Origin of the sequence: Desulfobaculum xiamenense, from assembly GCF_011927665.1 — a bacterium.
Lineage (GTDB): Bacteria > Desulfobacterota > Desulfovibrionia > Desulfovibrionales > Desulfovibrionaceae > Desulfobaculum > Desulfobaculum xiamenense.
This window is the reverse complement of the sequence record NZ_JAATJA010000003.1, coordinates 227,691-274,283: the sequence shown is the minus strand read 5'-3', so window position 1 is coordinate 274,283 and position 46,593 is coordinate 227,691. Positions and strand designations below refer to the sequence as shown.

The 46,593-nt window shown below is 62.7% G+C and carries 38 protein-coding genes, 2 tRNA genes, 1 rRNA gene and 1 pseudogene; 24 read left to right on the top strand and 18 right to left on the bottom strand.

Going from position 1 to position 46,593, the window contains the following annotated elements:
* Positions 1–113: 113 nt before the first annotated feature.
* Positions 114–228: ribosomal RNA gene (gene rrf, locus GGQ74_RS14050) — 5S ribosomal RNA — on the top strand.
* A 505-nt stretch (positions 229–733) separates the two neighbouring features.
* Here rrf and GGQ74_RS14045 read toward each other — a convergent pair.
* Positions 734–907 (bottom strand): annotated as a pseudogene (locus GGQ74_RS14045) (transposase); the annotation flags it as partial.
* A gap of 389 nt (positions 908–1,296) precedes the next feature.
* On the opposite strand from GGQ74_RS14045, the gene GGQ74_RS14040 reads away from it, so the two are divergent.
* The 5 genes from GGQ74_RS14040 (at position 1,297) to GGQ74_RS14020 (ending at position 5,881) form a co-directional block, all read left to right on the top strand.
* Entirely contained in the window at positions 1,297–2,193 is an 897-nt protein-coding gene (locus GGQ74_RS14040) for a hypothetical protein (RefSeq protein WP_167942220.1), read from the top strand.
* A 58-nt stretch (positions 2,194–2,251) separates the two neighbouring features.
* Positions 2,252–3,013 carry a hypothetical protein gene (locus tag GGQ74_RS14035; RefSeq protein WP_167942219.1) on the top strand — a complete coding sequence of 254 codons (762 nt, stop codon included), beginning with the start codon at positions 2,252–2,254 and terminating at the stop codon, positions 3,011–3,013.
* A gap of 167 nt (positions 3,014–3,180) precedes the next feature.
* Complete coding sequence (locus GGQ74_RS14030) at positions 3,181–4,164, top strand: glycosyltransferase (protein WP_167942218.1); 984 nt, start codon at positions 3,181–3,183, stop codon at positions 4,162–4,164.
* 54 nt (positions 4,165–4,218) lie between these two features.
* Positions 4,219–5,244 (top strand): glycosyltransferase family A protein, encoded by a 1,026-nt coding sequence (locus GGQ74_RS14025; protein ID WP_167942217.1) that lies wholly within the window; start codon positions 4,219–4,221, stop codon positions 5,242–5,244.
* Between the two features lie 85 nt (positions 5,245–5,329).
* Positions 5,330–5,881 carry a hypothetical protein gene (locus tag GGQ74_RS14020; RefSeq protein ID WP_167942216.1) on the top strand — a complete coding sequence of 184 codons (552 nt, stop codon included), beginning with the start codon at positions 5,330–5,332 and terminating at the stop codon, positions 5,879–5,881.
* A gap of 204 nt (positions 5,882–6,085) precedes the next feature.
* On the opposite strand, the gene GGQ74_RS14015 is transcribed toward GGQ74_RS14020, so the two are convergent.
* Entirely contained in the window at positions 6,086–6,892 is an 807-nt protein-coding gene (locus tag GGQ74_RS14015) for a sulfotransferase (protein ID WP_167942215.1), read from the bottom strand.
* A gap of 366 nt (positions 6,893–7,258) precedes the next feature.
* Between GGQ74_RS14015 and pheT the strand changes: the two genes are divergently transcribed.
* The 7 genes from pheT (at position 7,259) to GGQ74_RS13980 (ending at position 14,676) form a co-directional block, all read left to right on the top strand.
* The gene (gene pheT, locus GGQ74_RS14010) at positions 7,259–9,658 is read left to right on the top strand and encodes a phenylalanine--tRNA ligase subunit beta (RefSeq protein WP_167942214.1); all 2,400 of its coding nucleotides are present in this window, start codon (positions 7,259–7,261) and stop codon (positions 9,656–9,658) included.
* An 82-nt stretch (positions 9,659–9,740) separates the two neighbouring features.
* Positions 9,741–10,097: a MerR family transcriptional regulator gene (locus GGQ74_RS14005; protein WP_167942213.1), complete on the top strand. Its 357-nt coding sequence runs from the start codon at positions 9,741–9,743 to the stop codon at positions 10,095–10,097.
* 91 nt (positions 10,098–10,188) lie between these two features.
* The gene (locus tag GGQ74_RS14000) at positions 10,189–10,824 is read left to right on the top strand and encodes a LysE family translocator (protein WP_167942212.1); all 636 of its coding nucleotides are present in this window, start codon (positions 10,189–10,191) and stop codon (positions 10,822–10,824) included.
* A gap of 239 nt (positions 10,825–11,063) precedes the next feature.
* The gene (locus GGQ74_RS13995; RefSeq protein ID WP_167942211.1) at positions 11,064–12,725 is read left to right on the top strand and encodes a SulP family inorganic anion transporter; all 1,662 of its coding nucleotides are present in this window, start codon (positions 11,064–11,066) and stop codon (positions 12,723–12,725) included.
* Positions 12,726–12,958: 233 nt separating this feature from the next.
* Positions 12,959–13,035 (top strand) — tRNA-Pro (locus tag GGQ74_RS13990).
* A gap of 108 nt (positions 13,036–13,143) precedes the next feature.
* Positions 13,144–13,219: transfer RNA gene (locus GGQ74_RS13985), tRNA-Thr, on the top strand.
* Positions 13,220–13,479: 260 nt separating this feature from the next.
* On the top strand, positions 13,480–14,676 hold the full coding sequence (locus GGQ74_RS13980) for a GGDEF domain-containing protein (protein ID WP_167942210.1): 1,197 nt from the start codon (positions 13,480–13,482) through the stop codon (positions 14,674–14,676).
* 125 nt (positions 14,677–14,801) lie between these two features.
* Here the strand turns inward: GGQ74_RS13980 and cobU are convergent, their stop codons facing one another.
* The 7 genes from cobU to GGQ74_RS13945 form a co-directional block, all read right to left on the bottom strand.
* Positions 14,802–15,335: a bifunctional adenosylcobinamide kinase/adenosylcobinamide-phosphate guanylyltransferase gene (cobU, locus tag GGQ74_RS13975; protein WP_167942209.1), complete on the bottom strand. Its 534-nt coding sequence runs from the start codon at positions 15,333–15,335 to the stop codon at positions 14,802–14,804.
* A 92-nt stretch (positions 15,336–15,427) separates the two neighbouring features.
* Complete coding sequence (locus GGQ74_RS13970; protein ID WP_167942208.1) at positions 15,428–15,583, bottom strand: hypothetical protein; 156 nt, start codon at positions 15,581–15,583, stop codon at positions 15,428–15,430.
* A complete protein-coding gene (locus tag GGQ74_RS13965; RefSeq protein WP_167942207.1) occupies positions 15,580–16,344 on the bottom strand; it encodes an HD-GYP domain-containing protein in 765 nt (254 codons plus the stop codon). The genes GGQ74_RS13970 and GGQ74_RS13965 overlap by 4 nt, the downstream gene beginning before the upstream one ends.
* Positions 16,341–16,643 (bottom strand): hypothetical protein, encoded by a 303-nt coding sequence (locus GGQ74_RS13960; RefSeq protein WP_167942206.1) that lies wholly within the window; start codon positions 16,641–16,643, stop codon positions 16,341–16,343. The genes GGQ74_RS13965 and GGQ74_RS13960 overlap by 4 nt, the downstream gene beginning before the upstream one ends.
* A gap of 27 nt (positions 16,644–16,670) precedes the next feature.
* A complete protein-coding gene (locus GGQ74_RS13955) occupies positions 16,671–16,946 on the bottom strand; it encodes a DUF2325 domain-containing protein (RefSeq protein WP_167942205.1) in 276 nt (91 codons plus the stop codon).
* A gap of 56 nt (positions 16,947–17,002) precedes the next feature.
* Entirely contained in the window at positions 17,003–19,189 is a 2,187-nt protein-coding gene (gene feoB / locus GGQ74_RS13950) for a ferrous iron transport protein B (protein ID WP_167942204.1), read from the bottom strand.
* Between the two features lies 1 nt (position 19,190).
* The gene (locus tag GGQ74_RS13945) at positions 19,191–19,433 is read right to left on the bottom strand and encodes a FeoA family protein (RefSeq protein ID WP_167942203.1); all 243 of its coding nucleotides are present in this window, start codon (positions 19,431–19,433) and stop codon (positions 19,191–19,193) included.
* 449 nt (positions 19,434–19,882) lie between these two features.
* Here GGQ74_RS13945 and GGQ74_RS16330 point away from each other — a divergent pair, with 449 nt between their 5' ends.
* The 3 genes from GGQ74_RS16330 to GGQ74_RS13930 all read left to right on the top strand — a co-directional run bounded on the left by GGQ74_RS16330 (position 19,883) and on the right by GGQ74_RS13930 (position 22,444).
* Positions 19,883–20,812: a diguanylate cyclase gene (locus tag GGQ74_RS16330; protein WP_167942202.1), complete on the top strand. Its 930-nt coding sequence runs from the start codon at positions 19,883–19,885 to the stop codon at positions 20,810–20,812.
* 94 nt (positions 20,813–20,906) lie between these two features.
* Positions 20,907–21,512, top strand: a complete 606-nt coding sequence (locus tag GGQ74_RS13935; protein ID WP_167942201.1) for a DUF1007 family protein — start codon at positions 20,907–20,909, stop codon at positions 21,510–21,512.
* The gene (locus GGQ74_RS13930; RefSeq protein ID WP_167942200.1) at positions 21,512–22,444 is read left to right on the top strand and encodes a nickel/cobalt transporter; all 933 of its coding nucleotides are present in this window, start codon (positions 21,512–21,514) and stop codon (positions 22,442–22,444) included. Before GGQ74_RS13935 ends, GGQ74_RS13930 begins: the two co-directional genes overlap by 1 nt.
* 3 nt (positions 22,445–22,447) lie before the next feature.
* Here the strand turns inward: GGQ74_RS13930 and GGQ74_RS13925 are convergent, their stop codons facing one another.
* A complete protein-coding gene (locus GGQ74_RS13925; protein ID WP_245168306.1) occupies positions 22,448–24,919 on the bottom strand; it encodes an ATP-binding protein in 2,472 nt (823 codons plus the stop codon).
* A gap of 170 nt (positions 24,920–25,089) precedes the next feature.
* Between GGQ74_RS13925 and GGQ74_RS13920 the strand changes: the two genes are divergently transcribed.
* The 6 genes from GGQ74_RS13920 to msrA all read left to right on the top strand — a co-directional run bounded on the left by GGQ74_RS13920 (position 25,090) and on the right by msrA (position 32,272).
* On the top strand, positions 25,090–26,529 hold the full coding sequence (locus GGQ74_RS13920) for a sigma-54-dependent transcriptional regulator (RefSeq protein WP_167942199.1): 1,440 nt from the start codon (positions 25,090–25,092) through the stop codon (positions 26,527–26,529).
* A 714-nt stretch (positions 26,530–27,243) separates the two neighbouring features.
* Positions 27,244–28,257, top strand: coding sequence for a TRAP transporter substrate-binding protein DctP (gene dctP / locus GGQ74_RS13915; RefSeq protein ID WP_167942198.1), 1,014 nt, complete (start codon positions 27,244–27,246; stop codon positions 28,255–28,257).
* Between the two features lie 114 nt (positions 28,258–28,371).
* Complete coding sequence (locus GGQ74_RS13910) at positions 28,372–28,893, top strand: TRAP transporter small permease (protein WP_342448627.1); 522 nt, start codon at positions 28,372–28,374, stop codon at positions 28,891–28,893.
* Between the two features lie 30 nt (positions 28,894–28,923).
* Positions 28,924–30,222 carry a TRAP transporter large permease gene (locus GGQ74_RS13905; RefSeq protein ID WP_167942197.1) on the top strand — a complete coding sequence of 433 codons (1,299 nt, stop codon included), beginning with the start codon at positions 28,924–28,926 and terminating at the stop codon, positions 30,220–30,222.
* Between the two features lie 21 nt (positions 30,223–30,243).
* The gene (locus tag GGQ74_RS13900; protein WP_167942196.1) at positions 30,244–31,461 is read left to right on the top strand and encodes an L-serine ammonia-lyase; all 1,218 of its coding nucleotides are present in this window, start codon (positions 30,244–30,246) and stop codon (positions 31,459–31,461) included.
* Positions 31,462–31,645: 184 nt separating this feature from the next.
* Positions 31,646–32,272, top strand: coding sequence for a peptide-methionine (S)-S-oxide reductase MsrA (msrA, locus tag GGQ74_RS13895; RefSeq protein WP_167942195.1), 627 nt, complete (start codon positions 31,646–31,648; stop codon positions 32,270–32,272).
* A gap of 18 nt (positions 32,273–32,290) precedes the next feature.
* On the opposite strand, the gene GGQ74_RS13890 is transcribed toward msrA, so the two are convergent.
* Complete coding sequence (locus GGQ74_RS13890; protein WP_167942194.1) at positions 32,291–33,946, bottom strand: PAS domain S-box protein; 1,656 nt, start codon at positions 33,944–33,946, stop codon at positions 32,291–32,293.
* Between the two features lie 257 nt (positions 33,947–34,203).
* Here GGQ74_RS13890 and GGQ74_RS13885 point away from each other — a divergent pair, with 257 nt between their 5' ends.
* On the top strand, positions 34,204–35,499 hold the full coding sequence (locus tag GGQ74_RS13885; protein WP_167942193.1) for an OmpP1/FadL family transporter: 1,296 nt from the start codon (positions 34,204–34,206) through the stop codon (positions 35,497–35,499).
* A gap of 346 nt (positions 35,500–35,845) precedes the next feature.
* Here GGQ74_RS13885 and GGQ74_RS13880 read toward each other — a convergent pair whose 3' ends face one another.
* Positions 35,846–36,742 (bottom strand): LysR family transcriptional regulator, encoded by an 897-nt coding sequence (locus tag GGQ74_RS13880; RefSeq protein ID WP_167942192.1) that lies wholly within the window; start codon positions 36,740–36,742, stop codon positions 35,846–35,848.
* Between the two features lie 185 nt (positions 36,743–36,927).
* Here GGQ74_RS13880 and GGQ74_RS13875 point away from each other — a divergent pair, with 185 nt between their 5' ends.
* Positions 36,928–37,356, top strand: coding sequence for a PACE efflux transporter (locus GGQ74_RS13875; RefSeq protein ID WP_167942191.1), 429 nt, complete (start codon positions 36,928–36,930; stop codon positions 37,354–37,356).
* Positions 37,357–37,435: 79 nt separating this feature from the next.
* On the opposite strand, the gene GGQ74_RS13870 is transcribed toward GGQ74_RS13875, so the two are convergent.
* The 6 genes from GGQ74_RS13870 to GGQ74_RS13850 form a co-directional block, all read right to left on the bottom strand.
* Positions 37,436–39,907 (bottom strand): cyclic nucleotide-binding domain-containing protein, encoded by a 2,472-nt coding sequence (locus tag GGQ74_RS13870; RefSeq protein WP_167942190.1) that lies wholly within the window; start codon positions 39,905–39,907, stop codon positions 37,436–37,438.
* Between the two features lie 506 nt (positions 39,908–40,413).
* Positions 40,414–40,539 carry a hypothetical protein gene (locus GGQ74_RS16435; RefSeq protein ID WP_280712769.1) on the bottom strand — a complete coding sequence of 42 codons (126 nt, stop codon included), beginning with the start codon at positions 40,537–40,539 and terminating at the stop codon, positions 40,414–40,416.
* Between the two features lie 808 nt (positions 40,540–41,347).
* A complete protein-coding gene (gene rnr / locus GGQ74_RS13865; RefSeq protein ID WP_167942189.1) occupies positions 41,348–43,519 on the bottom strand; it encodes a ribonuclease R in 2,172 nt (723 codons plus the stop codon).
* Between the two features lie 118 nt (positions 43,520–43,637).
* The gene (gene lpxK / locus GGQ74_RS13860; RefSeq protein ID WP_167942188.1) at positions 43,638–44,708 is read right to left on the bottom strand and encodes a tetraacyldisaccharide 4'-kinase; all 1,071 of its coding nucleotides are present in this window, start codon (positions 44,706–44,708) and stop codon (positions 43,638–43,640) included.
* A gap of 37 nt (positions 44,709–44,745) precedes the next feature.
* Positions 44,746–45,456 (bottom strand): Bax inhibitor-1/YccA family protein, encoded by a 711-nt coding sequence (locus tag GGQ74_RS13855; protein WP_167942187.1) that lies wholly within the window; start codon positions 45,454–45,456, stop codon positions 44,746–44,748.
* 142 nt (positions 45,457–45,598) lie between these two features.
* Positions 45,599–46,528, bottom strand: coding sequence for a calcium/sodium antiporter (locus GGQ74_RS13850; RefSeq protein ID WP_167942186.1), 930 nt, complete (start codon positions 46,526–46,528; stop codon positions 45,599–45,601).
* Positions 46,529–46,593: the final 65 nt, after the last annotated feature.

Here is a 46,593-nt window from a genome sequence, read left to right as displayed (position 1 = left end):
TAGGCCGGGTGTGTAAGTGCAGCAATGCATTCAGCTAACCGGTACTAATAGGTCGTGCGTCTTAACTGATCACAAATCTCTTCCCTGTTTCACTAAATATTACAGGAATTTGTCCTGGCGACCATGGAGAGGTGGTCACACCCGTTCCCATTCCGAACACGGAAGTTAAGCACCTCATCGGCGATGATACTGCAGAGTTGTCTGTGGGAAAGTAGCCCGTCGCCAGGACTTTTTTTTCGCCTTCTGAACCCCGCGCCATCCCGGATGGCAGAGCCTTCAGAAAGGAAGTCCCTCTGACGGAAGTGTCTTCGAACCGATGCGCCGTTCCAAACTGGGCGACTTCTGTGACATCCCCAAACGGCCACGCCTCCCATCAAAGACACGACGCACTCTCGAAAGAGAAAACGCCAAAACGCCCGCGCATCATACGATACGCGGGCGTTTTGGCGTTTGTGGGCTGGGGGAGAAGCGGGGTGTGGCGGAAGGGGGAGACGGTGAGTGGATCGGCATTCCCGACAGAACATTTCTGCCCTGAGGGGGACGCGTGGGCAGAGACTCTCCCGTGTCTCGGGCGCGACCACAATCTCGCAGTTAGGCATATGACTCCCGTGCTGCCAGCATTCATGGATTTTCAAACGAAAGAGGAGATTCGGCGTGGAAACACCCAGGCCTCGGTCACTCCCCGCCTCGTCATATCGCCTCATGGCTACCTTCCTGCCCGAGCTCCGTCTCAACGGAAGAGTGGATTCGGGGCAGTCCCATACTTGCGAGCCACATACGAAATGCTCATCCCGGGCTGAGACGCTTCCTCAACGATTCGCAGTTTCTCACCCAAGGTCCAACGCCGTCGTTGAATCGTCTGTACGATTTCGACCGTGGGATACTCGTTAGCACTATCTCTGGACATACCTCCAGCACTACCTCCTAGGTTGGCGGGGGTGTCCGGTAAAAATGGGGGTTACTTCATCCTGTTTGCTCGTCAGGATAGTGGCTTAACTCCGTGTCCACAACTCTGTAGCACGATCACTGAATTGGGGGGACGCCTCTTCATTGCTTCGTGCTTGACCAAGAATACATTCAATGCCTAATCTGCGCCGAAAGGATTTGTCTTTCTGTTGTTTCCATTTTTTTAGACATATTGAGTGATTTTTCTCGGCGAGCGAGGATGGTTCTTGGGGGCGACTCTTTATTGTTGTGATGGTATTGATGCGGCCGAGATGGTTCGTAAAACCGATGAGATAATAATCGTGAGCGTTAAGTATCAATTCAGTATAAATAAAATCGCAAGGATTTTGTATGAGCAGTGATTGCAAAATAGGACTTCATGTCTTGCTGTTTGATGTTGATGAGTTTTTTGATCGATATATGCAGAACTGTGCTCCTTTCTTCGATAAAATCTATGCTGCATATAGCGACACGCCGTGGTCATACAAAGAGACAGACATAAAAAACAGTACGTCAATTGAAGCTGTTCGTGAAAAATGGGGTGATAAGCTGACCATCATAGAAGGTCGCTGGGATACAGATGAGGGGCAGCGCAATTCATGCCTTGATCAAGCACTTAAGGATGGATGTACACACCTTGTCATTCAAGATGCTGATGAATTTTATGAAGAAAGTATTTATCCAAGCCTGCTTGCTTCAATAGCACAGAATCCTGATTATGACGCATACCGGACTCGATGGAATACATTCTGGAAGTCTACAGACTATATACTTGCGCATAAAGGTAGGCCTGCCAATGATTCCGTTGTGTTCGCGATCAATATCGCCAAGGGAAATCGGTTTGTCCACATGAGGGATTGTTCGCCAAGGACATCTCTTCAGCTCGACGGGATATGCTACCACCTTTCGTATGTTCGTTCCGATGAATATATTTATCGCAAGCTTAATACCTGGAGTCATGCAAGAGATTTTGACACCGAGCGATGGTATCAGGACAAATGGTTGCGGTGGTATCCCGGGAAAAGGAATCTGCATCCCGTTGAACCGGATAAATGGGCGGAAGCGATACCCTTTACGGGCAAACTTCCGGATGCGCTACGTGATTTTCCGGCACCTGACAATTCGATTTATAAACCAAGTCCATTCGAGCGTGTTCAGGATGCCTTTACTACTGCACGGGAGTACGCAGATAAGACCCTTGCTCGGATGATGCGTTCGTTTCGCAAACGAATTGGTACTTCGAGGTGATAGCGGAGATTTGTTCCAGAAGCGGTTTTCCGAGTCATGCATATCTAGGAAGTGCTAAATGAGTATCACCTTCGAAACCAAAACATGGGAAAACGATTGGGGCGTCATGCTCAAGACACCTCGAATTTCGGAGATGATTCGAAATTGCGGCTATGCCTTTGACGAACGCATCCTGTATATCAACAATGTCCGAAGCCGGTCTAAGGTCGAAAAGGCCGCTGATAGACTTGTTCAAAAAGGTGTTTTGACGGAATTTGTGTGTGTGGAAGATTACGCAAACGATGCGCTGGACTACTTTGGGTTGACTCGTGACGAACTTGGGAAAGGATATTACTATTCTATTGCAGAGCTTGTCTCGATATATCGAGCAAAAACGGATTTTATTTTGCATTTTTCCAGTGATAGTGAGCCACAATCGTCGCAAGATGACTGGCTTGATGTCGGAATGAGGACGCTTCGCGAGAAGAAGGACGTGGCGGTCTTCAATCTCTGCTGGAATGAGCGATATGACGCGGCGCGAAGCGAATCAGCCGAAGAGGATGAGCTTTGCTGCTATGGGTATGGCTTCTCCGACCAGATGTACTTGGTGAGAGCCAATGATTTTAAAAATCGAATCTATCATTACAGTCATCCTGCATCGGAACGATATCCTGACTACGGTGGTGAGCTTTTCGAAAAGCGCGTAGATTCGTGGATGCGCACCATGGGACAAAAACGTGCGACATTCATGCATTCGAGTTATGTGCACAAAAACTTCCCCAAAACCAGATACGGGAGATTTTGTATGCGGATCAAGAGCGCTTTGCGTCGCGGAGCTTGATTCGTTGGTGCAAGGCGTAAACGTTTCTGGTGAGTGGTGTTAGTCAGTTTGTTGTGATTTTCGCTCTTCAAACGAAAATTAGAGGGGGCGTTGCAGCTATTGTCTGAACGAAAGCACGTGGTGAGATTGGGATGGTGTCGGGTGTCGTTCGCGAAGGCGCGTGCTTCATGAGCGTGAATTTTGTCCTCCCTCGGAAATATCGCGAGCGGAACTGGCCAGAACTCATAGCTGACCAACCTCGCCCCGAAGTCGTTCTCGCAAGCCCTCATCGTGTCGTCACCGGGGTCGATGCTTGGATAGTTCAGACGTGGGCTTTGCTCGCGACAGTCGATGTCCCTTTCTCCGTTTCGCTCGTGGAACGCGGTATCCCCGGACAATGCTCTGTTTTTCATTATGACCATGCGCGTCCGGCCCACGGCGTTCATGAAACGCAGGCCGTTGTGGTCCGCGTCGATAGGCCTCCGGTTCCATTGGCTGATTTTGTTATTGAACAGAATCCGTGTGTGCCCCAGTCGGAGAAAACCCAGTTCCTGCCGTCATGGCCCCAGCCCGGGCTGATTCCTCGTGATGGCTCGCGTGGGTGCTCATGCGTACGCCTTGCGTATGTTGGCAGTGAGGAATACGTTCCCTCATACATGAAGACCTCGCGCTTTATTGATGAGTTGAGGAAGCTCGGCGTTGAATTTTGCTTCATGCACAAGGGGAATTGGGTTGACTACTCGCAGGTTGATGCGCTTGTCGCGGTGCGCGATGTGCCGCGAAGCGTCCTTGCGCGGAAGCCCTACGCAAAGCTCGTGAATGCGTGGCTGGCCGGAATTCCGATCATTCTTGGCGATGAGCCGGCATACAGGGCCCTGCGTCGTTCTGGCCTCGATTATCTTGAGGCTAGTAGTGAGGCGGAGGTGCTTGTTGCTGTCGCGCGGTTGGTGTCGGATAGTCGGTTCTATTCCGCCATGCAGGACAACGCGCTTACCCGTATCGCCGAGTTCTCCATTGGTCGCATAACCGACATGTGGTGCGATGTTCTTGAAGCTGCGACGTCTTCGGTTCGTTCCTTTCCAGTACTGGAGCGGGCGTCACGCAGGATTCGGTATCAGGCAGGATGTCTTTTTGCCCGTGGCTGGAAGATTGCCAATGGTTGGAATGAATGAGCACCGTATGCCATGCGGTTTAAGATAGACGTTCAAGGGTGAGATGTTTCGGTTATGAGATGGATATATTTGCGCGATCAGGTGTTTATTTCGTTGCCTGCGCTTGTTCGCTATACGTATTTTCGTGGGGTTGCGTCTTTTGCCAAGAAGGAAAAGCCGAGTTTTTCCGTAGTTGTTCCATGCTATAATAATCCTGAATTTTTGGTAAATACGGCGCAAAGCATTGCTGTGCAGAGCGTCGCTCCGGTTTCTATTGTCTTTGTGAACGACGGAAAATTTAAGGTTACCGCAGATGCGATAGCATCTTGTGTGGCTATGCTTGGCGAAGACAGATGTGTCGTGATCGATCAGGAAAACCGTGGCGTCGCGGCCGCTCGTAACGCCGGTATTGATGCGGCAGTTGGGAACTGGGTTATTCCACTTGACTATGACGACGTGATCGCTCCTCGGTATATTGAGCGTTGTTCTGATATCGTTTGCGGAGCGAAGGATGTTGAGTTCATCTATCCGCATTCTCTCAAAACAAATTCCAGCGACGAATACTGGATTCCGCGATCTGGGAATCCGCGCCGCATTCTCGATAGATGCCTGTATCCGGCCTTTTCGGCGTTCAGCAAGGAATTGTGGCGTCGAGTCGGTGGGTATGAGGTCTGTCATCCGCTAGGAATGGATGACTGGGATTTCTTCATCAAGATTGTGATGTCCGGCGCGCCCTGCTGCCGTTTGCCCTTTTTCATGGGAACATGGCGAGGGCATGCCTTGAACGAGACGCATGCGGCCCGTCGCAACTGGCAGTGTGGGCGTGCGATGATCGTTACCTTGTCCCATGAGTGGCGCGATAGGAATGAGGTGCTGACCGCTCTTGAAGTGATTGCCGGGATGGCGGATGAGGTCATGGCGCGCGTGCAGGATAAGGTGCGGCTATTCCCTGAACACCCATATCCGCATATGTGGTTGGCGCTTGCGCAGTTGAGGCGTGGAGAGATCGACATAGCTGCTGCATTTGCGCGGAAAGCCGAAAGTCTGGCTCCGTCCAATTGGATAATGGGGCATGTGGCTGGATTGGTCCGCTCTCGATAGCCTGTCATCCCCCCCTCCCTTGCCGACGCAGAGCATGCGTGCTAATGGGTTGGTAAATGACACTTTTCGCCCGGAGGATATTCGAATGAGTGTTGAAGGGTATACCCTGTACAGTGGCGGGGCGCGTGGTGCCGAGGCGTGGTTCGGATCGCTTGCCGAGAAATACGGCATTCAGGAAGTCAACTACGGGTTTGAGGGGCATCAGAGCGAGCGTGCGCGCGGCATGCGCATGCTGACCGCCGAGGAGTTGGAACTCAAGGACGTGAGCCTGACCTATGTCTCCCGGCTCATGAACCGGAAATATTCCAACGCGCCGCTGTTCAGGAAGGTGTTGCAGAGCATTTGCTGGCAGGTGGCAAGCGGACACGAGGTGTACGTCGTGGGCGTGGTTCAGGCCGACGACACCGTCAAGGGCGGCACCGGCTGGGGAGCCGAGTACGCCAAGATCTGCAACAAGCCCCTCTTCGTCTTCGATCAGGAGCGCGACGCATGGTTCGAGTGGGCCAAGACCCGCTGGCAGGAAGCCAAGAACCCCGTCGTGTCCCACAAGTATTTCACGGGCACCGGTACCCGTTTCCTTGAGGACAACGGCCGCAAGGCCCTTGAGGAATTGTTCTTCCGCAGCTTCGGAAAATAGTTTCCGACGATTTTTGTTTTATCGAAAGGCCCGGCATGTGTCGGGCCTTTCCTTTTTTGCGTGTGGGGCCGCCCAGCCTTGGCCGTCAGCAGCGAGCTCTGGCGGGCATAGTCTCCTGCCGTGAGTGCGGCGTTGTGCATATCAAATATATACGTCCACGTGGGATGGTGATTCTACCCGCTCGCACAGCCGCTCGCGCGACGATCAGTCGATGTAGCGCTCCAGACCGAGGCTTCGCAGGTTGGCGCAGAGGTCGTCGTAGTTGTCCACGATGTCGCGCAGGGCCGGTGGGCTGACTTTCTCCATATCGGCGACGAGACCGGGAACGTCGTGCGCGACGCCGAGGAAGCCGAAGACCTTTTCGGCAACCGGGGGTGGGAAAGTGGAGACACTTTGCTGTGTTGGCCCCACAATGTCCTCGTAGGAAATTTCGATGTGCTCGAATTTTGAGGCGATGTCGCGAAAACGTTGTTTTCGGTATTCGAGGTGGATGAAGGTTTCGAGCAGGGGCTTGCAAATGTGGACCTCCACCTGATGTTCTCCCGTGCGTACGAATCCGTCGTATTCGTGGATGGGTAGTGTGCCGCGTTCCACTCCGTGGTTGCGGCAGGTGAGGAGAAATGCCGAGATGTGCATGCGTAGTGTGTTGTGCCGCACGAGGTGGATGACCTTTGGCGGGTTGCGCAGGAAGTAGCTGGCCACGAAGGGCAGGCGGTCCCAGAAGTCGTACTTGATGTCCATGCCTACGGCCTTCATGCGGGCCATGCTCTCGAAGTTTGAGGCGATGAAGCGTTGGGCGCAGGCGTACATGTTGCGGTAGGTAATCTGGGACGGGTCTTTCTGGACCGCCCGCAGCCATTGCACGTAGAAATTCTCTTCGCGGTCGGGGAGGAATTCGTAATCGTAGAAGAGAATTTCTCCGAACATGTGCACGTCCGGATGGCAGCTGACGACGCTACGAAAGAAGTTCGTGCCGCTTCGATTGGCGGCGAGCAGGATGAAGCGGATCATGCATGCCTCGCTGGTTGCGTGTGGCGGGGAAAGTGCAGGTCCTTCAATTGTATACGGACGGCGGCACCATGCGTCAACGTCCCTGAATTGCCGGAAGACGGAGCGTCTGTGCGCGGTTGAAAATTGCGGGGATTGGCGGTATGCAGTGCAGTCCTGCCGCATGCCGCGAGGCGTCCGGCCGGACGAAGCGATACGTCACGCCATCCCGACCGATGCCCGCCCCCCGGCGGGCCCCGTCCGCCCGATGCGGCGGCGCTTCGGCGGGGAATCCGTGGAACATTCACGCGCCGGGTCCGTTCCGGCGTTCATTTCATCATCTTTCATGAGGCTTTTCGGGCGAATCGTCCGGGGCCGCCGGAGGCGAACATGCTCCTGAGTCTGAACTGGTTGCGCGAATTCGTACCCTTCACGGGAACGGATGAAGAGCTGGCCGACAGGCTGACCATGCTCGGGCTGGAAGTGGAGGAGGTCATCCGCCCCTTCGCCCATCTCGACAATGTTGTGGTTGGTCATGTGGTTGAGTGCGAACGGCATCCCGAGGCCGACAAGCTGTCCGTGTGCAAGGTCGACGTGGGCGAGGGCGAAGCTCTGCCCATCGTGTGCGGCGCACCCAACGTGGCCAAGGGGCAGAAGGTGCCCGTGGCCAAGGTCGGCGCGGAACTGCCGGGTGGCATGACCATCAAGAAGGCCAAGCTGCGCGGTCAGGTGTCCATGGGCATGATCTGCGCCGAGGACGAGATCGGCCTTGGCGACAGCCACGCCGGAATCATGGTCCTCGACGAGGCCCTTGCCGTGGGCACGCCCCTCGTGGACGCCCTCGGCCTCGACCACACCGTGCTCGACGTGAGCATCACGCCCAACCGCGGCGACTGCCTGAGCGTGCTCGGCATCGCCCGTGAAGTGGCCATGGCCTTCGGCCTGCCGCTGACCATGCCCGAGGCCCGTGTGGCCGAGGTCGCCGAGCCCGCCGCCGAGCTGGTGCGCATCGTCATCGACGATCCCGCGCTGTGCCCGCTGTATCAGGCCCGCATCCTGCGCGGCGTGAAGATCGGCCCGTCCCCGGCGTGGATGCGTTACCGCCTCATCGCCGTGGGCCTGCGCCCCATCAGCAACATCGTCGACGTGACCAACTACATTCTCATGGAGCTTGGCCAGCCTCTGCACGCCTTTGACCGCACCCTGCTGGAGGGCGGCGAAATCCGTGTGGCAGCCGCCGAGGAGGGCGCGAAGTTCACGACCCTCGACGGGCAGGAGCGCACGCTTCTGGGCACCGACCTGCTCATCCGCGACGCCGTGAAGCCCGTGGCGCTGGCTGGCGTGATGGGTGGCGCAAACACCGAGATGAACGACGCATCCACCGAGGTGCTCCTTGAATGCGCGGTGTTCAATCCGCCGACCATCCGCAAGACTGCCCGCAGGCTCGGCCTGCACAGCGAAGCGTCCTACCGCTTCGAGCGCGGCGTGGATCAGGGCGGCTCGCCTTTCGCCATGGAGCGCGCTGCAAGCCTGATGGCCGCTCTGGCTGGCGGCGAAGTGCTGTCCGGCGTGGTCAAGGCGGAGCCGCGTCCGTGGGAGAACCTCACCCTGCGCTTCCGCATGGGCCGCTGCACCAGCCTGCTCGGCATCGATCTCGGCGTCGAATTCTGCAGGACCACCCTTGAAGGGCTGGGCTGCGTCGTTGATGCCACCGATCCCGAGGACTGGAAGGTTGTGGCTCCGAGCCACCGTCTGGACCTTGAGCGCGAGGTGGACCTCTTCGAGGAAGTCGCCCGCGTATACGGTATGGACCGCATCGAGGCCGTGCTGCCGCGCGTGCCCAAGTCCCTCGACGCCATCGCCCTTGTGGACCGCCGCTTCGACTTCTCCATGCGCATCAAGCATTGGGCGCGTGGCATCGGCCTGCGCGAGTCCATCAACTACAGCTTCGTCGGCCACGAGGATCTTGATTTCTTCAACCTGCCCAAGGAGAATCGCGTTTCAGTCATGAATCCGCTCTCCGAGGAGCAGAACGTCCTGCGCACGGCCCTTGCTCCGAGCATGCTCCAGAACGTGCGCACCAACGTGGGACAGGGCGCGAACCGTCTGCGCCTGTTCGAGTTCTCCAAGGTCTTCTGGGCGGACGCGCAGTCCGAGACCACGGTCACCGAGCCGTCGCGCATCGCGCTTCTGGTTTACGGTCGCCGCGATCCCGAGCGCTGGCCCTGGCCCAAGGAGGAGAGCGCCGGATACGCCGACGTGAAGGGCATGGTGGAGCACCTGCTCATGAGCCTCGAACTGCCCGGCGCGGAATACCGCCTGCGCGACGGCCATCCCTACCTCGCTCCTTGCGTGGAAGTGGTGCTGGACGACGAGGTCGTGGGTGAGATTGGCCGCGTGAAGGCCGAGATTGCCGACCACTACAACGCCCGCCGCGAGGTGTGGATTGCCGAGATGGACGCCGACGCCCTGCGCGAGTGGCACGAGGGACTGGTGCCCGGCTTCTCGCCGCTGGCCAAGTTCCCCGCCATCAAGCGTGACATCACCTTCGTCGCTCCGGCCACGCTCTCCGCGGGCAAGCTCTTGGCCGCCATCCGTGAGGTGGACGAGCCGCTCATGGAGCAGGTGGCGCTGGTGGACTGCTACGAGCCGGAGGGCGGCGAGACCCGCAACCTCACCGTGCGCCTGACCTACCGTCACCCCGAGCGTACCCTCAAGGACAAGGACGTCGAGAAGCGCCATGCGCACATCGTCAAGATGGTGCTGGACGCGCTTCCCGTACGTGTCTAATATGTAAGATGATTTAGCGGCCCGGACGAGTGGCGTCCGGGCCGCCTTACCAAGAGCGCAGATACGGGCCGGAGAGTGAACCATGGGCAGGACCTACCGCATCGGGCAGGCGGCTCGGAAGCTCGGTCTCAACACCTCGGTGTTGCGCTATTGGGAGACGGAGTTTCCCCAGTTGCAGCCCGTGCGTACCCGCAAGGGACAGCGGCTGTATACCGATGAGCACCTTGAGCTGCTCGCCGTCATTCAGGGCCTCCTGCACGAGCAGGGGATGACCATTGAAGGCGCGCGCAGGAAGCTTGAGCGCGACGAGCAGATCGTCGCCGCCCGCGAGGCTGGCGACGAGGAGACCTGCGCGTCCCTTGAGCTGGAGGAGTTGCGGCGCAGCGTGGCGTCGGAGCTTCTGGCCATGAAGCGCCTGCTCGAAGGAAATGGAGCCTGACCCGCCGCAAGGCGGGTTTTTTCTTGCCCGTCGCGCAGTGGCGGAGCCGCTTCGGTCGGGGCACAATGCTTTCACGAGGATGAGCGAAGTGATGTTTTCCTACAGCGTGCAGCACTGGGCGACCTTCCTTGCCGCCGCGTTTCTGCTCAACATGTCGCCAGGGCCGGATATGGCCTACATTCTAGCCAATACCGTTCGCGGTGGGCGACGTAGCGGATTCGCCGCCATGCTCGGCATCTGGACCGGAGCCATGGGACATGTGGCCTTTGCTGCGGTTGGGCTGTCGGCGCTGCTGGTTGCCTCGGCCACGGCCTTTTCCGTGGTGAAGTACGCGGGCGCGGCCTATCTGGCGTGGCTCGGCATTCAGGCTTTGCGCTCGCGCGGGGCCTTCAGCCTTGAGGAGGCTGGGCCGTCGCGCGCGACGACCTCGGGCATCTTCGCCCACGGGATGCTTGTCAATTTGCTCAATCCCAAGGTGGCCATCTTTTTTCTCGCCTTTCTCCCGCAGTTCGTGGTTCCGGGGGCTGGGCCGGTTTCGGCGCAGTTGGCGCTGCACGGCGTGCTACTCATCGCGTCGAGCGTTTTTGTGGAGCCGCCGCTGGTGCTGCTTGGAGATCGTATATCCAACGGCCTGCGGGGCAATGTTCGTTTCCGCCAGTGGCTGGACCGGGGGCTTGGGGCGTTCCTCATCCTCATCGGGTTGCGGCTGGCCGTGAGTGAACGCTAGCTTTTTACCAGAAGTGTCCTCTTGTGCGCCCCTGATGTCCCAGATTGGACCTCAGGGGCGCGCTTTTTCCTGAATGTATTACCAGATAGGGAAAAAAAGCACGAAGGTTGTCCTTGTGATGGGGGAGTCGTATGGTTGGACGTTTTATCTCACGATTCCGCCCCCATTCGCATCGTGTAACCGGATGCCGGAGGGCCGGCGTCCCGGACGGAATCGCAATACAACCACAGGATTCGGACATGAAAGTCTCCTATCCCATCAGTGCTCTTCGCGGTGACATCTTCGGCGGTCTGACGGCCGGCATCATCGCCCTGCCGCTTGCGCTCGCCTTTGGCGTGGCCAGTGGCGGCGGTGCCGCGGCCGGTCTGTATGGTGCCATCGCTCTCGGTCTGTTTGCCGCCATCTTCGGCGGAACGCGCACGCAGGTTTCCGGCCCCACGGGACCGATGACCGTCGTCACCGCATCGGCCATCGCCGCGTTCACCGGCGATTTTCAGGCCGTGATTCTCGTCATCCTGCTTTCCGGTTTCCTTCAGGTGCTCTTTGGCCTGTTCCGCCTTGGCGGCTTCGTGAAGTTCATTCCCTATCCGGTCATTTCCGGCTTCATGAACGGCATCGGCGTGATCATTCTGCTTCTGCAGATTCAGCCCCTGCTCGGCAGCGCCAGCGCCTGTTCTCCGCTGGCTGCCGCCATGGGCCTGCCGCAGGCCCTTGCCAACCTGAACCCCTACGCGCTGGGACTGGCCGTGGCCACCATGGCCATCGTGTTTCTGACTCCGGCCCGCATTTCGCGCGTGGTGCCGTCTCCGCTCATCGCGCTTATCGTCATGAGCGTGGCCGCCTACGCCACGGATATGCCTGTGGCGACCATCGGCGCCATTCCTTCGGGCCTGCCGCAGATCCATCTGCCCGGCATGCCTGCCGAGCAGTGGAGCCGCATCGTCACTCTCGCCCTCGCGCTGGCCGTGCTGGGCACCATCGACACGCTTTTGACCTCCATCGTCGCCGACTCGCTGACCAAGGAGCATCACGACTCCAACCGTGAGCTCATCGGTCAGGGCATCGGCAACATGATGGCCTCGCTGGTGGGCGGCCTGCCCGGTGCCGGCGCAACCATGCGTACCGTGGTCAACATCAAGGCCGGCGGCACCACCCGCCTGTCCGGCGTGGTGCATGCCCTGTTCCTACTGGCCGTGCTGCTCGGCCTCGGCCCGCTGACGTCGAGCATCCCGCTGGCCGTTCTGGCAGGCATTCTGGTCAAGGTGGGCGTGGACATTCTCGACTACCGCCTGCTGCGCCTCGTACGCAAGGCTCCCCGGCAGGACCTGCTGGTCATGTTCGCCGTGTTCGGCATCACCGTGTTCGTCGACCTCATCGTGGCGGTGGGCGTTGGCGTGGCGCTGGCCTGCCTCATGCTGACCTACCGCATCGCTCGCCAGACCAGCATCAAGGTGACGGGCATGGACCCGGCCGACAACGAGCGCGACATGGAGAAGACCGCCATCGCAGCCAGCGACATGCAGGTGCGCGTCATCACCATCAGTGGCGCGTTCTTCTTCGGCACCTCCTCGCTTATGCAGGACAAGGTGGACCGTCTGCTCGGCACGCGCGTGGTGGTGGTTAACTGCACCGGCGCGCCGTTCATGGACATCTCCGCCGTGTTTGCCCTGAGCGAGATGCTCGAAAAGCTCCGTGACGCCGGTGTGCGCGCCGTGCTGGCCGCCACGGACGAGCAGCGTGGTACCTTGGAGGCCTGCAATGTGGCGGGCATGCTGGGCCCGGACGGCATCCACTCCAGCCTCGAAAGCGCCCTCGACGCGGCCATGAGCATCGTCAATTGCAAGCGCGAGCGCGAGGCCGCCAGCGCGACCGGCGCGGTCTGCGGCACTGCCTCGGCCTAGGCTTCTGGCGAGGCGGGGCGCTTTGGTCGCCTAACCTGCCGATTTGATTGCCTGACAAGCCCCCCAGAGTGTGCGTTCTCCTTGCGAGAGGCCGCTTGTGGGGGGCTTTTTTATAGCCGCGACAGGGAATTGCGAAGAAAAAAGCAAAAAAAGATGCGGAGGGCGTTGACATTTCGGGCGTTGGCCTCTAATTGTCTTTCTCGCCGCTTGAGAGCGGCACTTGAAAAGCACGTCGGGATGTAGCGCAGCCTGGGAGCGCACTTGAATGGGGTTCAAGGGGCCGGAGGTTCAAATCCTCTCATCCCGACCACGACGCGAACAGGGGCGGGCCAGCGAAAGCCGGCTCGCCTTTTTCGAGATTTCACGCTGTCGCGCCTCGCATGGTCGAGGCCAAAACCCCAATGATGACAGCGACTATGCCCATATAGCTCAGTTGGTAGAGCGCATCCTTGGTAAGGATGAGGTCAGCAGTTCAATTCTGCTTATGGGCTCCATCAGACACCACAAAGGCCAGTCCGCAAGGGCTGGCCTTTTTCGTTTGACACTACAAATGACACTACATCATGTAGTGTCATCCTCATCTCCAGCCCCTCGCGAAAGGGCGGCCCGCTCCATCACGCCGTTTCTCGCACACAGGGCCACCCCAGCGGATTCGGGATGCAAGTCGTGTCCTTTTCCGGTATCGTCCGGCTGCTTTGCCCGTACGGCACATGCTGCCGCATCCGCACAAGGGGGACTATTGCCAGATTTCGACATGAGGACCATCCTCGCCATTCTTGTTCTCGTCAATTACGCCTGCGCGGGCCTGATGGTGCTGACGGTCAAGGTCAGCGCAAAGCGCTTTGACGGCGTGAAATACTTCCTGGCCAATTTCGTGCTGCTTTCGGCGGGGATCACTCTCGCCCTGTTTCGCCCCCTCATCCCGCAACTGTTTTCCATCATTCTCGCGAACGCCTGCATGTTCGCGGGCATCGTCGCCGTCGCCTTCGGTGCCGGGAGATTCACGGGGCGCGACATTCTGCGCTCGCCGTATTGCGTCTATTCGGCGGTCTTTCTGGTCGCCTATTCGTACTTCACCTATGCTGTGCCGGATATCCGTGTGCGGACTATGCTGTTTTCAGGTATGGTCCTGCCGATCTTCTGCCACATCGCTTTCGTCTTTCTCCGGCCTTCGGATGGCGGACACCACAGGCATTGCATGTTCGCAGGGATCACGTACGTGCTGTTTTCCATTCTCTACATGTTCCGATTCTATTGCGCCTTTGTCGGCGACGACATCCCGGAATACTTCTCCGCGCATTCGCCGGATGCGGTCATCAACATCCTGACCATCATCTTGACTATTTTCCTCATGTATTCCATCCAGCACATGATAGGGCGCAGGCTTTTGGCCGAGCTTGAGTATTTCATGGACGTTCAGTCCGACATGCTGGTGGAAATGAAGGATATGGCGATCAGGGACCATCTGACGGGGATATATAACCGACGCAAGATCGAGGAGACGCTCAAGCGCGAGAGGGAACAGTTCGAGCGGTACGGGAATCCGCTCAGCCTGATTCTGTGCGACATCGACACCTTCAAGGCCATCAACGACACATTCGGGCATGACGTCGGCGACAAGGTGATCGTCCATATCACCGGACTCATCGCAGGGCACAAGCGGGACGCGGACCGGATCGGGCGCTGGGGCGGCGAGGAGTTCATCATCGTCTCCCCGCAGACCACCCTCGAACAGGCAACCATGATGGCGGAGCGGTTTCGGTCGATCGTCGAGTCGAACCAGCCCGAATGCGTCGGGGGCGAGCGGCCGGTCACCATCAGTCTTGGTGTCGCGCAATTTTCGTCTGGAATGTCCGTCGAGGATTTCGTCAAATGTGCGGACGAGGCCCTGTATGGAGCAAAGCAGCATGGCCGGAACCGGGTCGAGGTCTCGCCATGCGCGCATGGTTGACGTGTCTGTGCCTTTTCCTGTGGGCACCGAACCCATGAAAGCGAAAGGCCCCGGTCGATACTGTCGACTGGGGCCTTTCGCTTTCGTTGTGCCGGAATAGGGAAATGTGTTGCTGCCAGCGTCGGCTAGAGCGGCAGGCTGCCCTTCACGGCCAGCGGGATGCCGCTGACGCAGAGGATCACCGTGTCTGCCTGTGTGGCCATGCGCTGGTTTACGGCACCGGCGAGGTCGCGGAAGCGGCGGGCGAGGGCGTTGTCGGGTACGATGCCGCTGCCCACTTCGTTGGATACCACGGCCACGGCGCAGGGGGCGGCGGCGATGGCATCGGCCAGCTCGTCGGCGCGGGCGAGGATTTTCGCGTCGTCCATGTCCGCCATGAGGCAGTTGGTGATCCACAGGGTGATGCAGTCCAGAAGCACCACGTCGGCCTCGGTGGCGGCTGCGGCGAGCGTCTCGGCCACGGCGAGGGGTTCCTCCACGGTGCGCCATCCCTCGCCTCGGCTGTCCTGATGGATGCGGATGCGTTCGCGCATCTCGTCGTCCAGCGCCTGCGAGGTGGCGAGGTAGGCGCGTCGCGGTCCGGCGGCCTCGGCGAAGCGCTGGGCGTAGGCGCTCTTGCCGCTGCGGCAGCCGCCGGTGACAAATATCTTGCGTGTCATGAGTCCTCCCTGTGGCGCGTTGCGCGTCGGCCACAGGCCTAGCATGGAGCGGTCCCGGTGCGCCAGCCCCTGCGCGGGTGTTCCACGTGAGGCTAACGGTTTTCGGTGTGCGTCTCGGGCTGCGATTTCTCGCTGCGGTCCATGCTCTGGCGCTCGGCGTCGCGGTCCGTGCCGAGGGTACGCGTAAAGCCGGAGAAGAGGGAACGGGCCGAGGTCTTGGAGGAAATGCTGGATCTGCAAAGCGTCATGATGCGTGCTCCGTGTGGAAATGGTTGGTTTTGGGCGCAAGGCCGTGAATGTGGATGCGCGGCGCTACGTGCGTGCGGCGCATGGTCGAGAAGGTCATGGCGATGTTGCCGCGGCCGCGGTCCATGGCTGCGACGATTTCCGGGTCGTAGTGCACTCCGCAGAGGCGGCGAATGTCCGCCAGCGCCTGCTCGAAGGTCTTGGGACGGCAGTAGGGGCGATGTTGGAGCATGGCCGAAAGGCTGTCCGCCACGGCGATGACCCGTGCGCCCACGGGGATGGCGTGCCCGGCCAGTCCGCGGGGATAGCCGGAACCGTCCCACCGCTCGTGGTGGTGGCGGATGATGCCCGCGATGCCGTTTCGCGGGGCGAGGCCTCTGATGGGCTGGACGATGTCCGCGCCGATGGTGGGGTGGCGCTTGATCACAAGCCATTCCTCGGGCGTCAGCGGCCCGGGCTTGCGCAGGATGTCGTCCGGGATGCCGATCTTGCCGATGTCGTGCAGGTGTCCGGCGATGTGGATGGTCTCGATCTCGTCGGAGCTCATGCCCAGTTCGCGGGCGAGGATGCGGCTGACGGCGGCGACCTCTTCCGAATGGGTGTGGGTGGAGTGGTCCTTGGCGTCAACGGCGTTGCCGAGCGCTTGTGCGAGGTCATGCCCCGAGAGCCTGAGATCGAGGCAGGTGGCCAGATCGCAGGTGCCCTTATCATGGGCGGCGCAGGCGATGCCGGGGCATCCGGCGACGGGGCAGGTGTTTTTCATGCTGCGAGTTGCTCCATGCCCTTGCGGACCTGTTCGTGGAATTTCGTGTGGCCGAGGCGATGCGCGTTGAGGGTTTCCAGCGCTTCGCCAAGGAGCTTACGGGCGCAGTCCGCCTTGCCGCGCATGGTCAGCACGATGGCGAGGTTGTTTCTGATGCGTGCGCCCGGCAGGGGGGAGGTGCAGGCGCGCGAGCGCATGAGCGCTTGGCGCAGCATGAATTTCGCGTTGGCGAGATCGCCCCGGTTGCAGCGGTCCATGGCCATTTTGTTGAGCTGGCCCATTTCCATGATGGGGTTCATTGTCGATATCCTCGTAACTCGTGATGATTAGGCCTGTTCCAGACAGTTGCGCAGGGACGACACGCCGCAGGAGTGCGAAAGGTGCAGGCGGATGTCGTTGGCCTTGGCGTAGGTGGCCACCTCGCGGCGGGCCTTGTGCGAGACCTGATTGGTGAACACCACCACGAGGTCCGGCTTGCCGAGCTTGGGGGCGATGGAGTTCTCCTTGCCGGTGAAGACCTTGAGGTCGATGCCCAGCTCGCGCGCCGTCAGGATGTAATTCCGCTTGAGTCTGTCCATTCCGCCGATGACTGCCGCACACATGTCGAGTCTCCTGTCTGGCCGCCCCCCGCGTGCGCGGGGGGCGGGTTTCGTAAGCGTTAGATGCGCGTTCCTATCTGGTAGACGATGACTGCCAGCCCGTAGGCGAGGGCCGTGTTGAAGACCACGGAGAAGCCTGCCCACTTCCAGCCAGCCTCGCGGGCCATGACCACCACGGTGACGAAGCACGGGGCGTAGAGCAGCGTAAAGATGATGAGGCTCACGGCGCTCCACATGGAGAATGCCGGATCTTCGGCCAGCTTCGAGGCCAGGCTGTCGGCATCCTCGGGGTCCACCTCGCCGAGCGAGAAGGCCGTGCCGAGGGTCGAGACGACGACTTCCTTGGCAGCGAAGCCGCCCAAGAGGGCGATGTTGGTCCGCCAGTCGAATCCGGCCGGGGCCGTGATCGGCTCGAAGGCCGTGCCCACGCGTCCGGCGATGGAGTTGCGCAGGGTTTCCTCGGCTTCGAGGTTGTCGATGTCGGCCAGCTTGTCCTCAAAGGTGGCGAGGGCCTCGGCCTGCGCACCGGATGCGGTGGCGGCGTCGAGTTCGGCCTGCACGTCACCGCGCATGGACTCGAAGCGAGCGGTCTGGTCCTCGGGCAGGCCGGGGAAGGTCATGGCCGCCCACAGCAGGATGGAGATGGCCAGAATGACCGTGCCCGCCTTCCTGATGTACTGCCAGCCGCGTTCCCAGGTGTGGATGAGCACGCCACGCAGGGTGGGGATGCGGTAGGGCGGCAGTTCCATGAGGAACGGGGTGGCGGGGCCCTTGATGACGGTGTGGCGCAGCAGCTTGGCCACCAGCAGCGCCATGGCCCAGCCCGCGAGGGTGATGACGAACAGCGCGTCCGCCCCGTGCTGCGGGAAGAAGGCCGCGATGAGCAGGATGAACACCGGCACCTTGGCACCGCAGGACATGAACGGCGCGGTGAGGATGGTGGCCAGCTTTTCGCGGGGGCTGCGCAGGGTGCGCGCGGCCATGACGCCGGGCACGGCGCAGCCGCCGGGAATGCCGCCAGAGATGATGAAGGGCATCACCGAGCTGCCGTGCAGGCCGAAGAACTTGAACACGCGGTCCAGCATGTAGGCCATGCGGGCCATGTAGCCGAGGTCTTCGAGGACGGACAGGCACAGGAACATGAACAGGATGAGGGGCACAAAGCCCAGCACGCCGCCCACGCCGTCGATGACGCCGGAAACCACCAGCGAGCGGACAAGCCCGTCGGGCATGGCGGCTTCCACCGTTTCCGACAGCCAGCCGAAGCCGTCCTCGACGTAACCCATGGGAATTTCGCCCACGGCGAAGGTGAGCTGGAACATGCCGTAGAGCACGCCGAGCATGATGATGGGGCCGAGCAGGGCGTGGGTCAGCACCTTGTCCACGGCGTCCGAGATGCGCAGGCGCTCGTGGGTGACGTCCTTGCGCACGACGCCCTGACGCAGCAGCGAGGCGATGTAGCCGTAGCGGTGGTCGGCGATGAGGCTTTCGGCGTCGGTGTTCAGGGTGGCGCGCAGGTGCTCGGCCAGCCTGTCGGACACGGCTTCCAGCTCACGCGAGAGGACGCCCGCGGCGCGGCCGCGAGTGACGATTTCCTCGTCCTTCTCAAGGTACTTGAGGGCCACCCAGCGCGCGGGGAGACGGTCCGTGAGGAAGCGGGCAGCAACGATTGCGCGCTCCATCTCGTCCAGCGCGGCGTCCACGTCCGCTCCGTAGGAGATGCGCAGTGGGGTGGCGTGACCGTTGTGGGCGCGGGCGTGCTGAACGGCCTCGGCGATCATTTCCTGCGCACCCTTGCCGTCGCGGGCCACGGTTTCCACCACGGGCACGCCGAGCAGCGTGGAAAGCCTGCCGGAGTCGAGCGTCATCTTGCGGCGCTTCACCTCGTCCATCATGTTTAGGGCGATGACCACCGGTGCTCCCAGTTCCATGAACTGCACAGCGAGGTACAGACTGCGCTCCAGCGTTCCGGCGTCCACCACGTCGATGACGGCGTGGGGCTTCTCGCCGATGATGAAGCTACGCGCGGCAAGCTCTTCCTCGGTGTAGGGGGTCAGCGAGTAGGTGCCGGGCAGGTCCACGATGCGCAGGCGCGTGCCGTTGACGGTGTGGAAGCCTTCCTTTCGCGTCACGGTGACGCCGGGGTAGTTGCCCACGTGCTGGCGTGCGCCGGTCAGGGCATTGAACATCGTGGTTTTGCCGGAATTGGGGTTGCCGGCAAGGGCTATGGTCAGTTCTTCGTTCATGTCATCCCTCCAGAATCTCGACGCGAATGTGATCGGCTTCGTTGTTGCGCAGCGTCAGGGTGAAATCCCTGAGCCGGAGTGCCACGGGGTCGCGCAGCGGGGCCTTGCCCGTGACGGCGATCTCTGTTCCGGGGATGAGCCCCATGTCGCGGATTCTGCGGCCGAGTTCGCCATCGGCGTGGACGGCGGTGATTCTGGCCCGTGTGTTGACCGGTACCGTTCTCAGCCCTGTTTCGGATGTCATGTGAGCCTCCTTGCCTTTCCCATTGCCGGGAATCGTGTTGCGCTTGCAATTGAAATTCATTTTCAACATGTAGACCTAAAAGAGGCGAACGGAAAGCCGGGCGACCGGCTGATGGTTCGCCAAGAAAACCCCGTGGCGAGTCGCCGGGGGCAGGGGCCTGTTCGCAGGCCGCGTGAGAGACGTTTTATTGAAATTGAAATCCAATGTCAACACGGATTCTCAATACGAAGGCCTTGGGACGTGTGGACGGTCGGTGTCGAATGTAAAAAGAGTAATCCGTTCGCTGTCTATTGACAATGAAATTCATTTTCAATACTCGGGACGGACGGCGGCTGGAGCCGCTTGTGGAACCGTTATGCGTTGCGCATGGCGTGGCGCGGCAATGGGAAGAGCGGGGCGGGTATGACCGGCCCGGATAGGAATCGCAACGCATTCGTCGGGAGAAGGGCGTGAGTATAAGGAAGTGGTTGGTCGCCATGCTTGTCGGCGTGGTAACCGTGCCTATGGGGCTGGCCCTCGTGTTGTTGCGCGAGGGGTGTCTGACGGAACTCGAATGGTTTCTCGCACTGGGTTTCATGGCGTCCATCGTGCTGGCGTGGCCTGTGGCCGCGCTGGTGGCGCATGTGCTGGTGGTGCGGGACATGCGGGAGATGAACGCCTTTTGCCTGCGGGCGCGCAACGGGGAGTATGGCGAAATGTGGACCCTGCCGCCTGAGCGCGAGGACGAGCCGGAGACGGTGCGCCTGCGACGCAACCTCTATTGGCTGGTGCGCGTGGCGGCGCGGCGCGAGGAGTGCCTTGCCACGCGCCTCGACGTGGAGGCACGCAGCAGTCTTGAAAACGAGCGGCTGGCCAGGATGGATCCGCTGACCGGCGTGTTCAATCGCAGGCATTTCGACGAGTATCTCGTAGGCTGCCTCGGCTGCCCTGTGGCGGGACGCGTGTGTCTGCTGTTCATTGATTGCGATGACTTCAAGGCTGTGAACGACGGGCATGGGCACGAGTCTGGAGACGAGGTGCTGCGGCGTCTGGGCGATCTGCTGTCCGGCGCGGTGCGCGACGGGGCGGACTGCGCCTTTCGCTACGGTGGCGACGAATTCGCCGTGGTGCTGCGCGGGCGAGACCGCGAGGACGCGCGCATCGTGGCCGAGAGGGTGCGGGCGCGCTTTGAGCGTGAAGGCTTGTATGGCACCACGCTGAGCATCGGCGTGGCGGAATGCGCGTGCGGCTGCGCGGGGGGCGACGTGGCGCGGCGGCTGGTTGGCGATGCGGATGCGGCGGTCTACGAGGCCAAGCGCCGGGGACGCAACCGCGTGGTGGCGGCGTGGGACTTGCGGCTTGACGCAGAGGCGCGGGAGGTCGTCACCGAGGCATCCTGATTTCTTCCCTCTTGCGCCACGGGCAGGAAACGTCCAAAATCCCGGCATTTCGACGCGCCATTTCGCCGCGTCGCATTCCAGGAGAACAGACGTCATGCCCTGTGCCATATTCGCGCGCAAGTGGGCCATCCTTCTTGCCGCGCTTTTCCTCATCTGCGTCCGTCCCGCCACGGGCGCTGCCCATCCCCATGTCTTCGCCGACAACGCTGTGACCTTCGTCTTCGATGGCGGCGAACTGACCGGAATCCGTCTTGTCTGGCATTTCGACGAGATGTTCGGCGCGACGCTCCTCGAAGACTATGACGCCAATCACGACGGCGCGTTCGATGCCGCCGAACGGCGCACGCTGAAGAGCGAGGCCTTCGACAACCTTCGCAACTACGGCTATTTCACCTATCTGACCGTGGGCGGCACGCGAAAGCCCGTGAGCCAGGTGGCCGACTTCGGAGCCGGAGTGGACGGCGACGGGATGTACTATTCCTTCGTGGTACCCTGTCGCGTTCCGGCGGGTACCGAGGTCCGCCTCGCGGTGTTCGATCCCGAATACTATGTGGACTTCTACACGCCCGAGGATTCGGCCGTGAGCGTCGAGGGCGCTTCTGCCCTCTCGGTTCGCCACGCCGTGGCTCCCAATCCGAATCTCACCTTCTCGACATGGCTCGTCACGCCTACCGAGATAACCCTTTCCTTCCACAAATGATGAAACGCGTTCTGGTTTCGGCAACGGTCCTGTGCTGTCTGGTGCTGTTCGCGGCCTGTGCCTTTGCGGGCAATCCCTTTACCGGCGGGCATGGGACGGATTCCACGGCGCGTTCCGAGGCTGCGCCGGAGCGGGTGGCCCCGGCCCCCGCATCGTTCTTCGCGCCGGTCCATGCGTGGCTCGCCGGGCAGCAGCGCGAGCTGCGCTCCCGCCTGTCCGCAGAGGTGCGCAGGCTGGGCACGCATCCGTCGCCCGTGGAGCTTTCGCTGTTTTTGTGCGTGGCCTTCGCCTATGGCGTGCTGCACGCGGCGGGGCCGGGGCATGGCAAGTCCGTGCTTGCGGCGTATCTGCTGTCGCGCGGGGGCGGCGTGGGGCGGGCGGTCGGCATGGGGCTTGGCATGGGTTGCGCGCACGCGGCCTCGGCTGTGGGGCTGGTCCTCGTCATGCATCTCGCCCTCGATGGGGCGCGCATGAGCGGCGTCTCGCAGGCTGCGGCGCATGTGGAGCGTTCGAGCCATCTGCTGGTGTTCCTTGTGGGATTGTGGCTCGTGGCGCAGGCGCTTCGCGAGCTGCGTCGCGGTCCGCGTGAGGGGGGCGAGGATGTTTCACAACGTGTTTCAGGTGCGCGTGGGGCGGTGGGCGTGGCGCTGGCGGCGGGGATGATTCCCTGCCCCGGAGCGACGCTGATCATGCTCTTTTCCATCGGCCAGAACGCCTTGCCCCTCGGCCTTGCCGCCAGCGCGGTCATGGCCGCTGGCATGGGCACGACCATCGCCGCCGTGGGCGTGGCCGTGGTCAGCGGGCGCAGAGGGACGCTTGCGGCCTCGGGCGCGGGGGCGCGCCGGACCGCCCGGATTCGCGGCCTTCTGGCTGTGGCGGGCGGCGCTGCCGTGGCCGGTCTCGGAGCCGTTCTTTTCCTTGCCGCGTTGTAAGGATCAGGCTGTGGTGCCGCCCAGCGCGTCGCGCACGGCCTCGGAGAGGGTGCCCATGTCGTAAGGCTTGGGGAGCACGGCGCGGATGCCGTGCTGGTCCTTGGCCAGATGGCGCAACTGGTCCGGAAAGCCGGTGCTGACGATGATGGGCGTGGCCGGGCGGATGGCGTTCAGTTCCTGCGCGAGGCGGTCGCCGGTCATGCGGGGCATGGTCTGGTCCGTGATGACGAGGGCGAAGCGCTCCGGGGACTGTGAGAACAGACGCAACGCGTCGAGGCTGTCCGACGTGCCAGTGACCTCGTAGCCCAGCTCGCCGAGCATTTGGCTCAACACGTTGACCATGTCCGGCTCGTCGTCCACCACGAGGACATGCCCTCGGCCCGCGATGGCCTGCGCCGTTTCGCCGTTTTCGGCCTCCGGCGCGGCGGTCGTCTCGGGCAGAAGCACGGTGAAGACCGTCCCGCTACCGGGGGTGCTGCGCACGCTGATGGTGCCGCCCATGCTGCCCACCATGCCGTGGACAATGGATAGGCCCATGCCGGTGCCCTTGCCCTGCGGCTTGGTGGTGAAGAAGGGGTCGAAGATGCGGTCCAGAATGTCCTCGGGGATGCCTACGCCGGTGTCCTCTACGGTGAGCTGGAGGAAGGATTGGCCTGCGGCTGGTCCGTCCGGCGTGGTCTGCGCTTCGCCGAGGCGCACGGTGAGCGTGCCGCCGCTCTGGCGCATGGCGTAGCCCGCATTGGTGCCAAGGTTCATGACGATCTGGTGAATCTGCGTGGGATCGGCCAGCACCGCGCGGCCCCGTGCGCCGATCTCGCTTTCGATGGCGATGGTGGCGGGCAGGGTGGAGCGTAGCAGTTCCAGCACTTCCTCCACGGCCGGTGCCAGTTCCACGCGGCGGCGTTCCGGTTCGCGGCGGCGGCTGAAGATCAGAATCTGGTTGACCATTTCCCGTGCGCGACGCGCCACGGTACGGATGTGTTCGAGGTTCGTGTGCGGGCGGGTGCCGGGTTCCGCGCGCAGCAGCGCCAGCTCCGCGTAGCCGAGGATGGCGGCGATGATGTTGTTGAAGTCGTGGGCGATGCCGCCGGCCAGCGTGCCCAGTTCCTCCATTTTTTGCCGCTGGCGCAATTGCGCTTCCATGCGCAGTTGCTCCGTTACGTCGCGCGTGACCTCCACGTAGTTGGTGACGCGTCCGTCCTGATCGACAATCGGCGACACGGTGACGTCCACCTCGTAGAGCGTGCCGTCCTTGCGGCGGTAGGTGGAGTGCCCGCGCCATACCTCTCCCTTCTTCAGCCCGTCCCACAATTCGCGGTAGAAGGCCGCGTCCTGCCTGTCCGAACGGATGATGGCGCAGTGGCGTCCCACAAGCTCGTCGAGAGCGTAGCCGGACATGCGCAGGAAGGATGGGTTCGCGTATTCCATGTTGCCGTTGGTATCGAGGATGAAGATGCCGTCCTCGGTCTGCTCGATGGCGGTCATCAGCCGCATGCGGGCGTTGAGCTCGCGTTCGAGGTCGCGCGTGCGCTCGTGCACGCGGCGACGCAGGGAACGGTTCCACGCGATGACGCCCGTGAAGAGCATGAGCAACAGCGCCGCGCCCGCGCCCACGAAGTACCAGAAGCGCTTGTTCTGAAGGAAGAAGGAGACGTAGTTCTGATCGAGGGTGACCCAGCGGCGGAAGATGCGGTCCCGATCGGCCGGGGTGATGGTGTCCAACCCTTTCTGGATGATCTGCGCGAGCATGCGGTCGTCGGCGCGCACGGCGATGCGGTTGAAGATCTTGAAGTCCGTGTGCCCGGCCACGCGCAGGTTGGTGATGCCCTTGTCCTCGATGTAGTAGCTGGCCTGCGGCAGGGAGATGATGGTGGCGTCGATTTCGTCGAAAGAGACGTGCAGGAGCGCCGCGAGGTAGTTGTACACCGGCTGGATGTGCAGGTCCGGGTGGTGGCGGCGCACGAAGTCGATGACCGCGTACTGCTTGGGCAGGGCGAGGTCCATGTCCTGCATGGTGTCCAGCGTGAGGAAGCGCTTTTGGCTCTTGTTGACGAGGATGACCGTGGGCAGTTCCAGATAGGGCCGGGTGAAGACCATGTAGTCGATGCTGGCGGGATTGGCGGCGAAGGCGGGGATCATGTCCACCTCTCGCGATTGCGCCTTATCCAGCAATTCCTTGAGATTCTTGGACTCGACCACCGTGAAGCGCATGTGCAGGCGCTCCTCCAGCAGGTGGAGGTAGTCGGCCACCATGCCCCGATACTCGCCGCGCGCGTCGAAGAATTCGAGCGGCTTGCTCGACGGCGTGGCCCCCACGCGGACGGTGCCGCGCTCGGAAATCCAGCGGCGCTCATCCGGCGAGAGCGGATCGGTCCAGCCCGCAGGGCGCGAGGCGTACCACGTGCCCAGTGCGAGGGTGGCCAGCAGAACGATGATGACGGCGAAGACGCGCTTCGCGTGACTATTCATGGACATGGGGTCTCCGGGGCGTTGCGGTCCGCGGTGCCGATGGGGCCTTGTCCGTGGCTGGTGCGCCTTTGCGGACTTTCGCGGACTCGACATTGCGCGTAAAATCGTTCATTGCTGCCGGTCAGGCAGGGTCGGAAGGGCAACGCGGCGGCGGTTTCGGACGCAACGGAGGAGCGATGGCAAGGATTCTCGTTCTGGACGACGATCCAGACATTTCGAATATCATTTCGCAACTGGCCGAGGATGCCGGACATGCGTCGGTCATCGCATCCTCGCTGGCCGAAGGACTTGCCGCGCTGCGTGGTCCGGCGGTGGATCTCGTGTTTCTCGACGTTCGCCTTCCGGATGGAAGCGGTATAGACGCGCTCCCGGAAATCCGCAAGGCGTCCTCCCGGCCGGACGTGATCATCATCACCGGCCTCGGCGATCCTGACGGCGCGGAACTCGCCATCAAGAACGGCGCGTGGGACTACATCGAGAAGACGAGCACGCTTGCGCAGATTGCCGCGTCAATGGAGCGCGCCCTGGCCTACCGCGAGAAGCACCGCCAGCCTCGGGCGCTTGGCATCGCCCGGCGCGAGCTGGTGGGCGAAAGCCCCGCCCTCATGGCTGTGCTCGAAAACGTGGCCATTGCCGCCAGTGGCGACGCGGGCGTGCTCATCACCGGGGAGACCGGGACCGGCAAGGAGGTCGTGGCCCGCACCATCCACGACAACAGCCATCGCAATTCCGGTCCCTTCGTCGTGGTGGACTGCGCGGCCCTTTCCGAGACGCTGGCCGAGGGCGAACTCTTCGGGCACGTCAAGGGCTCCTTCACCGGCGCGCACGCCACGCGAACCGGTCTCGTGGGGCAGGCCGACGGCGGGACCCTGTTCCTCGATGAGGTGGGCGAATTGCCGCAGAGCGTGCAGGCCACCTTTCTTCGCGTCCTGCAGGAGCGCCGCTATCGTCCGGTCGGTTCCACGCGTGAGGAGGTGAGTGACTTCCGCCTCGTGGCCGCCACCAATCGCGATCTCGCCGCCATGTGCGAGGACGGCTCCTTCCGCAGCGACCTCTATTACCGCATCAAGTCCTGTCACATCGCCATGCCGCCCCTGCGCGAGCGTGTGGAGGACGTGTCGCCCATCGCCATTTACCATCTTTCCCGCCTGTGCCGTCAGTACGGCATTGCCGACAAGACGCTCTCAGACGAGATTCTCGCCGTGCTGGCCCATTACGACTGGCCGGGCAACGTCCGCGAACTGGTGCAGACGCTGGAGCGGACCCTCATGCGCGGACGTGGTGAGGAGGTTCTCTATCCCGAGCATCTGCCCGTGGACGTGCGCGCCCGCGCCGCTCGCCGCGCCATGGAACGCGCCGTTGAGAATCCAGATGCCTGCGCCCCGGTCGTCGTGGCTGGGTCCTTCTCCGACCGACTGCTTTCCGGAAGCCTCCCCGGCTTCAAGGACTACCGCCGTCGCTGCATCTCCCATGTCGAGGAAAAATACCTCGAACGCCTCATGTCCGACGCTGGCGGCTCCATCAAGGAGGCCTGCCGCCTCTCCGGCCTGTCGCGCACGCGGCTCTACGTGCTCATGAAGGAGCACGGCATCACCCGCGACGGCGAATCTGAGTAGCGCGGGCGCGCAGGGCGAGGCCTCCGGCGGCCGGGGCTTTGCCCCGGACCCCAGTCAAGGAAATGATTTCCTTGACAATCCTCACTAGGGCTTCGTCGCGCAAAGCCGCACGGTGCGCCACGGGCAGACGGCCTATCGCATATCGGGGTTCCAAGGGGCCAGCGGCCCCTTGGCCAGCGGAGCTAACGGCTTGCATGTGGCCGTGAACGATACGCCCCCGCAACGGCTCCGCAAACGACACGCCACGCCACCGCGCCACCCGGCGATCTCCTGAAAATCCGCGCCACAACGCAGTCTTTGCGAAAGCAGGCGAATTGGGGTACATGGTGACCAGTGCCTGCGGCCTCCGCGACCGTTCCGGTCCATTCTCGTCTGCACTCCTCTTCCTCGTCATCTCGCATGGTCCTCTTGGAAAAACGGGCTGTGTTCACAAAAGCGGGACAATCCCGTTTCGGTGAACATGTTGTTCCGTGTTTGGGGACGTTTTTGCGGTGTGGGGGAGGGGTGCGACGGGGCGCAGGCGGTGGGTTATTTTGATAACATGCCGCTGTGAAAGGGTATTTTCACGTTGGCACTGTTCGTGATGAGAAACGTTCCGTCCGGGCACCCGAGTGGTGCATCGCGGGACACCGAGTTTGTGGAGGGGGCCGGGCGTGGGGTCCGGCCCTGCCGCGAGACGGCTGTACAATCTAACTGCCAGAGGAATGTGATCCGATGAAGAAGATTCTGTCCGCCCTGCTGTGCATGTTTGCCGTTCTGGGCCTTGCGGCCTGCAACGACGACGCGGGCAAGGCCGAGACCAAGTCCGTCGAGTTCAAGTTCGCGACGCAGCACCCCGTGGAGCACATGGCCCACAAGGCTGCCGAGCGCATCAAGGCCCGCGTGGAGAAGGAGACCCAGGGTCGCGTCACCATCAAGATCTACCCCGCCAACCAGCTTGGCGATGCGTCCCAGATCTATGAGGAAGTCATCCGCGGCTCCATCGACATCGCGCACATCACCGTGCCCGACCAGTACGACTCTCGCCTCGGCATCGGCTTCATCCCCTACATCGCGCGCGACTACGATCAGATCCGCGAGGTGTTCGCCAAGGGTTCCTTCATCGACACCGAGATGGCCAAGATGCACGACGCCCTTGGCGTCAAGTTCTTCTCCTACTTCGGCGAGGGCTTCATCGGCGTGGGTGCCGTGGAACCCGTCGAGAACATGAAGCAGCCCGGCGTGGAAAAGGGCATCATGATCCGCGTGCCCGGACTCGACGTGTTCAAGTTCGGCGGCGAGGAGCTTGGCTTCCGCACCACCTCCATTCCCTACTCCGACACCTACTCCGCGCTGCAGACCGGCGTTGTGAAGGGCTGGATCGGTGGACCGCCGAACCTCAACTACCTCGGCTTCCGCGACGTCATCAAGCACTACTACCAGTACAACGTGAACTTCGAGTCCACCCAGTACGTGATGAACAAGGCCAAGTTCGAGGCGCTCTCCCCCGAGGATCGCAAGATCGTCGAGACCGCCTTCGTCGAGGAGGCCCAGCAGAGCTTCCTGATGGCCGAGAGCGAAGACCAGATGTACCGCAAGAAGCTTGAAGAGGCGGGCATCGAGGTGACCGTGTTCACCACGCAGGAGCTTGAGGAAATGGCCAACTACGTGCGCGAGCACGCCTGGCAGCGCCTTGAGAAGAATCTGACCCCCGAGCTGGTCAACGGCCTGCGGGGTTCCTACAAGTAGTTCCGACAATCATAGGCAGAACGCTTCAACCTCCATGCGAAGCGCCGGGGGCGGCGGACATCCTTCCACAGGTCCGTCGCCCCTTCCTGCCTCTTCCACACACGGGGGACCGCCGTGACGAGTCTTGACAACATCCAGAGCCTCGGCTTCTGGAAGACCCTCAACCATTTCCAGAAATTCGTGATGGCCTCCACGAGCATCCTCATCGTGCTCATGATCTGCGTGGCCGTCGTTGCCCGCTACATTTTTCAGTCCGACTTCTACGGCTCCGAGGAACTCATCTCCATGCTGGCCTTTTGGCTGTACTTCATGGGCGCGGCACAGGGGAGCCACGACCGTAGCCAGATTTCCGCCGACATCGTGTCCTGCTACATCCACGACGAGAAGCGCCGCCGCGCCATGCACATCGTGAAGGACGTGGTGACGCTTGGCGTGTGCCTGCTGGTGACCTTCTGGGCGCTCAAGTTCGTGGCCTGGGGCTTCAAGATGCATCCCAAGTCGCCGGTGTTCCGGCTGCCCATGCTCATCCCGCACATCGCGGTGGGCCTCGGTTTCGTTCTCATGTCCTGGTACCACTTCGTGTATCTCGTTCAGGACATCCGCACCCATGTCCGGCTGGTCCGTGCGGACCGCTAGTCAAACGCATTCAGGACGGGGAACAATCACATGACCATTGCCATAGCCATGACCATCCTCGTGGTGACGCTGTTCATAGGCGTGCCCATTCCGTTCGCCTTCTTCAGCTCCGCCGCGTACCTCATATACACGGGCGGCTACGATCCCAGCTTTCTTCTGCCCTACGGCTTTTCCAAGATGAACTCCATCGTGCTGCTGACCATCCCGCTGTTCATCATGGCGGGCGGCGTGATGGACAAGGGCCGCATCGGCGACAAGCTCGTCGACGTGGTGGACACCATCGCCGGACGCATCCGAGGCGGCCTCGGCGTGGTCACTGTCGTGACCTGCGCCATCTTCGGCGCGGTGTCGGGAAGCTCGTCGGCCACCGTGTCGTGCATCGGCTCCATCATGATGCCCAAGCTCAAGCGTGCGGGCTATCCCGTGGGCCATGCCGCAGCGCTGCTGGCCAGCTCCGGCGTGCTGGGCATCCTCATCCCGCCGAGCATGCTCATGATCCTCTACGCGTGGATGGGCAACCAGTCCGTGCTGGCCTGCTTCCTCGCGGCGTTCACTCCGGGCCTCATCCTCACGGTGCTGCTGTCCGCGGTGAATCTCTTCCTGCTGCGCAACAACACCGAAATCGAGGTGCGACCCGCCGAGAGCTTTGGTGCCACGGCGCGCCAGTTTGCCTCCAAGAGCGCGAAGGCCTCGCCCGCGCTCATGATGCCGGTGATCATCCTCGGTGGCATCTACGGCGGCTTCATGACGCCCACCGAGGCGGCCGCAGTGGCGGTCATCTACGCCATTCCGGTGGCCATGTTTATCTACAAGGGCCTCAAGACGCGCGACCTCGTGGCTACGCTCATCGAGTCCGCCACCACCACCGGCGTGATCATGGCCATGATGTTCGCGGTGATGATTCTCTCTCGCCTGTATATCATGGAGAACCTGCCCGAGCAGATCATGGGCGTTCTGACCTCCGTGTCCGAGAACAAGTACGTCATCATGCTCATGATCAACGTGTTCATGATCATCATGGGCATGCTCATGGACGACGTGTCCGGCGTGCTGCTGGGCACCCCGATCCTTGTGCCGCTGGTCACCCAGCTTGGCGTGGACCCCATCCATTTCGCGGCCATCATGGGCGTGAACCTCGGGCTGGGCAACGTCACGCCGCCCACCGCGCCGCTTCTGTACCTGTCGGGCCGCATCGCTGGCGCGCCGGTGAACCAGATGATGCGCACCACCATCTATCTCATCATTTTCGCGTGGTTGCCCACACTTCTCATCACAACCTATATTCCCGAAGTGTCCCTTGGTCTGGTACACTGGCTCATGGGCAACTAACGGGCATTCAAGGAGAAGGTGATGGAAAGCATCCGCGAACTGTATCGCATAGGGGTGGGGCCGTCTTCCAGCCACACCATGGGACCGCGCAAGGCGGCGGAACGGTTTCTCGCCGCCAATCCGGGGGCGCAACGCTTCCGGGTGACCCTCTATGAGTCCCTCGCCGCGACGGGCAAGGGGCACCTTACGGACTGGGCCGTCAACGACGTGCTCGGCTCCGAGCGGACCGAGGTGATCTGGAAGCCGGACGAGAAGCTCCCCATGCATCCCAACGGCATGCGCTTCGAGGCCCTCGGCGCGGACGACGCGGTCATCGCGTCGTGGACCGTGTATTCCGTGGGCGGCGGAGCCATTCGTGAGGAAGGGCAGACGGCGGGACTGACGGCGGGCGTCTACGACCTGCCGGACATCACCTCAATCATGGAAATGTGCGCGGACAAGGGCATCGACTACTGGGAATACGTGGCCCGGTGCGAAGGTCCGGAGATATGGGATTTCCTGCGCGAGGTGTGGGGTGTCATGACGGCCGCCATCGCGCGCGGACTCAAGACGCAGGGCGTGCTGCCCGGTTCGCTGGGCCTTCGGCGTCAGGCGTGGAGCTACTACCGCAAGACCAAGCACTCCGGGCCTGATCTCCAGCAGACCGGCAAGGTTACCGCCTACGCGCTGGCCGTGGCCGAGGAGAACGCTGCAGGTGGCGTCATTGTCACCGCGCCCACCTGCGGGGCCAGCGGCATCGTTCCCGCCGTGCTCCACTATCTGAAGGAAATCCACGACGACCTCGATGATGACGACATCCTCAAGGCGCTGGCCACGGCCGCCCTGTTCGGCAACGTCATCAAGCACAACGGCTCCATCTCCGGCGCGGAGGTGGGCTGTCAGGGCGAGGTCGGTTCGGCCTGCGCCATGGCTGCGGCCGCTGCGGCCCAGCTCATGGGCGGCAGTGTGCGCCAGATCGAGTACGCCGCCGAGATGGGCCTTGAGCATCACCTTGGCCTGACCTGCGACCCCGTGGACGGACTGGTGCAGATTCCCTGCATTGAGCGCAACGCCTGCGCGTCCACCCGCGCCCTGTCGCGCGCGCAGATGGCCATCTTGTCCGACGGCTTCCACCGCATCACCTTTGACGAGGTGGTGGCGGTGATGAAGCAGACCGGCCATGATTTGCCGAGCCTGTACCGCGAGACGTCCACCGGCGGTCTCGCCAAGGCCTACGGAGACCGCGCCCTCAAGAAATAGCCGCTTCCGCCGGATACGATACGCGACTTCGGACGCCCGTTCCGCAGCCCCAACCGGGGATGTGGGACGGGCGTCTGCCGTTTGTGGCGCTACGGATGACGCCGCTTCCGCCGTCGTGCTAGGATTCGGGAAAAGCCGTGCGCGAAGGGCGGATTTGGCCCCTGTGCGGAATGTGGAGGACGCGATGCGCGGATATCTGAAACTTGTGGCGTGGGGGGTGATGCTCGTGATGTTCGGGACCGGGCACGTGGTGGCGGAGGAGGGCGGCGAGCCAGCGGGGCAGACGAGGAAGGCCGAGGCCACATTCGCGGGTGGATGCTTCTGGTGCATGGAGCATCCCTTCGACGAGGAGGTGGGCGTTCTGGAGACGATTTCTGGGTATACCGGCGGGACCAAGGAGCGTCCGAGCTACGCGGAAGTGTCGTCAGGAACGACGGGGCATGCCGAGGCCGTGCGGGTGGTCTACGATCCGGACCGCGTGTCCTATGCGCGGCTCGTGGACATCTTCTGGCACAACGTCGATCCCGTGGATGCGGGCGGGCAGTTCTGTGACCGGGGCAGTCAGTACCGCAGCGGCATCTTCTATCACGACGACGAGCAACGGAGCATTGCGGAGAAATCCCGCGCGGCGCTCGATGCGTCAGGCCGCCTGCCCGGACCGGTTGTTACGCAGATCGTGCCCGCAGGGCCATTCTGGCCCGCCGAGGCCTACCATCAGGACTACTCCAGCCGCAATCCGCTGCGTTACCGCTTCTATCGCCACGGCTGCGGGCGCGACGCGCGCCTTGAGGAGCTGTGGGGAAAGCCCTGACGCGTCGGATTTCGATGGTCATTCCCCACCGCCCCGCACAAGGCGTGATTGGCCAAGGCCGGTGAGCAGCCAGTCCACGGAGGTGCCGGTGCGCATGCCCACGGTGATGAGCCAGTCCGGGGGGATGCGTTCGTTCTTTTTGGCGTTGGAGATGGACGCCGAGGAGACGTTGAGGAATTCGGCCAGTTCGCGGAAGGTCGCGCTGTCCGTGGCGGATTTCAGGCGTTCCAGCACGTTTTCCGCGGCGCGCAGGGCATCGGTGCGGCTCATGTCGCGCACGGCGACGTACATGCGCGGTTCGTCGAAGAACGCGTCGTTGAAGTGGGCGCGGATGAACACGCGGGTGTAGCGTCGGCGCATGTTGCGCACCCGGCATTCGAAACTGGCGGGCTTTTTGAGCGTCATGACCTTGCGCATGGTTTCCTGCGCGGTGGGCAGGTCGTCCGGGTGCAGGATGTCCACGATCTGCGTGAGGTCCTGCGCCACCTGACCGGAATCGTCCGGCGTGGCGAGCACCGGCGGAGAGAGCAGCCGCATGCTGCGGCGGATGATGTTGCCCTGCGAGTCGATGACGATGAGCGCGTCGCAGTCGCTGTCGCCGAGTTCGCGCATGTAGGTGGTTTCCTGCTCCACCTGCGCGGTGATGTCCTTGCAGATGCCCACCAGTCCGATGACGTCGCGGTTGGCGTCGTCGAAGACGGGGCGGCGGACCACGCGGTACCAGCGGTCCTGCCCTGTGAAGTGCTTCGCCATGGGCGCGACGATCTCGCGCCGTTCCTGAAAGACGTGAATGGCCGCCTGAATGAGCGGGCGGGCCAGATCCTCGGGCAGGAAGTCCGTTTCCGAGCGGCCGATGATGTCGTCGTGCGCTAGCCCGAAGGCCGTGCAGTAGGCCTCGTTGGCGGCGACCATGCGGTGGTCGCGCCCCTGCACCCATGCGATGTCGGGCAGGGCGTGGACGATGGGCGAGAAGTCCTTGGCCAGACGCGGCGACTGGGGAAATCCGAGTGGCAGAAAATAGCCGGAGAAGACGAGCGCCCGGTCCGAGGCGTCGCGCACCGGCTGCACCGTGAACAGGAAGGTCAGCGGCGCGCCGGTCTTGGTGCGCAGGGTCACCTGTCCGCGTTCGATGCCGCCCCGGCGAAGCATGGCCTTGATGGTGCGCCGGTCCTCCGGGCTGTAGTAGAGCTCGCCGGTGTTGGTGGCCAGCACCTCTTCGCGGGTGTAGCCGCACATGGCGCAAATGGCCTCGCTGACGTCGAGAATGGTGCCGTCCGGGGTGATGGTGAAGCCCATGCCCTCGTCGTCGTGCCCCAGCGGATGCAGCGGCCGCCCCTGCGCAACGATGATGTTCGGCCGCTCATCCGTGGAGAGTATCTCGATGCCCTGCCAGCGGACCTGGCGTACGCCGGAGCCGTCGCGCGTGCGCATGCGCAGGACGACCTCCGCCATGTGCGTGGTGCCCATGGCGTGGGCGATGGCTCCGCGAAGCGTATCCAGTTCCGCCGGTTCCACGAGGTCGAGGATATTGCGCCCCAGTACGTCCTCCTCGTCCAGCCCCCGCTTGTCGAGATAGGCGCGGTTGACGAAGAGTACCTGTCCTTCGCGTTCGAAGATGATGCCGCAGTCGCGGGACTTCGAAAGTCCGGCGGCGTAGAAGTCCAGAGCGTCCATGTTTGCTTTCCCCTTGTCACGTCGTCGCGCCGCGCACGGGCCGGAGGTCCGTGTGCGGCGTGAACGGATCTTGCCAGAGAGTTCACGAAAAGTGAATCACAAGCTGCCCAGTTCATGAATCGTGAATGAATTGCAGTGCGCAAAGACTTGCACATGGCGGATTTTGGGGTAGTCTGTGCCCGTTTTTCGCACTCGAACGGGTACGCATGTACCCGACACAACACGCATAAGATCACAGCAAACATGGAGGGGGCGTCTTGAGGAAATTGCTTTTCGGCCTGTGCGCCGGCTTTGTCACACTGCTTCTGTGCGGCGCGCAGGCGTTTGCCGCCGGTTACGGCATCTATGAATGGAGCGCGCGGGGCAATGCCCTTGGTGGCACGCTCATCGCCCGCGCGGACGATCCGAGCGCCGTGGCCTACAACCCCGCAGGCATCACCCAGCTGCCCGGCGTGAACGTCATGGGCGGCGTGACCGCCATCGCCCCCAACGCCACCGTGCGTACCAACGGCAGGGGCGAGGACGGCAAGGGCGCCAACTCCATCTGGGGTATCCCGCACGCCTATTACACCCACCAGCTGAGCGACAGCGCGTGGTTCGGCTTCGGCGCGTTCTCCCGCGTGGGCCTCGGCACCGAGTACATCGACGACGAGAAGTGGGGCGGCCGCTACAACTGCACCTACGCAGGCCTCAAGTCCGTGTCCTTCAACCCGAACCTCGCATTTAAGGTCACCGATGCCCTGTCCGTCGCGGCGGGTGTCGAGATCATCACCATGGAGTTCGCTTACGACAAGGCTGCCAATCTCAATGCCTCCGGCAGTCTGCCTCCCTCGTCCGATCCGGCCTTCTATGACGTGAAGACCAAGACCCGTGCCACGGGCTGGGCGCCGGGCTGGAACCTCGGTCTGCATTACAAGCCTCTCGACTGGCTGGCCTTCGGTGCCACCTACCGCAGCCAGATCGACCTTACCGTCGAGGGTAAGACGCATTTCTCCGCCAATCCCGGTGCTGCCGCTGTGATCGGCGGTTCCGCGCCCCTTCAGAGCATGTTCGGCCATCGCACCAACACCAAGGGCACCGAGCCGATTCCGGCCGCCACGACCTTTGGTGTGATGGTTAAGCCCATCGACCGCCTGAGCATTGAGGTGGACGCCGTCCACACCGACTGGAGCTCCTATTCGCATCTGACCTTCGAGTACGATAACGCCCTTGGCGAAAGGACTTCCGAGAAGAACTGGAGCGACGCGTGGCGTTATCAGGTCGGCGCGGAATACCGCCTGCTCGACTGGCTCGACCTGCGCGCGGGCTATATTTTCGACGAGTCGCCCATCAATCCCGATTACGCCGACTACGCCGTGCCTGCCAATGATCGCCAGATGCTCACAACCGGTGTGGGCATGCGCTTCGACGAGTGGACCGTGGACCTGTCGTACGGCTACCTGTGGATGAAGAATCGCGACATCAAGGCCCGCCCCGCCGAGGGCGTGCTGGACTCCACCATCGAGGGCGGACATTCGCACCTCATTGGTCTGTCCGTGGGCTACTCGTTCTAGCCGATTCGATACCGACGACTAACGGGCCGCGGGAGGAAACTCCCGCGGCCTTTTTCGTGCTGTCGGGCCAACCGTGACAGCGACCCTGGCGGTCGTGGAGCATTGGGCAGGGCGTATCGTTCGTTGACGGGTGCAAGACGTAGGCTCCGCCGGCCTAGGGGCCGCTGGCCCCTAGGAACCCCGACATGCGATAGGCCGTCTGCCCTTGGCGGACCGTGCGGCTTAGCGCGACGAAGCCCTAATGAGGATTGTCAAGGAAATCATTTCCTTGACTGGGGTCCGGGGCAAAGCCCCGGCCGCCGGAGGCCTCGCCTCGCCTCGCCCCGCGCAGCGTCCCAGCCCGTCCCTATGCGTCGTCACCGACTGGCGTTCCGGCCAGCGCGGCGCGCAGCCAGTCCGCGGCGGGGCCGAGGGCGCGCCCGCGCGGCCAGATGAGGAAGAGCGGGGCTTTGATGTCTGCGCCTTTGAAGTCGAGGTGCAGTTCCACGAGGCGGCGTGCGGCAAGGCTTTCGCGGGTGAGCGGGGTCGGCAGGAAGGCCCAGCCGACTCCGGCCTCCACGATGCTCCGGATGATGAAATAGTTTTCGGCGAGCCAGCAGGTTCGCCCGATGACCTCTTCCTCCCCGAGGCGCTCGCCGCCCCGGCTGGTGGGGATGATTTCCCGGTGCTCGGCGAGGTCGTCGGCGGAGACGAGGGACAGCGCCGCAAGCGGGTGGTCGGGCGCGACCACGGCGGAAAATTCGAGGTTGTGCAGCAGGCGGTAGTTCAGCCCGCGCGGCGCGCCGGGGGCGAGCGGCGTCATGAGGCCCATGTCCGCCCGGCCCGAAGCGACAAGTTCCGCGACGTCGCCAAGGGCGGCGAAGAGGCATTCCAGTTCCACACGCGGGTACTGGCGGCTGAAATCGCCGAGAACGCGGTTCAGGAAGGGCGGCGGAGCCATTTCGTCCGTGGCGAGGATCACCCGGTGCTCGATGCCGGAGGACAGGGAGCGGGCGCGTTCGACCATGTCTCGTCCCCTGTCGAGGATGTGGCGCGCGTCGGAGAGGAGCGCCGTGCCCGTCGTGGTCAGCACGGGCAGCTTGCCGCTGCGGTCGAAGAGCTCCACCCCGAGGTCGATTTCGAGGTTCATGATGGCGGTGCTCACGGCGGACTGCGCACGGCCGAGACGACGGGCGGCGGCGGAGAAGGAGCCTTCCTCGGCGGCAGTGACGAAGGCCCGGAGCTGTTCGAGATTGGGTTCCATGACGGATGTCCTTGTTCGCTGGAAATGGACGAGGTTTATCTATCTGTTTTTCAGATGGTAGCTGACTGGAAATTGCCTGTAAATGAGATAATGACTCCGTTCCGACGGCTGGGCGATGTTGGAATGCATACGCGCCAATGTCCTGCCGTCGCGAACATATTCCATTTTCCGAGAGGTTACGACGAATGAGAACCGCGAACGACCGTTTGCGTCATGCCATCCTTTTCGAGCTTGGCGGCCTGTTCATCGCCGCCCCCGTCGCCGCGTGGGCGACGGGCAAGCCCATTTCACACACGGGCGTGATGAGCATCAGCCTGAGCCTTGCGGCCATGGTCTGGAACTGCGTCTACAACTGGCTTTTTGACCACATGCTGGTGTGGCTTGGCCGCCGTGTGGACCAGCGCCCGGTGTGGATGCGCACGCTGCATGCGCTGGCTTTTGAGGTGGGCTTCATGCTGCTCACGCTTCCGGGCGTGGCGTGGTGGATGGACATGCCACTCACGCACGCGCTGGTCATGAACATTGGATTTTCCAGTTTCTTCATGTGCTACGCCTTCGTGTACAACTGGGGTTACGACATCGTCTTCCCCTGCCCGGTGGATGCCGAGGCCTAGGCCTGCGGCGAAGCGACGAACGCGACGAAACGGGGCGGTTCCTTTGGGAGCCGCCCTTTTTTTGCGCTCTGGGTGGCGGTCAGGCGAGGAGGTCGCGGACCTTGGCGTTGGCCTCGGAGACGCGCTCGGAGAGCAGGTTGACGATGAAGCGGTGGATGGCCTCGGCGAGGTGGGGAATCTTGGCCTGCACCTGATGCAGCACCTTTGTGGACAGACGGTAGAGGACGCAGTCCTCGGCGGCGACGATGGAGGCTGAGCGCGGCGCGGACGTGTAGATGCCCATCTCGCCGAAGGCGGTGCCCGGCCCCATCTTCTTGAGGCGCAGGACCTTGCCGCCTTCCAGTTCGAGCTGCACGTTCACCATGCCGGACTCGATGAAGTACATGGCGTCCGACGGGTCGCCCTGCCGGAAGACGGGAGCGCCCTTCTTGACCTGCACGCGTTTGAGCACCCGCATGAGCAGCGGAATGTAGCGGGGTTCGGGGAAGACGGGTTCGAGGAGCTTCGGCAGGCTTTGGCGATCCACGGCGAGGAGGTCCGCGTCGTCGAGGAGGTGGTCCTCGGCCCATTCCATGGCGTAGTCGAGGGAGGTGACGGTAAGTGAGTGGCGTTCCGGGGCGTTGAGAACGCAGCCGACGGTCTTGAGTTGTTCTTCAAGCTCGAAGGGCATGTTGGTGAAGACGAGAGTGAAGCCGTGCTTGGCGGCCATCTGCTGGAGCTTGGTGAAGGAGAGGGCCACCGACGAATCGAGGCCGCCGATGAAGGTGAAGTCGAGCAGAAGGAAGCGCAGCGGTGGGCGGTTCGTGTCGCGCAGGCGGGCGCGGATGCGGCGCAACAGATTGCTCGTGGTGCCAAGGAAGATGAAGCCCTGCAGGGTGATGACGTGAATCTGCGCGCCATGCTCCTTGAGCACTCGGAACTGCGCGGGGGCGCGGTCCACGTTGCTGTGGAAGTGCTCGCCGGAGACCTCGTGCTTGATGACACTCATGGAGCCGTAGCGTCCGGCGGTGACGAGCATGGCAAGACCAGCGCCCACGCCCACGCCTACCAGCAGGCCGAGGCTCGCCGTGAGCAGGAAGACGAGCACCAGCAGCGCGTAGTCGCCCTTGTGAGTGAAGCGGGCGCGGGTTTCCACCAGCCAGCGCCACATGAGGGATAGACCGAGGCATACGAGCAGCCCCACCGGTACGAAACGTGGGATGTACGGGATGAAGAGATGGGCGGAGAAGAGCGCGCCGATGCAGACGAGAGCGGCCACGATGCCCGCCACGGCTCCCTGCGCGCCAAGACCCTTGTTGGCGAGGCTGCGCGACAGGGCGAGGGAGCCGGGAATGCCGCCAGCGAGGCCCGAGAGTAGATTGCCCATGCCGATGCCCATGTATTCTCGGTTCAGGTCGATCTCGCGGCCCATGACGATTTCGAGTTCCGTGATCTTGAGCATGGTTCCGGCCGTGAGCAGGCCGACGAGGGCGGCGATGTAGCCAGCGTTGTCCACGATGGCACCCAGATTGACGAGGGCGCGTATGTCCACGGAATAGATGTCCCAGAATCTGTCCTGTGCGAAGGTCGGGAAGAGCCAGCCGTTCATGCGGGCGGTTTCGATGTCCATGCCCGCGAGGAAGAAGCCGCCGTGCGCGGCCCCGATGCCGAGAAGGAGCAGGGCGAAGAGCAGCCCTGGGCTTTTGATGCCGCGCAGAACGACGAATAGGAGCAGTCCGAAGCCCAGCCCAGGGAGCCACTTGAGGCAGATGCCATCCTCGAACATGCGCAGAAGCAGGGAGAGATCGTCCACGCATCCCGTGCCATGGGCAATGGCGAAGCGCAGGACGAGGAAGCCCACTCCCGCCAGTACCCCGCCCACGGCGTGGATGGGGATGAAGCGAATCCAGTCCCCGGCACCGAGTCCACCCACTAGCCAGAGGCAGAACCCCGCAAGTACGGTGGTGATCATGATGGCGGCGGTGGTCGTGGTGGCCAAGGCGAGCGGAGCGGCGTCCGCAGGCATGGCGGAATGGATGCCGATGGAGAGCAGGAAGAGCACTACCGCGGCCATGGATTCCGGCCCGGCGAGTGCGAAGGCCACTCCGCTGCGGATGGCGACCACGAGGCCCACAATGCCCGCGCTCATGAGCGCCATGCTCAAGGCGTGGGGCAGGCCGCTGTCCGGAGCGGTGCCGGAGACGAAAAGCAGCGCGATGGCGAGACAGAACAGGATGCCCGTGGCACCGGAGACGAGTCCGGCGAGGAGATTGCGCAACAGGTTGCCCTGAAGGATGTGGGAAGGTTCCTCCTCGGCCTGATCAAAGAGCGTGGCTTCGGTGAGCGGTGCTGAGGAGCCTTGGGGCGCGGAGGCGTTCGGGACGGGAGCGATGACGTCGTCGAGCCCGAGATCCTCGGGTTCCGGTTCCACGGGAGCTGGCTCGCCGCAGGACGGACAGGCGATTTTCCGCCCGACGTGACGTTCGGGAACTCTCTGCGTATGGCCGCACTTTTCGCAATGGACCACTGCCACCGTGCACTCTCCGGGTACGAGTTCTGGTTGAATTTCCATTCAATATAGCTTGCTTGGCGTGGAAAGCGCAACAGCCGTCGGTCCTTTCCCCTTGGAATTCCGAAATGATTTGCACCGTGCCGCGCGTAGTGATGTGGCGGGGGCATGTCGCGTGGGTGGGGTTCATTGCGAAAAGTGCGGCCAGTGAAGGAAAAATGCGTTGGTTCGCAATACGCGCTGCGATATGGGCAATGGTCTGCGTACGGGGGGCATTTGATGGAGGCGAAGCCGGTCCGCCCGCGCCCGAGGCCCCGATGGGCGGGGCTCGGTGGCGTGGTCGGAAAAACGATGCGCCCCGGTATGGGGCGCACGTCACGGCGGGCAGGGATGCCGTGCGTGGGGGGGTATACATGATGTGCCAATGGGCACGGGAGGTCATGGAATGTGGAGGGCCATTTTTCCGCACGCGCCACGTGGGTTGGAGGACGGTGCGCGGCGCGTGCGGGAAAATGCCTGATCCGGAGTGGGATACCGGGTCACTGGTGACGGATGTGGCGAATGGCAGCCTATCGAATCGAACGAGGTTCCATTTCTTCAAAGAACTGGTCGAAAGTGCCTCCTGTGAAGGCATTGACCAGCGCCAGCAGGTTCAGGGCAACAAGAGATGGAAAGTTGAGCAACGTTTCAAGCATGTCATTCTCCGGAACGATGATGGCGCATCGTTCGTGTCGGTGAATTCTTTGTAAGTTTTTTCACAAGGACTGGCAAGGGTTATGTGAAAAAAGTTACGAAAAGAAAATTATCGAATATAATCAGTAACATATCTTAAAAACGCGCGTATCTGCGCGGGAGGGCGAGGAAGCCCAAGGTGAGATGTGAGCCAAAATGTGCTGTTTTTAGGCCAAATTGTGTGCGTGAAATGGGGCGGGATCCGCCTGGAAAGGGGGATTTATTGTGAAAAAGGTGTCAATCTAGAAGGAGAGCTACTCGCGGGTCTGGCGTGCTTGGAAAAACGGCGTATCGCAGTGCCTGGCCGGATCGTTCACTGCCACATGCGAGACGTAGGCTCCGTCGGCCAAGGGGCCGCTGGCCCCCTGGACCCCCGATCTGCGATGGACTGTCTGCCCTTGGCGCACCATGCTGCTTTGCGCGACGAAGCCCTAGTGAGGATTGTCAAGGGGGGCAGCCCCTTGACCGGGTCCGGGCAGAGCCCGGCCGCCGGAGGCACGGCCCCGCGCAGCGGTTCTGCGCTGTGCCCGACCGTATCGTTCCTTGCCACATACGAGACGTAGGCTCCGCCGGCAAAGGGGCCGCTGGCCCCCTGGACCCCCGACCTGCGACGGACCGTCTGCCTGTGGCGCACCGTGCGGCTTTGCGTGACGAAGCCCTAGTGAGGATTGTCAAGGGGGTCAGCCCCTTGACCGGGTCCGGGCAGAGCCCGGCCGCCGGAGGCACGGCCCCGCGCAGCGGCTGCTGGCGGGGCGATGCGTTGTGGGTGGGTTAGCGTTTGCGAGGCTGGCGGGTGGGCATGAGTTCGAGATCGACTTCGAGGCGCGAGAGGTTCACGTCGCGCAGGAACACCCGCACGGTCTGACCGATGCCGAAGCGGCGGCGGGTGCGTTCGCCCCAGATTTCCTGCCGTTCCTGAAGGTAGACGTAGTAGTCGTCGTCCAGCGAGGACAGGCGGACCATGCCTTCGGCCATGACTTCGTTCAGTTCCACCCAGAAGCCGTAATCGGCCACGCCGTTGATGACGCCGGTGTATTCCGCGCCCACCTTGTCGCGCAGGAAGAGGATGGTAACGCGCTTGAGAATCTCGCGCTCGGCCTGCATGGCGACGCGTTCGCGTCCGCTGATGTGGTCGCCGATTTCCTGAAGGGTGCCTGGTTTCGGAGCCGGGACGTCGCCGAAGCCGAGGGCGGCCTTCAGGGAACGGTGGACGATGAGGTCCGCGTAGCGCCGGATGGGCGAGGTGAAGTGGCAGTAGCACTCCGAGGCGAGGCCGTAGTGGCCTTCGTTTTCTGGGCCATAGCTGGCCTGCATCATGGCGCGCAGCAGCAGGCGGTTGGCCACGAATTCGACCTCGGTGCCCGCCACGGCGTTCAGTAGTTCGCGCACGGCCTCGGGCGAGGCCTCGGCGGGGATGCGTTCGCCCACGTCGGAGCGGGAGAGGAGCTTGAACACCGAGCGCAGCTTGTCCATGTCCGGCGAGGGATGGATGCGGTACATGCACGGCATCTCGCGGCGTTCGAGGAAGCGGGCCACGGCCTCGTTGGCGGCGATCATGAATTCCTCGACGATCTGGTGGGCGAAGGTGCGCGGACGGCGCTGGATGTTTATGGTCTCGCCATTCATGTTGAAGAGGATTTCAGGCTCGGGGAGATCGAAGTCGAGGGTGCCGCGTTCCACGCGCATGCGGTGCAGGATGCGCGCGAGGCGCTCGGCGTCCTCCAGCATGGGCAGCACGTCCTCGATGTCGGCGCGGGTCTCGCGGTCCTTGAGTTCGAGGGCGCGGTGGACCTGCGCGTAGGTCAGCCGGGCGTGACTGCGGATGACTGCCGGGTAGAAGCGCTCGTCACTGACGTGGCCCGAACGGTCGATGTGCATTTCGGCGACCATGGACAGGCGGTTCACGTCCGGATTGAGGCTACACAGGCCGTTGGACAGGGCCTCGGGAAACATGGGTTCCACGGATTGCGGGAAATAGTAGGAGTTGCCGCGGGCCAGCGCCTCGCGGTCGAGGGCGCTGCCGGGGCGCACGTAGTGGCTCACGTCCGCGATGGCCACCCACAGGCGGAAGCCCTGACCGTCGGGCCGCACGCAGACCGCGTCGTCGAAGTCGCGGGCCTTGGCTCCGTCGATGGTGACCAGCGGCAGGTCGCGCAGGTCCACGCGTTCGCGGAAGTCGTCCTGCTCCGGTTCGGCGGGCAGGGCGTTGGCTTCGACGACGGCGGCGTTGGGGAAGCTGGTCGGCACGCCGTGCAGGGATTTGACGAGGCTTTCCTGAACGGCCACGTCGTCCTCGGAGCCGAGCGCTTCCACGGCGTCGCCCGCCCACAGCTTGAAGTCGAGCTTTTCGCCCGCCAGCACGAAGACGATATCGCCTTCCTGGGGTTCGTCGTCCAGCGCCTGCGTGTCGCACATGATGTTGAACTGGAGCTTGGTGTCCGTGGGATGCGAGATGAACATGTCCGGACCAAGGCGCTTGAGGATGCGCACCGGGAGCTTGCGCAGGGCGCGATCCAGCACGCGCACGATGCGGCCTTCGGGGTTCTTGCCCTTGCGGCCTGGAATCACGGCGCAGACCACGCGGTCGCCGTTCCATGCGTCGCCGAAGTCGTTCGGACTGATGAAGATGTCCTTGCGGCGCTTGTCCTCAGGGATGACGAAGCCGACGCCGGAACGCTGCACCTCCAGCACGCCGGTCATGAGGGACATGCTCTCGGTGAGGCCGAAGGCTCCGCCCTTGGTGCGGATGATCTTGCCCTGATCGAGCAGGTCGCGCAGGAGGTCCTTGAGGTCGCGTTTTGCACCCTTGCCCGCCTGGAGCACCGAGAGCACCTCGGCCAGCCGCATGGGGCGGCCTGCGTCCTTGAATGCCTTGAGGATGCTGCGTTGGTCCACGCGGCCAGCGCCTGCCTTCTTCTCCGTCTTCCTGCCTTTGCGTGCCATGGATGATCCGTGTGTTGTCGTGATGAGTGTTCGAAATGTTGTAGCACGTCCGCCGTGCGCGGGCGACCGTGCGCACTGTGTCCGTTCGCGGGGCGCGTGTCCAGTGGGCGGGCGGGGGTTAGTCGCGGTGGCGCAGCACGTCCCACCAGTTACCCCACCAGTCGGGGAAGGTGGTTTCGGCGAAGAATGTCGGGCCGAATTCCAGCGTGTGGTCAAAGGTCCACAGGTGGCGCGTGTCATAGCGAGCCAGCTTCACCGCGTCCTTGGCTGTGCACAGGATGTGGCTGATGTTCTTGAGGTCGGCCTGTGCGCGGATGTGCGTCCAGTCCGCCTGCGAGTAATCGTGGTGGTCGTCGTAGCGCAGGTGCAGTTCGGGCCTGTTGCCGAGGAGCATCTCCGCCGTGTCCACCACCTGATCTGGTTCGCCCACGCCGGTGACCAGTAGGTACGGCTCGCCGTGGAAACTCTCGGCGGCCTGCGCGAGGTCGAGACGCTTCACCCCGAGGGGCTTGAAGGAGAAGTTGAAGACCGGGGCGTTGAAACGGGCCAGCCGCGCGCGGATGAGCGGTTCGAGCGCGAGGAATTCGTCCGCCGAGCATTTGATGAGAAAGGCCGTTGCGCGGGTGAGGGCGCTTTCGTCTTCGCGCCACGATCCGGCTGGAATCACGCGGTCCCATTCCTCGTTGAGGTCCTTGGGGCGCAGCAGCACGAGGTCGATGTCACGCTGGACCTTGAGGTGTTGGAAGCCGTCGTCCAGGAGGAAGAGTTCGGGGCGCAGCTCGGCCCATGCCCACTGTGCGGCGCGCGAGCGCATGGGGTCCACCACCACGTGGCCATCGGGGCACGAGCGGGCCAGCAGCAGCGGTTCGTCGCCCGCTTCGCGCGGGGTGCTCGTTTCGGTGACCAGATAGTGCGGATGCGGCGGGGTTGCGCGGTAGCCACGGGTGAGGACCACGGCGGAGACGTCACGCCGGGCGGCCCAGCGCAGCAGCCATTCGGTGAGGGGCGTCTTGCCGCTGCCACCCCAGCCGATGTTGCCGATGCTGACGCACGGGCGCGGCGGGCGGTGGGATTCGAGAGCGCCGCGCTCGTACCACTGACGGCGCAGGCGCATGCCCCACGCGTAGGCGCGGCTGGGCAGGAAGAGGAGGGCGCCGAGGCGGCGCTGGAGGTCGAGAGTGTCGCTCATGGCAAAAAAAGGGGCGGCCGTGGCCGCCCCGGATTGGCTAGTCCCTGCTCGACCCGAAGAGCCGGAGCAGCATCAGGAACAGGTTGATGAAGTCGAGGTAGAGGGTCAGCGCGCCAAGGATGGTGCCGCGGCGCAGGACCGTGGCGTCACCGTAGGGAGCGCTCTCGCCCATGTCGCGCAGGCGCTGGGTGTCGTAGGCGGTGAGTCCGGTGAAGAGGACCACGCCGATCACGGAGATAACCCAGTGCATGACGGAATTGGCGAGGAAGATGTTGACCACCGAGGCGATGAGGATGCCGATGAGGCCCATGAACAGGAAGCTGCCCCACGAGGTGAGGTCGCGCTTGGTGGTCGTGCCGTAGATGCTCATGCCGCCGAACATGGTCGCGCAGATCACGAAGGTGGTGAACACGCTTTCGCCCGTATACATGAGCAGCACGCTGGAGAGGGACACGCCCATGAGCGCGCTGTAGGACATGAACGTGATGGTCGCCGTGGTAGCGCTCATGGAGTTGATGCCTGCGGACAGGATCATGACCAGAACGAACGGCGCGAAGATTATGACCCAGCTCAAGATGGAACCGCTGTAGAGCAGCTGGATCATATCGGGGCTCGATGCGGTGGCGAAGGCCGCGAGCGCGGTGAGGCCGAGACCGGCGGCCATCCAGTTGTATACGCCGCGCATAAAGGCGTTCACACTGTCGAGTGAACGTGCCTGCGGGCGGCTCATGGCCTGAAATCTGTTCATTTCGTATCCTCCTTGAGGTTGTCGTCGTAGTTCAGCCGAATGAAAAGGTAATACCGAACATTGGGGCTGGCAAGGGATATCGGTCGCATCCGCCTGCGATGACAGTGAAAATGCAATGCGTCATGCGCATTTGCGCCTCGCGTTACATGAGCGATGGTGCCCAGCGCGCAAGGCCCAGCGCGATGAGAAACGCGCCTTCGGGCCGCGAGACCTTCCACCCCGTGCGAATGCACAGGATGATGATGCATACCGATCCGACCAGCATGTACAGGGTCGGCGCGGCGGCGGCGGAAACGGGGAGCGGGCGCAGGATGCTCGTCAGGCCGAGCACGCCGCAGAAGTTGAACAGGTCCGATCCGATGAGGTTGCCGAGCAGCATGTCGTTCTTGCCGCGCACCGAGGCCGCGATGCAGGTGACCAGTTCGGGCAGGCTGGTGCCCGCCGCGACGATGGTCACGCCGATGGCCCACTGGGACACGCCGAGATGCGCGGCTAGCGTGGAGGCCGCGTCGACCATGAGGCTGCCGCCGTAGGACACGGCCACGAAACCCGCCGCGAGGCGCGGATAGTCCTTCCACGTGGCGATGCGCTCGTCGCTCGGGTTCTCGTCCGCCACGACCGCCGTGCGGGGCCTGCGGATGATGAGCAGCGTGATGTAGGTGCCGAGGATGGCCGCCAGCACCAAGCCGTCCACGCGGCTGAGGGTGTGGTCCATGGTCAGGAGCGTCACCAGCGACACCACGGCGATGAGCAGCATGCCGTCGCGCCGGACCACCTCCGGGGTGGTAACGATGGGGCGCAGCATGGCCATGGAGCCGAGGATGATGCCGAGGTTGAACACGTTGGAGCCGACCACGTTGGACAGGGAGATGTCCGACATGCCCTTGAAGGACGCCATGGCCGTGACGATGAACTCCGGAGCCGAGGTGCCGATGGCGACCACGGTCAGGCCGATGACCAGTTCGGGCACGCGGAAGCGGCGGGCGATGGCCGACGCCGAGTCCACGACCCATTCCGCGCCGAACCACAAAAGGGTGGCGCTGATGATGACGAAGATGAATTGCGTGAGCATGAAAAGTCTCTATACCGGGCCGGTCCGAAAGACCAGTCTGTGCAAGATGTGCAAGGGTCTGCGGC

Bases quoted from the DNA above. Each gene is read 5' to 3' on its own strand.
- GGQ74_RS14040 (WP_167942220.1), top strand. From the start codon at position 1,297: ATGAGCAGTGATTGCAAAATAGGACTTCATGTCTTGCTGTTTGATGTT.
- GGQ74_RS14035 (WP_167942219.1), top strand. From the start codon at position 2,252: ATGAGTATCACCTTCGAAACCAAAACATGGGAAAACGATTGGGGCGTC.
- GGQ74_RS14030 (WP_167942218.1), top strand. From the start codon at position 3,181: ATGAGCGTGAATTTTGTCCTCCCTCGGAAATATCGCGAGCGGAACTGG.
- GGQ74_RS14025 (WP_167942217.1), top strand. From the start codon at position 4,219: ATGAGATGGATATATTTGCGCGATCAGGTGTTTATTTCGTTGCCTGCG.
- GGQ74_RS14020 (WP_167942216.1), top strand. From the start codon at position 5,330: ATGAGTGTTGAAGGGTATACCCTGTACAGTGGCGGGGCGCGTGGTGCC.
- GGQ74_RS14015 (WP_167942215.1), bottom strand. From the start codon at position 6,892: ATGATCCGCTTCATCCTGCTCGCCGCCAATCGAAGCGGCACGAACTTC.
- pheT (WP_167942214.1), top strand. From the start codon at position 7,259: ATGCTCCTGAGTCTGAACTGGTTGCGCGAATTCGTACCCTTCACGGGA.
- GGQ74_RS14005 (WP_167942213.1), top strand. From the start codon at position 9,741: ATGGGCAGGACCTACCGCATCGGGCAGGCGGCTCGGAAGCTCGGTCTC.
- GGQ74_RS14000 (WP_167942212.1), top strand. From the start codon at position 10,189: ATGTTTTCCTACAGCGTGCAGCACTGGGCGACCTTCCTTGCCGCCGCG.
- GGQ74_RS13995 (WP_167942211.1), top strand. From the start codon at position 11,064: ATGAAAGTCTCCTATCCCATCAGTGCTCTTCGCGGTGACATCTTCGGC.
- GGQ74_RS13980 (WP_167942210.1), top strand. From the start codon at position 13,480: ATGAGGACCATCCTCGCCATTCTTGTTCTCGTCAATTACGCCTGCGCG.
- cobU (WP_167942209.1), bottom strand. From the start codon at position 15,335: ATGACACGCAAGATATTTGTCACCGGCGGCTGCCGCAGCGGCAAGAGC.
- GGQ74_RS13970 (WP_167942208.1), bottom strand. From the start codon at position 15,583: ATGACGCTTTGCAGATCCAGCATTTCCTCCAAGACCTCGGCCCGTTCC.
- GGQ74_RS13965 (WP_167942207.1), bottom strand. From the start codon at position 16,344: ATGAAAAACACCTGCCCCGTCGCCGGATGCCCCGGCATCGCCTGCGCC.
- GGQ74_RS13960 (WP_167942206.1), bottom strand. From the start codon at position 16,643: ATGAACCCCATCATGGAAATGGGCCAGCTCAACAAAATGGCCATGGAC.
- GGQ74_RS13955 (WP_167942205.1), bottom strand. From the start codon at position 16,946: ATGTGTGCGGCAGTCATCGGCGGAATGGACAGACTCAAGCGGAATTAC.
- feoB (WP_167942204.1), bottom strand. From the start codon at position 19,189: ATGAACGAAGAACTGACCATAGCCCTTGCCGGCAACCCCAATTCCGGC.
- GGQ74_RS13945 (WP_167942203.1), bottom strand. From the start codon at position 19,433: ATGACATCCGAAACAGGGCTGAGAACGGTACCGGTCAACACACGGGCC.
- GGQ74_RS13935 (WP_167942201.1), top strand. From the start codon at position 20,907: ATGCCCTGTGCCATATTCGCGCGCAAGTGGGCCATCCTTCTTGCCGCG.
- GGQ74_RS13930 (WP_167942200.1), top strand. From the start codon at position 21,512: ATGAAACGCGTTCTGGTTTCGGCAACGGTCCTGTGCTGTCTGGTGCTG.
- GGQ74_RS13925 (WP_245168306.1), bottom strand. From the start codon at position 24,919: ATGTCCATGAATAGTCACGCGAAGCGCGTCTTCGCCGTCATCATCGTT.
- GGQ74_RS13920 (WP_167942199.1), top strand. From the start codon at position 25,090: ATGGCAAGGATTCTCGTTCTGGACGACGATCCAGACATTTCGAATATC.
- dctP (WP_167942198.1), top strand. From the start codon at position 27,244: ATGAAGAAGATTCTGTCCGCCCTGCTGTGCATGTTTGCCGTTCTGGGC.
- GGQ74_RS13905 (WP_167942197.1), top strand. From the start codon at position 28,924: ATGACCATTGCCATAGCCATGACCATCCTCGTGGTGACGCTGTTCATA.
- GGQ74_RS13900 (WP_167942196.1), top strand. From the start codon at position 30,244: ATGGAAAGCATCCGCGAACTGTATCGCATAGGGGTGGGGCCGTCTTCC.
- msrA (WP_167942195.1), top strand. From the start codon at position 31,646: ATGCGCGGATATCTGAAACTTGTGGCGTGGGGGGTGATGCTCGTGATG.
- GGQ74_RS13890 (WP_167942194.1), bottom strand. From the start codon at position 33,946: ATGGACGCTCTGGACTTCTACGCCGCCGGACTTTCGAAGTCCCGCGAC.
- GGQ74_RS13880 (WP_167942192.1), bottom strand. From the start codon at position 36,742: ATGGAACCCAATCTCGAACAGCTCCGGGCCTTCGTCACTGCCGCCGAG.
- GGQ74_RS13875 (WP_167942191.1), top strand. From the start codon at position 36,928: ATGAGAACCGCGAACGACCGTTTGCGTCATGCCATCCTTTTCGAGCTT.
- GGQ74_RS13870 (WP_167942190.1), bottom strand. From the start codon at position 39,907: ATGGAAATTCAACCAGAACTCGTACCCGGAGAGTGCACGGTGGCAGTG.
- GGQ74_RS16435 (WP_280712769.1), bottom strand. From the start codon at position 40,539: ATGCTTGAAACGTTGCTCAACTTTCCATCTCTTGTTGCCCTGAACCTG.
- rnr (WP_167942189.1), bottom strand. From the start codon at position 43,519: ATGGCACGCAAAGGCAGGAAGACGGAGAAGAAGGCAGGCGCTGGCCGC.
- lpxK (WP_167942188.1), bottom strand. From the start codon at position 44,708: ATGAGCGACACTCTCGACCTCCAGCGCCGCCTCGGCGCCCTCCTCTTC.
- GGQ74_RS13855 (WP_167942187.1), bottom strand. From the start codon at position 45,456: ATGAACAGATTTCAGGCCATGAGCCGCCCGCAGGCACGTTCACTCGAC.
- GGQ74_RS13850 (WP_167942186.1), bottom strand. From the start codon at position 46,528: ATGCTCACGCAATTCATCTTCGTCATCATCAGCGCCACCCTTTTGTGG.